The 57421-nt window shown below is 71.9% G+C and carries 52 protein-coding genes and 1 pseudogene (1 of these 53 running past the window's edge); 33 read left to right on the top strand and 20 right to left on the bottom strand.

Annotated features, from left to right (window positions below):
• Positions 1-28 precede the first annotated feature (28 nt).
• The 7 genes from BLV76_RS12760 (at position 29) to BLV76_RS12730 (ending at position 8640) form a co-directional block, all read left to right on the top strand.
• Positions 29-1120 (top strand): heme/hemin ABC transporter substrate-binding protein, encoded by a 1092-nt coding sequence (locus BLV76_RS12760; RefSeq protein ID WP_090969469.1) that lies wholly within the window; start codon positions 29-31, stop codon positions 1118-1120.
• On the top strand, positions 1117-2226 hold the full coding sequence (locus tag BLV76_RS12755) for a FecCD family ABC transporter permease (protein ID WP_090969468.1): 1110 nt from the start codon (positions 1117-1119) through the stop codon (positions 2224-2226). The genes BLV76_RS12760 and BLV76_RS12755 overlap by 4 nt, the downstream gene beginning before the upstream one ends.
• A complete protein-coding gene (locus BLV76_RS12750; RefSeq protein ID WP_090969467.1) occupies positions 2223-3041 on the top strand; it encodes a heme ABC transporter ATP-binding protein in 819 nt (272 codons plus the stop codon). Before BLV76_RS12755 ends, BLV76_RS12750 begins: the two co-directional genes overlap by 4 nt.
• The gene (locus BLV76_RS12745; RefSeq protein WP_090969466.1) at positions 3035-4216 is read left to right on the top strand and encodes a hypothetical protein; all 1182 of its coding nucleotides are present in this window, start codon (positions 3035-3037) and stop codon (positions 4214-4216) included. Before BLV76_RS12750 ends, BLV76_RS12745 begins: the two co-directional genes overlap by 7 nt.
• A complete protein-coding gene (locus tag BLV76_RS22175; RefSeq protein ID WP_139306567.1) occupies positions 4213-5580 on the top strand; it encodes an HtaA domain-containing protein in 1368 nt (455 codons plus the stop codon). Before BLV76_RS12745 ends, BLV76_RS22175 begins: the two co-directional genes overlap by 4 nt.
• Positions 5577-7862 carry an Ig-like domain-containing protein gene (locus BLV76_RS12735; protein WP_090969465.1) on the top strand — a complete coding sequence of 762 codons (2286 nt, stop codon included), beginning with the start codon at positions 5577-5579 and terminating at the stop codon, positions 7860-7862. Before BLV76_RS22175 ends, BLV76_RS12735 begins: the two co-directional genes overlap by 4 nt.
• Positions 7863-7950: 88 nt before the next feature.
• Positions 7951-8640: a biliverdin-producing heme oxygenase gene (locus tag BLV76_RS12730; protein WP_090969464.1), complete on the top strand. Its 690-nt coding sequence runs from the start codon at positions 7951-7953 to the stop codon at positions 8638-8640.
• A 24-nt stretch (positions 8641-8664) separates the two neighbouring features.
• On the opposite strand, the gene BLV76_RS12725 is transcribed toward BLV76_RS12730, so the two are convergent.
• The gene (locus BLV76_RS12725; RefSeq protein WP_217630330.1) at positions 8665-9309 is read right to left on the bottom strand and encodes an MOSC domain-containing protein; all 645 of its coding nucleotides are present in this window, start codon (positions 9307-9309) and stop codon (positions 8665-8667) included.
• 49 nt (positions 9310-9358) lie between these two features.
• Here BLV76_RS12725 and BLV76_RS23455 point away from each other — a divergent pair.
• Positions 9359-9868: pseudogene (locus BLV76_RS23455) on the top strand (AAA family ATPase); the annotation flags it as partial.
• 66 nt (positions 9869-9934) lie between these two features.
• Here BLV76_RS23455 and BLV76_RS12715 read toward each other — a convergent pair.
• Entirely contained in the window at positions 9935-10306 is a 372-nt protein-coding gene (locus BLV76_RS12715) for a VOC family protein (protein ID WP_090969463.1), read from the bottom strand.
• Positions 10307-10377: 71 nt separating this feature from the next.
• Here BLV76_RS12715 and BLV76_RS12710 point away from each other — a divergent pair, with 71 nt between their 5' ends.
• Genes BLV76_RS12710 through BLV76_RS12690 form a run of 5 tightly spaced genes read left to right on the top strand, consistent with a single transcriptional unit; the run spans position 10378 to position 15339 of the window.
• Positions 10378-12033, top strand: coding sequence for a phospho-sugar mutase (locus tag BLV76_RS12710; protein ID WP_090969462.1), 1656 nt, complete (start codon positions 10378-10380; stop codon positions 12031-12033).
• 1 nt (position 12034) lies between these two features.
• Entirely contained in the window at positions 12035-13192 is a 1158-nt protein-coding gene (locus BLV76_RS12705) for a right-handed parallel beta-helix repeat-containing protein (protein ID WP_090969461.1), read from the top strand.
• Between the two features lie 28 nt (positions 13193-13220).
• Entirely contained in the window at positions 13221-13529 is a 309-nt protein-coding gene (locus BLV76_RS12700; RefSeq protein ID WP_090969460.1) for a hypothetical protein, read from the top strand.
• Between the two features lie 57 nt (positions 13530-13586).
• Positions 13587-14378: a membrane protein insertase YidC gene (gene yidC, locus BLV76_RS12695; protein WP_090969459.1), complete on the top strand. Its 792-nt coding sequence runs from the start codon at positions 13587-13589 to the stop codon at positions 14376-14378.
• Between the two features lie 43 nt (positions 14379-14421).
• On the top strand, positions 14422-15339 hold the full coding sequence (locus BLV76_RS12690; RefSeq protein ID WP_090969458.1) for a DMT family transporter: 918 nt from the start codon (positions 14422-14424) through the stop codon (positions 15337-15339).
• A 1-nt stretch (position 15340) separates the two neighbouring features.
• On the opposite strand, the gene BLV76_RS12685 is transcribed toward BLV76_RS12690, so the two are convergent.
• Positions 15341-15958: a hypothetical protein gene (locus tag BLV76_RS12685; protein ID WP_090969457.1), complete on the bottom strand. Its 618-nt coding sequence runs from the start codon at positions 15956-15958 to the stop codon at positions 15341-15343.
• Positions 15959-16036: 78 nt separating this feature from the next.
• Between BLV76_RS12685 and deoC the strand changes: the two genes are divergently transcribed.
• Genes deoC through BLV76_RS12670 form a run of 3 tightly spaced genes read left to right on the top strand, consistent with a single transcriptional unit; the run spans position 16037 to position 19313 of the window.
• Entirely contained in the window at positions 16037-17008 is a 972-nt protein-coding gene (deoC, locus tag BLV76_RS12680) for a deoxyribose-phosphate aldolase (protein WP_090969456.1), read from the top strand.
• A gap of 5 nt (positions 17009-17013) precedes the next feature.
• The gene (locus BLV76_RS12675) at positions 17014-18453 is read left to right on the top strand and encodes an aldehyde dehydrogenase family protein (protein ID WP_090969455.1); all 1440 of its coding nucleotides are present in this window, start codon (positions 17014-17016) and stop codon (positions 18451-18453) included.
• Positions 18453-19313 carry an aldehyde dehydrogenase family protein gene (locus tag BLV76_RS12670; protein WP_090969454.1) on the top strand — a complete coding sequence of 287 codons (861 nt, stop codon included), beginning with the start codon at positions 18453-18455 and terminating at the stop codon, positions 19311-19313. Before BLV76_RS12675 ends, BLV76_RS12670 begins: the two co-directional genes overlap by 1 nt.
• Before the next feature lie 183 nt (positions 19314-19496).
• On the opposite strand, the gene BLV76_RS12665 is transcribed toward BLV76_RS12670, so the two are convergent.
• Positions 19497-21170 (bottom strand): substrate-binding domain-containing protein, encoded by a 1674-nt coding sequence (locus BLV76_RS12665; protein ID WP_175539665.1) that lies wholly within the window; start codon positions 21168-21170, stop codon positions 19497-19499.
• Between the two features lie 97 nt (positions 21171-21267).
• Between BLV76_RS12665 and BLV76_RS12660 the strand changes: the two genes are divergently transcribed.
• Positions 21268-21858, top strand: coding sequence for an ATP-binding protein (locus BLV76_RS12660; RefSeq protein WP_090972663.1), 591 nt, complete (start codon positions 21268-21270; stop codon positions 21856-21858).
• Positions 21859-21875: 17 nt separating this feature from the next.
• On the opposite strand, the gene BLV76_RS12655 is transcribed toward BLV76_RS12660, so the two are convergent.
• Entirely contained in the window at positions 21876-22955 is a 1080-nt protein-coding gene (locus tag BLV76_RS12655; protein ID WP_217630329.1) for an adenosine deaminase, read from the bottom strand.
• A 36-nt stretch (positions 22956-22991) separates the two neighbouring features.
• Here BLV76_RS12655 and BLV76_RS12650 point away from each other — a divergent pair, with 36 nt between their 5' ends.
• Positions 22992-23444: a MaoC family dehydratase gene (locus BLV76_RS12650; RefSeq protein ID WP_090969451.1), complete on the top strand. Its 453-nt coding sequence runs from the start codon at positions 22992-22994 to the stop codon at positions 23442-23444.
• Between the two features lie 2 nt (positions 23445-23446).
• Here BLV76_RS12650 and BLV76_RS12645 read toward each other — a convergent pair whose 3' ends face one another.
• From BLV76_RS12645 to BLV76_RS12630, 4 genes are all read right to left on the bottom strand, one after another.
• Positions 23447-25033: a VWA domain-containing protein gene (locus BLV76_RS12645; RefSeq protein ID WP_090969450.1), complete on the bottom strand. Its 1587-nt coding sequence runs from the start codon at positions 25031-25033 to the stop codon at positions 23447-23449.
• A 69-nt stretch (positions 25034-25102) separates the two neighbouring features.
• Entirely contained in the window at positions 25103-26173 is a 1071-nt protein-coding gene (locus BLV76_RS12640) for an NAD(P)-dependent alcohol dehydrogenase (protein ID WP_090969449.1), read from the bottom strand.
• 79 nt (positions 26174-26252) lie between these two features.
• The gene (locus BLV76_RS12635) at positions 26253-27536 is read right to left on the bottom strand and encodes a thymidine phosphorylase (RefSeq protein ID WP_090969448.1); all 1284 of its coding nucleotides are present in this window, start codon (positions 27534-27536) and stop codon (positions 26253-26255) included.
• Complete coding sequence (locus tag BLV76_RS12630) at positions 27536-27964, bottom strand: cytidine deaminase (protein WP_090969447.1); 429 nt, start codon at positions 27962-27964, stop codon at positions 27536-27538. Before BLV76_RS12630 ends, BLV76_RS12635 begins: the two co-directional genes overlap by 1 nt.
• Before the next feature lie 184 nt (positions 27965-28148).
• Here BLV76_RS12630 and BLV76_RS12625 point away from each other — a divergent pair, with 184 nt between their 5' ends.
• The 6 genes from BLV76_RS12625 to BLV76_RS12600 all read left to right on the top strand — a co-directional run bounded on the left by BLV76_RS12625 (position 28149) and on the right by BLV76_RS12600 (position 35064).
• On the top strand, positions 28149-29273 hold the full coding sequence (locus tag BLV76_RS12625) for a BMP family lipoprotein (protein WP_245734657.1): 1125 nt from the start codon (positions 28149-28151) through the stop codon (positions 29271-29273).
• 147 nt (positions 29274-29420) lie between these two features.
• Positions 29421-30944: an ABC transporter ATP-binding protein gene (locus BLV76_RS12620; protein WP_090969445.1), complete on the top strand. Its 1524-nt coding sequence runs from the start codon at positions 29421-29423 to the stop codon at positions 30942-30944.
• Positions 30941-32248 (top strand): ABC transporter permease, encoded by a 1308-nt coding sequence (locus tag BLV76_RS12615; RefSeq protein WP_245734656.1) that lies wholly within the window; start codon positions 30941-30943, stop codon positions 32246-32248. The genes BLV76_RS12620 and BLV76_RS12615 overlap by 4 nt, the downstream gene beginning before the upstream one ends.
• Positions 32245-33549 (top strand): ABC transporter permease, encoded by a 1305-nt coding sequence (locus BLV76_RS12610; protein WP_245734655.1) that lies wholly within the window; start codon positions 32245-32247, stop codon positions 33547-33549. Before BLV76_RS12615 ends, BLV76_RS12610 begins: the two co-directional genes overlap by 4 nt.
• Positions 33550-33589: 40 nt before the next feature.
• A complete protein-coding gene (locus BLV76_RS23100) occupies positions 33590-34510 on the top strand; it encodes a DUF480 domain-containing protein (RefSeq protein WP_245734654.1) in 921 nt (306 codons plus the stop codon).
• A gap of 62 nt (positions 34511-34572) precedes the next feature.
• Positions 34573-35064, top strand: a complete 492-nt coding sequence (locus BLV76_RS12600) for a nucleoside deaminase (protein ID WP_090969444.1) — start codon at positions 34573-34575, stop codon at positions 35062-35064.
• On the opposite strand, the gene BLV76_RS12595 is transcribed toward BLV76_RS12600, so the two are convergent.
• Positions 35061-36038, bottom strand: a complete 978-nt coding sequence (locus BLV76_RS12595) for a helix-turn-helix transcriptional regulator (protein WP_090969443.1) — start codon at positions 36036-36038, stop codon at positions 35061-35063. The genes BLV76_RS12600 and BLV76_RS12595 overlap by 4 nt on opposite strands.
• Before the next feature lie 98 nt (positions 36039-36136).
• Here BLV76_RS12595 and BLV76_RS12590 point away from each other — a divergent pair, with 98 nt between their 5' ends.
• The gene (locus BLV76_RS12590; RefSeq protein ID WP_090969442.1) at positions 36137-36553 is read left to right on the top strand and encodes a DUF1761 domain-containing protein; all 417 of its coding nucleotides are present in this window, start codon (positions 36137-36139) and stop codon (positions 36551-36553) included.
• An 18-nt stretch (positions 36554-36571) separates the two neighbouring features.
• On the opposite strand, the gene BLV76_RS12585 is transcribed toward BLV76_RS12590, so the two are convergent.
• The 4 genes from BLV76_RS12585 to BLV76_RS12570 are packed head-to-tail and all read right to left on the bottom strand — an operon-like array spanning position 36572 to position 42767.
• Positions 36572-37762, bottom strand: coding sequence for an amidohydrolase (locus BLV76_RS12585; RefSeq protein ID WP_090969441.1), 1191 nt, complete (start codon positions 37760-37762; stop codon positions 36572-36574).
• 12 nt (positions 37763-37774) lie between these two features.
• Positions 37775-38785: a methylmalonyl Co-A mutase-associated GTPase MeaB gene (gene meaB / locus BLV76_RS12580; RefSeq protein ID WP_090969440.1), complete on the bottom strand. Its 1011-nt coding sequence runs from the start codon at positions 38783-38785 to the stop codon at positions 37775-37777.
• Complete coding sequence (gene scpA, locus BLV76_RS12575) at positions 38785-40956, bottom strand: methylmalonyl-CoA mutase (protein WP_090969439.1); 2172 nt, start codon at positions 40954-40956, stop codon at positions 38785-38787. The genes meaB and scpA overlap by 1 nt, the downstream gene beginning before the upstream one ends.
• Complete coding sequence (locus tag BLV76_RS12570; RefSeq protein ID WP_090969438.1) at positions 40953-42767, bottom strand: methylmalonyl-CoA mutase family protein; 1815 nt, start codon at positions 42765-42767, stop codon at positions 40953-40955. The genes scpA and BLV76_RS12570 overlap by 4 nt, the downstream gene beginning before the upstream one ends.
• 105 nt (positions 42768-42872) lie before the next feature.
• On the opposite strand from BLV76_RS12570, the gene BLV76_RS22845 reads away from it, so the two are divergent.
• From BLV76_RS22845 to BLV76_RS12550, 4 genes are all read left to right on the top strand, one after another.
• A complete protein-coding gene (locus tag BLV76_RS22845) occupies positions 42873-43706 on the top strand; it encodes a DUF4328 domain-containing protein (RefSeq protein ID WP_217630481.1) in 834 nt (277 codons plus the stop codon).
• Between the two features lie 69 nt (positions 43707-43775).
• Positions 43776-45356 (top strand): BCCT family transporter, encoded by a 1581-nt coding sequence (locus BLV76_RS12560; RefSeq protein ID WP_175539662.1) that lies wholly within the window; start codon positions 43776-43778, stop codon positions 45354-45356.
• Complete coding sequence (locus tag BLV76_RS22570) at positions 45353-46282, top strand: ABC transporter substrate-binding protein (protein ID WP_175539661.1); 930 nt, start codon at positions 45353-45355, stop codon at positions 46280-46282. Before BLV76_RS12560 ends, BLV76_RS22570 begins: the two co-directional genes overlap by 4 nt.
• Positions 46283-46329: 47 nt before the next feature.
• A complete protein-coding gene (locus BLV76_RS12550) occupies positions 46330-46827 on the top strand; it encodes an Hsp20/alpha crystallin family protein (RefSeq protein WP_090969435.1) in 498 nt (165 codons plus the stop codon).
• 5 nt (positions 46828-46832) lie between these two features.
• On the opposite strand, the gene BLV76_RS12545 is transcribed toward BLV76_RS12550, so the two are convergent.
• From BLV76_RS12545 to BLV76_RS12535, 3 genes are read right to left on the bottom strand one after another with little or no spacing between them, the layout of a single operon-like run.
• Complete coding sequence (locus tag BLV76_RS12545; protein ID WP_175539660.1) at positions 46833-47609, bottom strand: succinate dehydrogenase/fumarate reductase iron-sulfur subunit; 777 nt, start codon at positions 47607-47609, stop codon at positions 46833-46835.
• A complete protein-coding gene (locus BLV76_RS12540) occupies positions 47609-49474 on the bottom strand; it encodes a fumarate reductase/succinate dehydrogenase flavoprotein subunit (protein ID WP_175539659.1) in 1866 nt (621 codons plus the stop codon). The genes BLV76_RS12545 and BLV76_RS12540 overlap by 1 nt, the downstream gene beginning before the upstream one ends.
• Positions 49474-50295: a hypothetical protein gene (locus BLV76_RS12535; protein WP_090969433.1), complete on the bottom strand. Its 822-nt coding sequence runs from the start codon at positions 50293-50295 to the stop codon at positions 49474-49476. The genes BLV76_RS12540 and BLV76_RS12535 overlap by 1 nt, the downstream gene beginning before the upstream one ends.
• 132 nt (positions 50296-50427) lie before the next feature.
• Here BLV76_RS12535 and BLV76_RS12530 point away from each other — a divergent pair, with 132 nt between their 5' ends.
• The 3 genes from BLV76_RS12530 to BLV76_RS12520 are packed head-to-tail and all read left to right on the top strand — an operon-like array spanning position 50428 to position 53955.
• Entirely contained in the window at positions 50428-51141 is a 714-nt protein-coding gene (locus BLV76_RS12530; protein ID WP_245734653.1) for a succinate dehydrogenase cytochrome b subunit, read from the top strand.
• 31 nt (positions 51142-51172) lie between these two features.
• Complete coding sequence (locus BLV76_RS12525) at positions 51173-53209, top strand: fumarate reductase/succinate dehydrogenase flavoprotein subunit (protein WP_090972651.1); 2037 nt, start codon at positions 51173-51175, stop codon at positions 53207-53209.
• 2 nt (positions 53210-53211) lie between these two features.
• Positions 53212-53955 carry a succinate dehydrogenase/fumarate reductase iron-sulfur subunit gene (locus tag BLV76_RS12520; RefSeq protein ID WP_090969432.1) on the top strand — a complete coding sequence of 248 codons (744 nt, stop codon included), beginning with the start codon at positions 53212-53214 and terminating at the stop codon, positions 53953-53955.
• 297 nt (positions 53956-54252) lie between these two features.
• Here BLV76_RS12520 and BLV76_RS12515 read toward each other — a convergent pair whose 3' ends face one another.
• The 3 genes from BLV76_RS12515 to BLV76_RS12505 all read right to left on the bottom strand — a co-directional run bounded on the left by BLV76_RS12515 (position 54253) and on the right by BLV76_RS12505 (position 57196).
• Complete coding sequence (locus BLV76_RS12515) at positions 54253-55194, bottom strand: hypothetical protein (protein WP_139306565.1); 942 nt, start codon at positions 55192-55194, stop codon at positions 54253-54255.
• Positions 55195-55625: 431 nt separating this feature from the next.
• A complete protein-coding gene (locus BLV76_RS12510; RefSeq protein WP_090969430.1) occupies positions 55626-56687 on the bottom strand; it encodes a YihY/virulence factor BrkB family protein in 1062 nt (353 codons plus the stop codon).
• Positions 56687-57196 carry a 2'-5' RNA ligase family protein gene (locus tag BLV76_RS12505; protein WP_090969429.1) on the bottom strand — a complete coding sequence of 170 codons (510 nt, stop codon included), beginning with the start codon at positions 57194-57196 and terminating at the stop codon, positions 56687-56689. The genes BLV76_RS12510 and BLV76_RS12505 overlap by 1 nt, the downstream gene beginning before the upstream one ends.
• 59 nt (positions 57197-57255) lie before the next feature.
• Between BLV76_RS12505 and trpS the strand changes: the two genes are divergently transcribed.
• On the top strand, positions 57256-57421 hold the 5' portion of the coding sequence (gene trpS, locus BLV76_RS12500; RefSeq protein ID WP_245734652.1) for a tryptophan--tRNA ligase. The gene runs 884 nt beyond the window's last position; 166 of the gene's 1050 nt are visible here — the first part of the coding sequence; the start codon lies at positions 57256-57258; the stop codon falls past the right edge of the window.

The raw sequence follows: 57421 nt of genomic DNA, 5'->3' as shown, positions 1-57421 counted from the left end.
ACTTAGGTAAGCCTCACCAAAGGTCGTCATGTCGTCCCTCCCGTCCCTCGCCGCTGCCGCCGCAGCGGTCCTCCTGCTCGGCGCCTGCTCCCCTGTCGCGACGCAGTCGTCGTCCGCGAGCACCGGCACCGTCGACGTACCCCGCGTCTCCGACGTCACTCCGATCGCCGATCCCCGCTCGTGGGAGGGCGTCGTCGACATCGCGCTGCCCGCGACCGGGATCGACCCGGTCGCCACGGACCCGCAGCCCGACCTGCCGGTCACCGTCACCGACGCGCAGGGCACCGAGGTCACCGTCGAGGACACCTCGCGGATCCTCGCGCTCGACATCTACGGCACGCTCTCGCAGACCGTCTACGAGCTCGGGCTCGGCGACAGCGTGGTCGGCCGCGACATCTCCTCGCAGTTCCCCGAGATCGCCGACAGGCCGCTCGTCACCAGCAACGGCCACGAGCTCAACGCCGAGTCGATCCTCGCGCTCGACCCCACCGTCGTGCTGACCGACACCTCGCTCGGCCCGTGGGACGTGATCCTCCAGGTCCGCGACGCCGGCATCCCGGTGGTCGTCACCGACCCCCACCGCGGCCTGGACAACCTCGCCTCGCTCACCGGCCAGGTCGCCGACGCGCTCGGCGTCCCGCGCGAGGGCGAGGAGCTCGGCCAGCGCATCGTCGACGAGGCCGACGCGATGCAGGCCGACATCGCCGAGCTCGCGCCGGAGGACGTCAACGACCGGCTGCGTGCGGTCTTCCTCTACGTCCGCGGCAGCTCGGGCGTCTACTACATGTTCGGCCAGGACTCCGGCGCCGACTCCCTCATCGAGGCCGTCGGCGGCTACGACGTGAGCTCCGAGATCGGCTGGAAGGGCATGCGCCCACTCACGGACGAGGGCCTGGTCTCCGCCCAGCCCGACGTGGTGCTGATGATGAGCAAGGGCCTCGAGTCCGTCGGCGGCGTCGACGGCCTGCTGGAGCGGTTCCCGGCGCTCGCCCAGACGCCGGCCGGCGAGCACGAGCGCATCGTCGCGATGAACGACGACCAGGTCCTCAGCTACGGCCCGCGCACCGCCGACGTGCTCAACGCCCTCGCGATCGCGCTCTACGCGCCGGGGGACCTGTGACGGCGACCGCCGCGCGCCCGGCGGCCGGGGCGACCCGCGAAGCGGTGGGCGTACGACGACCCGTCCGGGGTCGCACGCTCGGCGTCACCGGCTTCTTCGTCCTGCTCGGGCTGGGCCTCGTCCTCGCGATCCTCGTCTCGGCCGGGTCGGGCCAGCTCCCGATCCCGGCCGACGAGGTGGCCGGCTCCGTGCTCCACCGGATCGGCATCGACTGGCTGCCGGTGCCCACGCACCCGCGCGGCGACGACACCCTCTGGACCGTCCGCTTCCCGCGCGTCGCGATGGCCGCCCTCGTCGGCGCCGCGCTCGCGGTGGCCGGCGCCCTCATGCAGGGCGTCTTCGGCAACCCGCTCGCCGAGCCGAGCATCGTCGGCGTCTCCTCCGGGGCGGCCGTCGCCGCCGCGACCGTGATCGTCTTCGGACTCACCTTCGCCGGCGACTGGACCGTCGCGGTCGCCGCCTTCGCCGGCGGGCTCGCCACGACGCTGCTGGTCTACTTCCTCGCCCGCTCCGGCGGGCGCACCGAGGTCGTCACCCTCGTCCTGACCGGCATCGCGGTCAACGCCGTCGCCGGTGCGCTCCTGGCGCTGCTGATGTTCCTCGGCGACACCCAGGCCCGCGAGCAGATCGTCTTCTGGCAGCTCGGCAGCCTCAACGGCAGCCGCTGGCCCTACGTCGCGGTCGTCGCGCCCTTCGCCGTCGTCGGGATCGTCCTCGCGCTCGCCAGCGCGCGGAGCCTCGACCTGCTGGCCCTCGGCGAGCGCCCCGCCCGCCACCTCGGCGTGCACGTCGAGAAGCTCCGCATCGGCCTCATCGTGGTCGTCGCGCTGCTCACCGCCGCCGCGGTGTCGTTCTGCGGGATCGTCGCCTTCGTCGGCCTCGTCGTGCCGCACCTCGTGCGGATGGTCACCGGTCCGGGCCACCGGCTGGTGATCCCCGCCTGCCTGCTCGCGGGGAGCCTGGTCATCGTCGTGGCCGACCTCTGCGCACGCACGCTCGTGGCCTACGCCGACCTGCCGCTCGGCATGCTCACCTCGCTCGTCGGCGGCCCGTTCTTCTTCTGGCTCCTCTGGCGCACCCGCCGCACCGCCGGGGGTTGGTCATGACCGCCGTCGTCGAGGTGCGCGGCGTCACCGTCTCCTTCGGGAGCCGGCGGGTGCTCGACGGCGTCGACCTGGACCTGTGTGCCGGTGAGGTGCTGGCGCTGGTCGGGCCCAACGGCACCGGCAAGTCCACCCTGCTCGCCGTCGTCGCGGGTGACCTCGAGCCCGAGGCCGGCAGCGTGACGATCCACGGCACGCCGGTCGGCGACTGGCGGCTGCAGGCGCTGGCCCGCGAGCGCGCCGTGCTGACCCAGGAGCAGCGGATCTCCTTCCCGTTCCCGGTGCGCGACGTCGTCGAGATGGGCCGCGCCCCGTGGCGGGGACGTCCCGAGGAGGACCTGGACGACCTCGAGGTCGCCGCCGCGATGCAGACCACCGAGGTCGAGCACCTCGCACGTCGCTCGTTCGGCTCGCTATCGGGCGGCGAGAAGGGCAGGGCGTCGTTCGCCCGGGTGCTCGCCCAGCAGACCGGGATCCTGATGCTCGACGAGCCCACCGCCGCGCTCGACATCGGCCACCAGGAGACGCTGCTCGCGACCGCCGCCGAGCGCGCCCGCGCCGGTGCCGCCGTGCTCGTCGTGCTGCACGACCTCACCCTCTCCGCCGCGCACGCCGACCGGATGGTGCTGCTCGAGGACGGCCGCGTCGCCGCCAGCGGCACGCCCCACGACGTCCTCGACGCCGCGCTCCTCAGCCGCGTCTACCGCCACCCCGTCGAGGTCGTCGCGCACCCGCGCACCGGCGACCCGATCGTCCTCGCGGACCGCTCGCGCGCGTCCCTCCCCACCGACATGCTCCAGCAGGAGGACCCGTGCTGACCCGCATCCTCGTCCAGCACCGCACCGCCGCTCTCGCGAGCGCCGCCCTCGCCCTCACCTCCACCCTCGTGGCGGCCGCGCCCGCCCAGGCCGCGCCCCGCATCGGCGTGACCAACGACCGGGGCACGTCGGTGGCCGACGACGGGCAGGCGACGACGTTCACCCTCCGCGGGTCGGGCTTCCAGTCGATCAGGGGCGGCTTCGGCGGCGTCTACGTCGCCTTCGGCTGGGTCCGCGACCCCTCCGGCGGCGGCTGGCGCCCGTCCGAGGGCGGGATCACCGGCCGCGACTACCGCTACGTCCCCGACTCGGAGTCGGGGTCCAACGCCGGCTACCTGCGCTTCGTGTCCTTCCCCGGCAGCTCCACCGAGGCCGAGGCCCAGGCCGTGATGTCGGCCGACGGCTCCTTCACCGTCGACCTCACCGTCCCCGGCCCCACCTTCGGCGCGGTCGACCGCGACGGCAACGCGGTCGCCGTCGACTGCCGGAAGGTCACCTGCGGCGTGCTCACCTTCGGCGCCCACGGCGTGAAGAACGCGCGCAACGAGACCTTCACTCCCGTCCGCTTCGGTGAGGTGTACGCCGACGAGGCCGCCACCCCCGCCGAGGAGGAGCACGGCCAGGAGACGGGCTCCACCGACGGGGGCGGCCAGACGACCGACGGGACGACGGCAGCGCCCTCCGGCGGCTCGACGACCGCCCCGACCGCACCCACGCGCCGCGGCAGGCCGAAGGTCACCGCCGAGCGCGAGACCGCCGTGGCCGGGCAGGCGCTGGCCTTCACCGGCAGCGGCTTCGCACCCGGCGAGCAGGTGCTCGCCCTCCTCGACGACGGCGTCGTGGCGCTCGGCCCCCTGGTCGCCGGTACGTCGGGCGAGGTCGCCGGCGTGATGGCGCTGCCCGCCGACCTCTCCGTCGGCACCCACCAGCTCCGCCTCGTCGGTGCGGCGTCCGGCGCGCGCCCGAGCGAGCGGTTCCCGGTCCGCGCGGGCACCGTGGTGGCTGTCGAGCCCGAGCCGACCATCGCGCCCGACGAGCCCGACGTGGCGGCGCTCGCCTTCGTCGGCGCCTCGGGGCTGGCGCTGCTCGCCTCGCTCGTGCTGCTCGTGGTCCGGCTGCGGCGGCGTGGTCGTCGTACCCCGGTCGCGGCCACGACGACCGGGGCGACCGCGTGAGCACCCGGATCCGCGCGGCTGTCGGTGCCCTGACCGCCACCCTGGTCACCACGGCGGCGCTGCTGCTCGCCGCCGTGGCCCCGAGCGCGTTGCTGGCCGAGCCGGCCCGGGCGCAGTCCGAGGCGTTCTCCGTCACCACCGCGCAGCTGCGGTGGGGCCTCAACAACGAGTCCAACAACCGCGCCTTCGCGCCGGGCACCCACAACTTCTTCTCCGCCGGCATCGTGCCCGACCCCGGCAGGGGCGGCACCACGCTCCCGCAGGCGAGCTGGAGGGCCGAGGACGGCAACGTGCGCATCGAGAAGCAGGAGCCCGACGGCACCTACGCGACGGCGACCTGGGCCGGGCTCGGCACGACGCCGGCCGGCACGGCGATCGCGAGCCCGACGAGCGGCCAGTTCAGCAACCACCAGGTCGTCGTCAGCAACGGCACCGGCACCGTCGACCCGACCACCGGCACCGCGACGATCGCGTGGCAGGGCTCGTTCACGGTCCTCTACTACTCCGGCATGTCCTACTTCACCGTCACCGACCCGGTGCTGACCGTGACCGCGGACAAGGCCCAGCTCAGCGCGACCGCCGGCGGCTTCGCGTCCTCGATGGAGGACCAGTCGCAGTGGAACCCGCTGCCGCCGACGCCCGTCGTCCTGGCCGACCTGCCACGCACCGAGGTCGACCTGGCCGCGGCCGACGGCTTCGCCAGCACCCCGGCCTACCTCGGCGTCGGCTGGACCCCGCCGTCCGACCAGGCCGCGCAGGTCGGCGGGCAGTGGAAGGGCGCCTTCCCGGCCAGCTTCCTCGGCTTCCTGTCGAGCGCCGGCTCCGCCGGCTACTGGTACTCCACCGGCGGAGCCACCGACGCCTGGAAGCCCGCGCTGCCGCTGACCGTGAGCTGGGCCGGCGCGACGATCGCGACGCCCACCGCCACGGCCACCGCGACGCCGACGAGGACTCCGACGGCCACGCCCACCGGGACCCCGACGAGGACGCCGACCCCGACCACGTCGCCGACCGGCACACCGTCGGCCGGCGCCACGCCGACCTCGACCCCGACCGCCCGGACCACGCAGTCCACGGGCTCGACCGGGTCGTCGTACGACGTCGGGGCGGGCGGCTCGCCCGGAGGCGGCGGCTCCACCGGCACCCGGGCGCCGGGCCAGCCGATGCCGATGGCCGTCCAGCCCGTGCTCGTCCCGGCCGGGGCCGCGGCCGACCCCCCGTCCCCCACGACGGCCGCACCCGCGGCCGGCGACCCCGAGTCCCACGTCCTGTGGCTGCTCGGTTGCGTGCTGCTGCTCGGAGCACTCGCGACAACCTTGGTCAGCACCTCCCTGACCAGCACTCCCCTGGAAGGAAAGAAATGACGCACGCGCACAGCGGTCTCCGCCGCTCCGTGAGCAGCCTCGCCACGCTGGCCCTCGCGGCCGGGGCGACGGCGGTCCTCGCGACCCCGGCCCCCGCGCAGGCAGCGACGACGAGCATCACCAGCGCCGAGCTGCGCTGGGAGCTCAACTCCGAGAGCACCGGCGGCGCCTTCGCCCCCGGCACCTGGAACCTGTTCTCGGCCGGCAGGCTCGACGACCCGGGCGCCGGCGGCCAGACGCTGAGGGCCGCCGACCAGGGCGCGACCTGGGCCAACGGCGCCACCGCCGGCTGGTCCAGCAGCGACGGCAACGTCACCATCGAGGACAAGCTCGCCAGCGGCGGCTACGCCCCGACCACGTGGGCGGGCACCCGCACCAGCTCGACCGGCGCGACCACCAACACCGGCGCCACCCTGTCCGAGAACGTCGTCTCGATCGCCAACGGCACCGGGACGGTCGACCCGGTCACCGACACCGGCACGATCAGCTGGGACGGCGACTTCACGGTCGTCTACTACTCCGGCATGTCGTTCTTCTACGTCTCCGACCCGGAGCTGAGCGTCACCAACGGCACCGGGAAGCTGACCGCGACGCTCAGCGGCTACGGCTCGGACATGGACGACCCGACGGCGTGGAGCGCGCTCCCCGCCACCGAGGTCACCCTCGCCGACCTCACCGGCGTGGACCTGACCACGAGCGGGTTCACCGTCACCCCGCGCTACCTCGGCGTCACGGTCACGCCGCCTGCCGGCAGCTCGCCGCAGAGCACCGCCACCCCGGCGACCGCCGGCTCGTTCCCGCAGTCGTTCGTCGACTTCCAGGGCCTCGTCGGCACCGCGTCGTACTGGTACTCCAGCGGCGGCAGCGTCGACGCCCGCAAGCTGACCACCCCGCTCAACGTCACCTGGGCGCCGCGCGTCACCGTGTCGCGCACGACGCTCCTCGCCGACGGCAGCCACCAGGTCACCGTCGAGGGCACGGGCTTCGACCCGTCCCTGGCGACCGGCACCCGGCCGCCGCTGGCCGGCCAGCAGGCGGGCGCGTACGTCGTCTTCGGCAAGTTCGCGCAGGGCTGGCGGCCCTCCGCCGGCGCTGCGGCCGCCACCCGGGTCAACACCAGCCAGAAGTGGGCCGTCCCGGCCGCGTCCATGTCGGCCATCGGTGGTGAGGCCGGCGGCGCCGTCGAGCTGCGCCCCGACGGGTCGTTCACCGCGACGGTGACCGTCGACAAGACCGCCATCGACGCCGCCGTCGCCGCCAGGCCGAACCCTGCGGACCTCGTCAACTACGGCATCTACACCTACCCGGGCTCCGGTGCCACGCAGGCGCTCTACGAGACCTACACGCCGATCACCTTCATCGGCTCGGCCGCGACGCTCGCCGTCACGGCCGCCGACGTGGACTACGGCGACGACCAGGTCGTCTCCGTGGCCGTCACCGGCACCGGCACCGTGGGTGGCACCGTCACCCTGCATGACGGCTCGACCGTGCTGGGCCGCTCGGCCGTCGACGCCGGCAAGGCGACGTTCCGCCTGCGCAAGCCCACCGCGGGCACCCGCACGCTGACCGCGTCGTACTCCGGCGACGCCTCCCACGCGGGAGTTGCGCAGACCGCGACCGCCACGGTGGCGAAGGCCTTGCCGACCCTCACGGTCGAGGCGCAGGACGTCACCGCCGGCCAGCCCGTCGAGGTCACTGTCCAGCTCCCCGCCGCCGCCACCGGCCCGGTGACGCTGACCGAGGGGGCGACCGCGCTGGGCGAGGCCGACCTCGTCGACGGGACGGCCACCTTCACCGTCGCCCACCTCGCGACCGGCGCCCACACGCTCGTCGCGACGTACGCCGGTGACACCAACCACGAGGCCGCTGCGGCCTCCAAGGTCGTCACCGTGGCCGCCGCGCCCGTCCAGCCGACCCCCACCCCGACCCCGACTGCCACCCCGACACCGACCACGCCCGCCCCGGAGTCCGGCACCGCCGACGAGCCGGTGAAGGGCCGGGCGAAGGTCACGTGGGGCACCAGGCCCACGGCCGGCAGGAAGGGCACTGCGGTCGTGAAGGTCAGCGGCCTCGCCACCGGCAAGATCACGGCGGTGCTCCGCACGGTGTCGAAGACGGGCACGAGCAGCAAGGTCACGACGATCACGGCCCGCATCAAGGGCGGCGTCGCGAAGGTCAGGCTCCCCAGGCTCGGCAAGGGGAAGTACGCCCTCGTCGTGAAGGTCCCCGGCAACGACGACGTCGCCAAGGCCAGGGTCACCCGCACCTTCCGCGTGGCGTGACATCGGGTGGCGCCCGGCCGGCAGCGACGCCGGTCGGGCGCCACCTCCCCCAGCAACCCACCGAACAGCCGAGAGAAGAGAGCACGACATGTCCCCCCTCCTCGATCCCGCCGTCGTGGCCGAGCCGGCCACGGCACCCCTCTCGCGCGCCATGCGCGAGGGCTCGCAGGCCGCGCACACCGAGGCCGAGAACTCCTCGTTCATGGCCGAGCTCACCGCGGCGCGGGTCAACGCGCTCGGGGTGCGTGACTACCTCCTGCGCTACCGCGAGGTCTACCGCACGATGGAGATGCTCGGCACCGAGCTCGGCGCGGAGCCCGCCGTCGCCGCCGTCGTCGACCCGGCCCTCGACCGCCTCCCGGCGATCGAGGAGGACCTCGCCTACTGGGCCGAGGCCTCCGGCGTGCCGGCCCCCGACGTCTTCCACAGCCCCGCCACGGACGCGTACGTCGCGCAGCTGCTCGAGGCCCGCACGTGGGCGCCGCTGTTCGTGGCGCACCACTACACGCGCTACCTCGGCGACCTGTCCGGCGGCCAGGTGATCGGCCGGGTGCTCGACCGCGAGCTCGGGCTCGCGGGCCGGGGCACGGCGTTCTACGCCTTCCCCGGGATCCCGAAGCCGAAGCCCTACAAGGACGGCTACCGTGCCCGTCTCGACGCGCTCGAGCTCACTCCCGGGCAGCAGGCGCGCGTGGTCGAGGAGGTCAGCACGGCCTTCGAGCTCAACCAGGCGGTCTTCACCGAGCTGGGGCGGGACCTGGCCGGCTACCTCCGCTGACCGGCTGTTCCTCGACGCCCGGTGTCATCGCCGCCCGGCGAGCCACTCGTGCTCGACCTCGGGCAGCACCCGGGCGTCGAGGATCGCCTCGGCCAGGTCGCGGTCGCCCATCACGGCCCGGAAGTACATCGGGACGGTGAGGCCGTGGCCGGGCCGGTGGACCACCTCGATCGGGTCGTCGCGCTCGATCCAGCCGGCCTCGCGCACCGCCAGGTAGGCACCGGTCAGGCCGTGCTCGGTGAAGCGCCGCACCCACCGCGGCTCGGCCATGTGCTTGGCGAAGGTCGCGCACGGGACCCGCGGCCCGCACACCTCGAGGAGCGTGAGGCCGACCCGCCACCGCTCCCCCAGCTCGGCGGCGTCGACGTCGAGGCCGAGGGTGGTGAGGTTCTCCCCGAAGACCCCGGCGGGCAGGTCGCGGCCGAGCTCGCGGCCCCACCAGTCCAGCTCCTCACGGGCGACGGCGTAGACCGCCTGCGTCTCGCCGCCGTGGTGCTTGCGGCTGCCGATCGCATCGCCGACCACGCCGCTGCCGAGCCCGCCGTGCTTCGGCCCGGGGTCGCGCACCTCGATCCGGTCGACCGGCTGCTTGTGGATCCCGCTGGGACGACGCATGCCCTCGACGGGCGCGAGCCGGCCGGCGTTGACGGACAGGACGGAGGCGCTCACCGGGCCACGCTAGCCGGGCCGACCGGCCAGCCGCTGCGAGGATGGCGACATGATGCGGAGCAGGCTGCACGTGCTGGGCGCGAGCGGGTCGGGGACCACCACGCTGGCCAGGGCGCTGGCGAACCACTGGTCCGTGCCGCACGCCGATGCCGACGACTACTTCTGGGTGCCGTCCGACCCGCCCTACGTCGAGAGGCGACCGGAGGCCGACCGGCTGCGACTGATGAGCGAGGTGTTCGCCCCGAGGGAGGCCTGGGTGCTGTCCGGGTCGATGGTGGGGTGGGGTGAGCAGGTCGTCGAGCTGTGCGACGCCATCGTCTTCGTGACCCTCGAGCCCGCGGAGAGGCTGCGGCGACTGGAGGCACGGGAGGTGCACCGGAGGGGCGGTGCGGAGTTCGACGAGTCGGCGTGGGCGGCCTTCCTGGAGTGGGCCCGCGGATATGACGACCCGTCGTTCAGCGGACGCAGCCGCGCCGTCCACGAGGAGTGGCTGGGCGAACGCCGTCAGCCGGTGCTGCGGCTCGACAGCGGAGCCAGCCCGGAGGCGCTGGTGGACGAGGTGCTCCGGTGGATCCCGGCCGGTGAGCACGTGGCGGACCCCTTCTCGGGGGCCTGTCGGAGCCGCTCAGCTGTCGCCGGTGTGGCAGACGGCCTCGATGTTGTTGCCCTCGGTGTCGCGGACGAAGGCGCCGTAGTAGGCCGGGTGGTACTCCGGCCAGAGCCGCGGCTCGTGGAGCGACTCGGCCCCGGCGGCCAGCGCCTCGGCGTGCCAGGCCCGGACCGTGGCGGCGTCGGGCGCGGTGAACGCGACGTGGACCTCGCGGTTGTCGCCGACACCGTCGAAGGTGCCGATCCAGAAGTCGGGCGCGTCGGTGCCGTAGCCGATCGCGACGCCGACGTCCATGACGCGACGGTGGCCGAGGACCCCGAGGACCCGGTCGTAGAACGTGGCTGCCCGGCCGAGGTCGGTGCAGTTGATGCCCAGGTGATCGATCATCGACCGATGGTGGCAGCACCCACCGACACCGCCCACCGGGCACCGCGACCGGCGAGGGATAGCGTGCGTCCATGACCGACCAGACCGACCTGATCGAGACCGCCCGCGCGTGGGCGGCCGAGGACCCCGACGAGCAGACGCGGACCGAGCTCGAGGCGGTCGTCGCCGCCGCGGAGCGCGGCGAGGAGACCGATCTCGCCGACCGCTTCGCCGGGACGCTCGAGTTCGGCACGGCCGGCCTGCGCGGCGCCCTCGGCGCCGGTCCGAACCGGATGAACCGCGTCGTGGTCACCCGCGCGGCGGCCGGACTGGCGGCCTACCTCACGGACACCGGCCACGCGGGCGGATCCGTCGTGATCGGCTTCGACGCCCGCCACAACTCCGACGTCTTCGCGCGCGACACCGCCGAGATCATGACCGGCGCCGGCTTCAAGGCCCTCGTCATGCCGCGCACGCTGCCCACCCCCCTGCTGGCCTACGCGATCCGCGAGCTCGGCTGCGCGGCCGGCGTGATGGTCACCGCGAGCCACAACCCGCCGCAGGACAACGGCTACAAGGTCTACCTCGGCGACGGCAGCCAGATCGTGCCGCCCGCCGACATCGAGATCGCCGACCGGATCGCCGCCGTCGGCGCGCTCGCCGACCTGCCGCGCGGTGATGCCGGGGGCCTCGTCTCCGAGGAGATCGTCGACCGCTACCTCGACACCGTCGCCGAGCTCGCCGAGGACGGCCCGCGCGACCTCACGCTCGTCTACACACCGCTGCACGGCGTGGGCGGCACGACGGTCGCGCAGGTGCTGGAGACGGCCGGCTTCGAGGCGCCCCACGTCGTCGAGCAGCAGGAGGACCCCGACCCCGACTTCCCGACCGTCGCCTTCCCCAACCCCGAGGAGCCGGGCGCGATGGACCTCGCCATGGCCCTCGCAGCGGAGAGGAAGGCCGACCTGGTCGTGGCCAACGACCCCGACGCCGACCGCTGCGCGGTCGCGGTGCCCGACGCCCACGGCTGGCGGATGCTGCGCGGCGACGAGGTCGGCGCGCTGCTCGCCCACCACCTGATCCGCCGCGGCCGCACCGGCACCTACGCCAACTCGATCGTCTCCTCCAGCCTGCTCGGCAAGATGGCCGCGGCCGCCGGCCAGCCGCACGAGGAGACCCTCACCGGGTTCAAGTGGATCGGCCGCGTCGACGGCCTCGCCTTCGGCTACGAGGAGGCGCTCGGCTACTGCTGCGACCCCGAGCACGTGAAGGACAAGGACGGCGTCTCGGCGCTGCTGCTCGTCTGCGAGCTCGCCGCCTCTGCGAAGGCCGACGGGCGCACGCTCACCGACCTCCTCGACGACATCGCCCACGAGCACGGCCTCCACGCCACCGACCAGCTCTCGGTGCGCTTCGACGACCTCGCCGACATCCCGGCGACGATGGACCGGCTGCGCGCGGCTCCGCCGACCACACTGGGCGGGCTGGCGGTCGAGAGGGCCGAGGACCTCTCGGAGGGCTCCGACCTCCTGCCGCCCACCGACGGCCTGCGCTACTCCCTCGCCGAGGGTGCGCGCGTGATCGTCCGCCCGAGCGGCACCGAGCCGAAGGTGAAGTGCTACCTCGAGGTCGTCATCCCCGTCGAGCCCGGCACCGGCGGCAGCGGCGTCGACGCCGCCCGGATCTCCGCCGCCGGCCGGCTCGACGCGATCAAGGCCGACCTCCGGACCTCCGCCTTCGGCGCCTGACGTGCGCGCCGCGGTCCTCGCCCTCGCTGCCGGGCTGCTCGTCGCCGCACCCGCGAGTGCGTCGTACGACGACCCCTCCCGCGCGCAGGCACCGCGCACGTGGCACGTGGGTCCCGACCGCGATCTCACGACGCCCAGCGCGGCGGCGGCCGTGGCGGGCGACGGGGACACCGTCCTGATCGACCCGGGGACCTACGCCGGCGACGTCGCGACGTGGACCCAGGACGACCTGACCCTGCGCGGGGACGGCGGCCGGGTGCACCTGCGCGCCGACGGCAACGACGCGCAGGGCAAGGCGATCTGGGTCGTCGCCGGCGACCGCACCACCGTCGACCGGATCGAGTTCAGCGGCGCGACCGTGCCGGACCGGAACGGCGCCGGCATCCGCGCCGAGGGCACCGACCTCACCGTCACCCGCAGCTGGTTCCACCACAACGAGATGGGCATCCTCACCGGTGCCGACCCCGAGTCCGACCTCGTGATCAGCCGGTCGCGGTTCTTCCGCAACGGGTTCGGCGACGGCTACTCGCACAACCTCTACGTCGGCAACGTCCGCTCGCTGACCGTCACCGGCAGCTGGCTCTCGCGCGCCGACACCGGCCACGAGATCAAGTCGCGCGCGGCCCGCAACACCATCGTCGGCAACCGGATCAGCGACGGCGACGCGACCGCGAGCTATTCCATCGACCTGCCCAACGGCGGGCTGTCGCTCGTCGCCGGCAACGTGGTCGTGCAGGGCCCCCGCTCGGAGAACCCGGCCCTCGTCTCCTACGGCGCCGAGGGGCTCACCAACCCGAGCCGCACGCTCTGGGTCGTGCACAACACCTTCGTCAACCAGCGCTCGTCGGGCACGTTCGTGAACCTCGCCCCCGCCGCCCGCGCCCACCTGCGCAACAACCTGCTCGTCGGCCCCGGCGACCTCACGTCAGGCGCCACGCCCTCGGCCGTCGACGCCTGGGCCAACCGCCGCGTGGGCCTGTCCGGCTTCGCCGACCCGGGCCGCGAGGACTTCCGCCTGCTCGCCTCCTCGTCCGCCGTCGACCGCGGCGTGGCGGTGCCGAGGCGCTGGCGCCCGCGCTGGGAGTACGCCGCCCCGGCCGGCCAGGTGCGCCGGCCGGCCGTCGGGCGCCCCGACCTCGGCGCGTACGAGCTCCGGTGATCCACACGACCTGACTAGGCTGACGGGCATGGACCGCACCCTCGACGCCGTCGCACGCGGGCGCCTCGCGCTCGTCGTGGCGCTGGTGGGGGTCGCGTCGGTCCTGTCGGCAGCCGCGCTGGCACCGGCCATGACGACCCAGTCGCTGGTGCTGGTCGCCGCACTGTCCGCGGCCACCGCGCTCGCGGGCGTCCACTCCCTGCTGACCGTGCCCGACGCCGGGCACGGCTCGTTGCGTCCGCCGCGTCGCGCGGCCGTCGTACCCCTCGTGCTCGCCGGACGGACCACCGACGTGGTCCACCACCCGGCGCGCCCGCGTGCTCCCGGACGAGTCTGAACGTCGCCTCCGGCGACGGCCCACAGACCCCTCCCACCTCTCGCCCAGGAGACACCCATGTCCATGCTCGAACCGTTCTCGCACGCCCTCGCCGCAGTCCTCGCGGCCACCCATGACGGCCTCGCCGCCCTCGGCCTGCCGTCCGACTCCGCCCTCATCTGGCTGCTGTGCATCGGCGCCGTCGTGGTGCTCGTCCGCACCGCCCTGCTCCCCTTCACCGTCCACGGCGTCCGGCAGGCGCACGCCGCCTCGCGCGCCCGGCCGCACCTGAAGGAGATCGCCGATCGCTACCGCGGGAGGACCGACGCCGACAGCGTCCGGCAGATGATCGACGAGCGTCGCGCCGTGTCCGCCGAGCACGGCGTCAGCCGCCTCGGCTGCCTGCCCCTGCTGGTGCAGCTGCCCGTGTGGATCACGCTCTACCACCTGATCGCCGACGTCGCCCGCGGCTCGGCCGTCGGCGCGATGGGGCCGGCCCTGGTCGCCTCGCTCGGCGCGGCCTCGCTCCTCGGCGTCTCCCTCGCCGGCAGCGGCTACCTCGGTGGCGGTCCCGCCCACCTGACCGTCGTGCTCGGCCTCGCGCTGACCGCAGCCGCGCTGTCCTACGCGACGCAGAGGTTCTTCGTCGCGCCCAACACCGTCCTGGACGGGATGCCCGAGGCGATGGCGACCGCGCACCGGCTGATGCCCACGCTCTCCGCCGTCGGTCTCGTGGTCGCGGGCGGGGTCGTGCCGGTCGCGCTCCTGGGCTACTGGGTGCTCAGCTCGACGTGGACCCTGGCGCAGTCCGCGGTGGTGATGCGGTGGTTCCCCACCCCGGGCACGGAGGCCGCACGCCGCTTCGCGTGAGACGTGGTCCGGGCGGTCGTCCGCCCGGTGCCACACTCCTCCCGTGTCCCGTGCCGCGAGCGTCGCCTTCGTCGTGGTCGGGCTCATCTGGGGCACCAACTTCATCACCATGAAGTGGGCGCTGGAGTCGATCAGCGCGGGGCAGGTGACCCTGCTGCGGGTGCTGTTCGGCTTCCTCCCGGTGCTGGCGTACGGCCTCTTCCGCCGGGCGTTCGCGCGCTCGCACTGGCGGCACGCGCACCACTTCGTCGTGATGTCCGTGCTGGCCACGAGCCTCTACTACTTCCTGTTCGCGGCAGGCACCGAGCTGCTGCCGAGCGGCATCGCCGGTGCGCTGAGCGCGTCCATCCCGCTGTTCTCGTTCCTCGGGGCGGCCGTCCTGCTGCGCAGCGAGCGGATCACCCTGGTCCGCCTGGCCGGTGTCCTCACCGGGCTCGCCGGTGTCGTGCTGATCGCCCGGCCGTGGGCGGCCAGCGCCACGGTCGAGCCGAAGGGGGTGGCCTTCCTGCTGCTCGGCTCGGCGAGCGTGGGCCTCTCCTTCGTCTACGCGCGCCGCTTCATCAGCCCGCTGGAGATCCCGGCGGCCGCGCTGACGACCTACCAGATCGGGCTCGCGCTGGTGACGCTGCTGCTGGTCACCGACCTCGACGGGATCACCGCGATCACCCACGACACCCGCGCCACCCTCGGCATCGTGGTCGGCCTCGGCCTGCTCGGGACGGGCGTGGCGTTCGTCCTCTACTACTTCATCGTCGAGCGGCTCGGCGCCGTCACCGCGGCCAGCGCGACCTACATCCCGCCGGTCGTCGCCGTGCTGATCGGCTGGCTGCTCGTCGGGGAGGAGCTGCACGCCCTCGACGGGGTGGCGATGGTGCTGATCCTGGCCGGCGTGGTCGTCCTGAGGATCGGGTCGCCCAGGCTCGAGCCACCGACGACGCCGCCGCCCGCCGTCACGTCGTGACTCAGACGAAGAAGCTGACCAGCAGCACGAGCACCGCCGCGACGACGAGCGCGACGGGCAGCATCGCCGGCTCCCGGCGTACGGCGTCGGGCAGCGCCAGCTGCTCCTTCGAGCCGGCCCTGACGCCTGCGCGGGCGCGGGCCGCGTCGACGAGCTCGTGGACCCGGTTCTCCACGAAGTCGGCGTAGGGCATGTCGTCGACCACCCCGTCGTGCTCGTCGGCACGGCGGCGCGACAGCAGCGCCTTGCGCCACGTGCGCCCGACGACGGTGGAGACCAGGCGGCGGTCGCCGGCGCGCACGGCCAGCACCTGGCGCACGGCCATCTCCTCGACCGCGGCGAGGCGGACGTGGACGGTCTCGAGCATGTTCTGCATGACGAGGTGCTCGCGGGTCACCCACAGCGCCGGACGGAGCATCGCGGCCCAGGCCAGCACCCCCACGAGCAGCGCCCCGGCGGCGACCCAGGCCGGGAAGCCGTCGTCGAGGTAGGCCACCCCGGCGACCACGAGGACGCCGGCGACGACCACGGTCAGCCATCCCGTGAGGCGTCCGCTCGTGGCGTGGAAGCGCTGGACGACCTCGTCGCCGCCGTCCTGGCGCGGTGAAATGTCTGCCATGTCTTCCTCGTCGATGTGGGCAGGGTCTGTGCCCCTGTGGGTTGGCCGGGGCCTCGACGGCAACCCTATGCTGGAGGAGTGACTGCCAGCTCAACGGCGAGCTCCGCGTCCGCCCACGGTGTCTTCGACGACGTCGTGCGCTCGGACTCCTCGCTCCGCCGATTCCTCCACGGCCTCCCCGGGGTCGACCAGGTCGGGTGCGAGGCTCGCGCCGCCGGCCTCGGCACCCGGTCCATCAAGACCACGTCGAAGGCCTGGGCCATCGACCTGGCGATCCGGATGGTCGACCTGACCACGCTGGAGGGCCAGGACACGCACGGCAAGGTCCGCGCGCTCGCCTCGAAGGCGATGCGACCCGACCCCGCCGACCCGACCTGCCCGGCGACCGCCGCGGTGTGCGTCTACCCCGACATGGTCGCGACCGCGAAGCAGCAGCTCGGCGACAGCGGCGTCCACGTCGCAGCCGTCGCCACGGCGTTCCCCAGCGGCCGCGCGGCGATGGACATCAAGCTCGCCGACACCCACGACGCCGTCGAGGCCGGTGCCGACGAGATCGACATGGTGATAGACCGCGGCGCCTTCCTGTCCGGTCGCTACCTCGACGTCTACGAGGAGATCGCCCAGGTCAAGGAGGCGTGCGGCGACGCGCACCTCAAGGTCATCTTCGAAACCGGCGAGCTCCAGACCTACGACAACGTCCGGCGTGCGAGCTGGCTCGCGATGATGGCCGGCGGTCACTTCATCAAGACCTCCACCGGCAAGGTGCAGCCCGCGGCGACCCTCCCGGTCACGCTGATCATGCTCGAGGCCGTCCGCGACTTCCGCGAGCAGACCGGCCAGATGGTGGGCGTCAAGCCCGCCGGCGGCATCAAGACCACCAAGGACGCCATCAAGTACCTCGTGATGGTCAACGAGACCTGCGGCGAGGACTGGCTCGACCCCGACTGGTTCCGCTTCGGTGCGTCCACGCTGCTCAACGACCTGCTGATGCAGCGCACCAAGATGACGACCGGCCGCTACTCCGGTCCCGACTACTTCACGCTGGACTGAGGCCGATGACTTCTCCGTTCGAGTACGCCCCCGCACCCGAGTCGCGCGCCGTCGTCGACATCAAGCCGTCCTACGGCCTGTTCATCAACGGCGAGTTCGTCGACGGCAGCGGCACGTCCTTCAAGACCGTCAACCCGGCCACCGAGGAGGTGCTCGCCGAGGTCGCCGAGGCCAGCGACTCCGACGTCGACGAGGCCGTGAAGGCCGCGCGCCGGGCCTACACCCGCGTCTGGTCGCGGATGTCGGGCGCCGAGCGCGCCAAGTACCTCTACCGCATCGCGCGCATCATCCAGGAGCGCGGCCGCGAGCTCGCCGTGCTCGAGTCGATCGACAACGGCAAGCCGATCAAGGAGTCGCGCGACGTCGACGTCCCGATCGTCGCGGCGCACTTCTTCTACTACGCCGGCTGGGCCGACAAGCTGAAGTACGCCGGCTACGGCGACACGCCGCTGGGCGTCGCCGGCCAGGTCATCCCGTGGAACTTCCCGCTGCTGATGCTGGCGTGGAAGATCGCCCCCGCCCTCGCGTGCGGCAACACCGTCGTCCTCAAGCCGGCCGAGACCACCCCGCTCACGGCACTGCTCTTCGCGGAGATCTGCCAGCAGGCCGACCTCCCCCCGGGCGTCGTCAACATCGTCACGGGCGCCGGCGACACCGGCCGCGCGATCGTGTCCCACCCCGACGTCGACAAGGTCGCCTTCACCGGCTCGACCGAGGTCGGCAAGGCGATCGCCCGCGCGGTGGCCGGCACGGACAAGAAGGTCACCCTCGAGCTCGGCGGCAAGGCGGCCAACATCGTCTTCGACGACGCCCCGCTCGACCAGGCCGTCGAGGGCATCGTCAACGGCATCTTCTTCAACCAGGGCCACGTCTGCTGCGCGGGCTCGCGCCTTCTGGTGCAGGAGTCCGTCGCCGACGAGGTGATGAGCCGGCTCAAGCGCCGGATGGCCACGCTTCGGGTGGGCGACCCGCTCGACAAGAACACCGACGTCGGCGCGATCAACTCCGCCGAGCAGCTCGCCAAGATCCGCGAGCTCTCCGAGATCGGCGAGGCCGAGGGCGCCGAGCGCTGGTCGGCACCGTGCGAGCTGCCGTCCAACGGCTACTGGTTCGCCCCGACCGTCTTCACCGGCGTCTCGCAGGCCCACCGGATCGCCCGCGAGGAGATCTTCGGCCCGGTCCTGTCCGTGCTGACCTTCCGCACGCCGTCCGAGGCGGTCGAGAAGGCCAACAACACACCGTTCGGCCTGTCGGCCGGCGTGTGGACCGACAAGGGGTCGCGGATCCTCTCGATGGCCAACCGCCTGCGAGCCGGCGTCGTGTGGGCCAACACGTTCAACAAGTTCGACCCGACCTCGCCGTTCGGCGGCTACAAGGAGTCCGGCTACGGCCGCGAGGGCGGCCGCCACGGGCTCGAGGCCTACCTGAAGGGGGCTGACGACTGATGTCGCGCATCGATGTCCGCAAGACCTACAAGCTCTACATCGGCGGGCAGTTCCCCCGCTCGGAGTCGGGCCGCTCCTACGTCGTCAACGACGCCAGGGGCAAGCTCCTCGCCAACGCCTCGCTCGCCTCCCGCAAGGACGCCCGCGACGCCGTCGTGGCAGCGCGGGCAGCCTTCGGCGGCTGGTCCGGGAGGACGGCGTACAACCGCGCGCAGGTCGTCTACCGCATCGCCGAGGTGCTCGAGGGCCGCCGCGAGCAGTTCGAGGCCGAGATCCGGGCCTCGGAGGGCGTCACCGCGGCCCGGGCCCGCGCCGCCGTCGACGCCGCGATCGACCGCCTCGTCTGGTACGCCGGCTGGGCGGACAAGATCACCCAGGTCGTCGGCAACGCCAACCCGGTCGCCGGCCCCTACTTCAACCTGTCCACCCCGGAGCCCAGCGGCGTCATCGCCGTCGTGGCCCCGTCGGGCCCGCTCCTGGGCCTGGTCAGCGTGGTCGCGCCGCTCATCGTGACCGGCAACACCGTCGTCGTGATCGCCAGCGAGGAGCACCCGCTCCCGGCGATCACCCTCGGCGAGGTGATGGCCACCAGCGACCTGCCCGGTGGTGTCGTCAACGTGCTGACCGGGTCGCAGGCCGAGATCGCGCCCTGGCTGGCCTCCCACATGGACGTCAACGGCATCGACCTCACCGGCATCACCGACGAGGCCCTCGCGACCGAGCTCGAGGCGTCGGCCGCCGACAACCTCAAGCGCGTACGCCGTCCCGCGCCCGCCACCGACTGGCTCGCCGAGCCCGGCCTCGACCGGATGACGCGGTTCCTCGAGACCAAGACGGTCTGGCACCCGATCGGCGTCTGAGCTCGTACGCGCATACCCAGGCACGCCAGCACGCACGAAGGCCCCCGGAGGATCTCCGGGGGCCTTCGTGCGTCGCGACCTCGCGGGCGAGTCCCGAGCTTCACGGGGGTTGCACGCCTCTCGAAGTTCTGGTTCCCCCGCAGATGCGGGGGAACCAGAGGTGATCGCGTCGAGAGCCGTGGATCAGCGGTTGAGCAGGGCCTGGGCCAGCACGCCGAGGATCTGGTTGGGGTCGTCGACCAGGTAGTTCTGGCCACCCGTCGCAGCGGCGATCTCGTCGAGCTCGCCGGTGTCGGCGTCCTGCGAGATGCCGATGATGATCACCTTGACCGGCTTCGCGGGGTCGCGGAGCGACTTGAGCTGCTCGACCAGCGACGCGAGCGAGAGCGAGCTGGAGTCGTCGCTGGCGCCGTCGGTGAAGATCACCACGGAGTTGAACCACGCCGGGTCCCACTTCTCCTGGGCGTACTTGTAGGCCGCCAGCGTGGTGTCCATGACGCCGGTGCCGCCCTTGACCCGGCCGACGAGGGCGTCGGCCTCCTCGCGCACCACGTCGCCGTGGGTCTTGCCGTCGGCCGCGGGAGCGTCGAGGCGGTCGAGGGTGGCGTACTCCTCCCACGAGGCGCCGTCGGCGCCGCGGTTCTTGGAGAAGCCCCAGATGCCGATGCGGGCCTGGGCCGGGAACGCGTCGAGGGCGACCTGGGAGGCGTTGACCGCGAGCTGGATGCGCGAGGTGTCGCCGATGACGGTCTTCATCGAGCCGGACAGGTCGACGACGGCGAGGATGCTGGACGGGACCGCCAGCACGCGCCACTGGCGCAGCGTGTCGTCGGTGGTCTTCTGGTTGACGGTGCTGAGGATCCGCGCGTCGCCGAGCCCGATGTCGTTGGGCAGCGGAGCCCCGTCGGGGCCGCGCAGCTCCGCGGCGGCGATCGCGTCGATGCCGGCGCTGGAGGTGAACCAGCGGCCGATCGCGCGGGCGACGCGGGCGGAGAGGTCGCCGCCCTGGGCGAGGATGTCCTTGCTGCCGCGGTTCACGTCGATGAGCGGGTACTGCAGCATCGGTACGCCGGTCTGCGGGGCGACGATCGAGAGCTGGTCGTTGCCGCGGCGGGCGGCGAGGTAGGCCTGCTCCGTCAGGGGCACCAGCTGGGTGCTCGACGCGGTGATCGTGGAGAGGTCGGTCTCGCCGGAGGCACCCTGGACGGCACGCTCGCCGTAGGTCTGGGCGACCGGGACGACCTTCTCGTTGATCGACTCCGCGGTCTCGCCGGTCTTCTTCATCTCGGCGAAGGGTGCGAGCAGCGCGAGCGCGGAGGCGCCCTCGCCGTTCGGGTCGGCCATCGCGAGGTTGCCGCCGTCGAGGGCCGCGGCCCACGAGGCGGGCGCGCTGGCCGCCGGTCCGCCGATGAGCCCGACGGGGGTCTGGGCCAGGACCGGGGCGACCTCGGTGCCGGTCCAGCCGGCCTGGGTCAGCTGGCCCTTCCACGTCGGGCTGTCCGGGATCCAGATCTCGGGGAGCTTGGCGTTGGGGTCGGCCAGGAGCGCGACCACGTCCTTCACGGTGCCCGCGGTGACCTTGACGTCGATGCAGGGCTCGTCGGCGTTGACGTCCTTGACGGCGGCCTTGACCAGGTCCTCCATGACGGGGGCGGTCGTCAGCGTCACCTGCTCGGACACGCAGTCGGCCGCACCGGCCTCGGCGTCGTCGCCGCCAAGGGCGAACACGGCGAACGCCCCGCCGATCAGCACGAGCGCCAGTCCGATGAGCAGCGGGGCCCTGCCCGCGAGGCCGCCGCGCGTGGCGGGCCCGGGGTTGTCTACGCTTGCCGGCGCGGTCGAGTCGTCGAGACTCATCGGGTTCCTCCTGTTAAGGACGTCACACACGACGTCTGGGCGAGGGTAGTTCCGCGTGACCGCCAATGTGCGAGAACGAAGGATTTGAGGCGGAAGAGTGACCGGCGCGCAGGTGATCATCCTGTCCGGGCCCAGTGGTGCCGGAAAATCTCGCCTTGCCGAGCGTCTCGGCCTGCCGATCTTGCGTCTGGACGACTTCTACAAGGACGGCGACGACCCCACCCTCCCCCGCATCACGCATGGGGCGAACGCCGGGATCGTCGACTGGGACCACCCCGACTCCTGGCACCGCGACGACGCGATGGCGGCGCTCCGCGAGCTCTGCGCGACCGGCCACAGCGAGGTCCCGGTCTACGAGATCGCCCAGAACGGCCGCTGCGGCTCGCGCACCGTCGACCTGGCCGGCAGCCCGCGCTTCGTCGCCGAGGGGATCTTTGCCCCCGAGGTCGTCGCCGCGTGCCGCGAGGAGGGCCTGCTGGCGGCGGCGTACTGCATCACCCAGCACCCGCTCGTCACGTTCTGGCGGCGGCTCACCCGCGACCTGCGCGAGCACCGCAAGCCGCCGCTCGTGCTCCTGCGCCGCGGGGTGGCCCTGATGCGCGACCAGCAGCGGGTCGTGGCGACCGCGACCCGGCAGGGCTGCCGCCGGGCGACCGGTGACCAGGCCTACGCGGAGCTCACCACCTGATCCTCACCGCTGGCTGATCACCGCTGGCTGATCAGTGCCTCGTAGCCCGGCTTCACGACCTCGTCGATGATCGCGAGCCGCTCGTCGAAGGGCAGGAACGCCGACTTCATCGCGTTGATGGTGAACCAGCGCAGGTCCTCCAGCGAGTAGTCGAAGGCCTCGACGAGGCCGAACATCTCCCGGGTCATCGAGGTCCCGCTCATCAGCCGGTTGTCGGTGTTGACGGTGACCCGGAACCGCAGCTTCGTCAGCAGCCCGATCGGGTGCTCGGCGAAGGACTCCGCGGCACCGGTCTGGATGTTGGAGCTCGGGCACATCTCGAGCGGGATCCGCTGGTCGCGGACGTAGGCGGCCAGCCGGCCGAGCTCGACCGTGCCGTCGTCGTGGACGGTGATGTCGTCGATGATCCGCACGCCGTGGCCGAGCCGGTCGGCGCTGCACCACTGGATCGCCTCCCAGATCGACGGCAGCCCGAAGGCCTCCCCGGCGTGGATGGTGAAGTGGGCGTTCTCGCGCTGGAGGTACTCGAACGCGTCGAGGTGCCGGGTGGGCGGGAAGCCCGCCTCCGCGCCGGCGATGTCGAAGCCGGCCACGCCCCGGTCGCGCCAGGCGACGGCGAGCTCGGCGATCTCCATCGACCGGGCCTGGTGGCGCATCGCAGTCAGCAGCTGGCGTACGACGATCCTGCCGCCGCTCGCGGCCATCGCGGCGTCGAAGCCCTCCTGCACCGCGGCGACGACCTCGTCCAGGGTCATCCCGCCCTCGACGTGCTGCTCGGGGGCGTAGCGCACCTCGGCGTAGACGACGCCGTCGGCCGCGAGGTCCTCGACGCACTCGCGGGCGACGCGCGCGATGGCCGGGCCGTTCTGCATGACGGCGACGGTGTGGTCGAAGGTCTCGAGGTAGCGCACCAGCGAGCCGGAGTCGGCGGACTCGGTGAACCAGCGGCCGAGCGACTCGGCGTCGGACGCCGGGAGCTCGTGGCCGATCTCTGCGGCCAGCTCGACGATCGTCTGCGGCCGCAGGCCGCCGTCGAGGTGGTCGTGGAGGAGCACCTTGGGTGCGGCGTGGACCTGGTCGCGGGTGGGAGTGCTCACCGTCCCATCCAAGCAGCCTTGGCTATCTTCGTCCGCATGCGCACCTTCACCTCGCTCGAGGACGTCGCCGCGGCCGCCGGGACCGAGATCGGCACCAGCGACTGGCTCGAGGTCGACCAGGCCCGGATCGACGCGTTCGCCGACGCGACGCTCGACCACCAGTGGATCCACGTGGACGTCGAGGCGGCCGCCGCCGGCCCCTTCGGCACGACGATCGCGCACGGCTTCCTCACCCTGAGCCTGCTGCCGCGCTTCGCCTCACAGGTCTTCTCCCTCGAGACCCCGGGCGCCCGGCTCAACTACGGGCTCGAGAAGGTGCGCTTCCCCTCCCCCGTCCCGGTCGGCAGCCGGCTGCGCTCGCACGTGCGCTTCGGCGAGGTGCGCGACCTGCCGACCGGCAAGCAGCTGGTCGTCGAGCACACCGTCGAGATCGAGGGCCACGACAAGCCCGCCTGCGTCGCGGCCCACGTGGTGCTGCTGCTCGCCTGACCTCAGCGCGACAGCACCGCCTGGGCGAACACCCCGAGCACGTCCTCCGGCTGGGCCGCGAGGTAGGCCTCGCCGCCCGTGACGTGCGCGATCTGCTGCAGCGCGTCGAGGTCGGCGTCGCCGCTGATCGCGATGCCGACGACGCGCACCGGGCGGTCGGGGTCGCGCAGCTCGCGGAGCCGGTCGAGCAGCGCGGGCAGCTGGATCGAGCCGGGGTCCTCGTTGCGGCCGTCGGTCATCAGCACCACCGCGTTGCTGTACTCCGGCCGGTAGCTGCGCAGCGCCGAGCGGTACGCCGCCAGCGCAGTGTCGTACAACCCCGTCCCGCCGCCGGTGAGCGCGGGCAGCTGGGCGGCCCGCTCGCGCAGGGCGTAGCGCTGCGTGCGGCCGAACCGCAGGTCGTCGAGCCGGCGGAGCGGTTCGAGCCGGCGCCAGTCCTTGCCCGGGCCGCCCTTGTCGATCGAGAACACCCACAGCCCGACCCGGGCGTGGCCGGGGAGGAACGACAGGCCGATCCCGGCGGCGTCCGCGAGGAGCTCCATCCGCGAGCCCGAGCCGGCGGTCGCGTCCATCGACCCCGACGCGTCGACCACCGCGAGGATCGACGAGGGCACGGCGAGGGTGCGCCAGGACCGGACGGCCTGCGCGATGGCGGGAGCGGGCGGCGTGCGGAGGCCGGCGTCGCCGACACCCGATCCCAGGCCCTCGTCGGCGAGCGCGGCTCGCCCCTCGGGGCCGGTGAGGTGGTCGACCAGGGCCTGCGCCACGGCCTGCGAGCCGGGAGCCGCATCCACGCTGAGCACGAGGGGGAAGTCCAGCACCGGCGAGCCCACGGCCGGCGTGAGGTCGCGCAGGTCGGTGCGGGCAGGAGCGTCGGCCAGCTCGTGCTCGGTGGTGACGACCAGTCGCGGCGAGGCCTTCGAGAACATCGACGGCGCGACCGTCGCGTCCGCGCCGTCGGCTCGGCGGGCACCGGCCCCCTGGGCGAAGGGCACCAGGAGCTCGCGGGCGCGCGCCGGCGTGCGACCGAGCGAGGGCGCCTCGGCCAGCGGAGCCACCAGCGCCAGCGCCCCGACGGCCGACGACTCCGGGTCGGGCGACGTCACCAGGCCGGAGGCCTCGGCGTCACCCCACGACCGGAACCGGCGTGCCGAGGCGCCACCGACGAGGACGACGGGCGTGCTCGCCAGGCTCGGAGCGACCACACGCACGCGCGCCGCGGCGCCGACGTACGCCTTCTTCGTGAGGAAGCCCGCCTCCGGGATCCAGAGGTCGGGGAGCCGGCCACCCAGTGCGACGCCCTCGGCGACCTCCATCCCGCCGCGGGACGTCGGCGTCACGCGGGTGCACGGCGGCGTGACGGAGTCGAGGGCGTCGACGACGGCGCTGTAGAGCTCGGGCGCGATGGTGACGTCGAGCGACCGGTAGCTGCCGCACGCCTCGGAGCCGGCCGACGCGCTGCTCCCGCCGCCGAGCACGACCCACGCCGTGCCTCCGCCGGCGACGAGGCCGGCCACGAGCAGCAGCACGACCAGCACAGGCGTCGGGAGCGACGACGCGCTCCGGGCAGGCTCGTCCTGGACGTCCATGGCTCCCCCAAGCTCCTAGACAGTTCCTTGACGAACCGACGCTACGAGCGTGACGAGCGTCGCCGGGGGCTACTGGCCGGTCATCGCCAGAGTTGGTGAGAGGTCGCCCAGGTCGAGGCTGAACCGGTAGCGCACGTCGCCGCGGGCCAGCCGCGCGAGCGCGGTGCCCACCTCGGCCGAGGGCAGCACCTCCACGTCGGCGACGAGCCCGTGCTCGCCGCAGAAGTCGAGCATCTCCTGCGTGGAGGTCCGACCGGCGCTGCCGGAGACGGCGATCCGGCGGCGGGCCCGGACCAGGTCCATGCCCTGGAACCTCGACTCCCCGAGGTCGCCGACCACCACGAGCGTCCCGTCGAGGGCGAGGGTGCGGAGGTAGGGGCCGAGGTCGTGGGTCGTCGGGGCGCAGTCGACGACGAGGTCGAGACCGAGCCCGATCGCCTCCATCGCGGCCGCGTCGGTCGACACGACGACGTGGTGCGCGCCCAGTGCGCGGGCGTCGTCGACCTTGTCGGCCGTGCGGGTGAAGACCGTGACCTCGGCGCCGAGGGCGACGGCGAACTTCACGGCCAGGTGGCCGAGCCCGCCCAGCCCGACCACGCCGACCCGCACGCCCGGCCCGGCGCCCCACACGCGCAGCGGCTCCCACACGGTGACACCGGCGCACATCAGGGGCGCCACGGCTGCCGGGTCGAGGCCGGCGGGACGGTGGTAGGCGAAGTCCTCGCGCACGACGTACGACGACGACCACCCGCCCAGCGTCGGCGTCCCGTCGACGCGGTCGGTGCCGCCGTAGGTGAGGGTCGGGAACTCCTCGCACATGTTCTCCTGGCCGGCGACGCACATGCCGCAGGTGCCGCAGGAGTCGACGATGTTGCCGACCGCCACCGGGTCGCCGACGGCGAAGCGGGTGACGTCGGGGCCGACCGCGACGACCTCGCCGACGAACTCGTGTCCGGGCACGAGCGGCACCCCACCGCGACCGCTCGCCGGCCCGCCGAGGGCGTGCAGGTCCGTGTGGCAGACGCCGCAGTGGCTGATCCGGACCTCGACGTCGTCGGGGCGGAGGTCACGCCGGGCCAGCTCGAACCGCTCGACCTCCCCGGGGGTGGTGGTGCCGCGGTAGCCGATGGCGCGGGACATGGGGGCTCCTTCGCTCGAGAAAACAAACCAACTGGTTTGTTCCAGCGTAGCGACAGCCGCAAGGCGGGCCCGGCCAGCGTCAGCCGATCCGGTCGAGCACGATCTCCCCGCGCGTGAACCCGGCGCCGTCGCCGATGTCGTACCCGCCCTCGAGCGAGGCCAGCGCGCGGTCGAAGCGCTCCGGCTCGTCGGTGAGCAGCGTGAGGAGCGGCTGGCCCTCGGTGACCTCGTCGCCGGGGCGCGCGTGCCACACGACGCCGGCGCCGGCCTGCACCGGGTCCTCCTTGCGGGCACGGCCCGCCCCGAGGCGCCACGCGGCCATGCCGACCGCCATCGCGTCGAGCCGGGTGAGCGTGCCACTGGCGGACGCGGCGACGACGTGCGACTCCTTCGCCTGCGGGAGCGCGGCGTCGGGGTCACCGCCCTGGGCGCGGATCATCGCCTTCCAGGCGTCCATGGCGGAGCCGTCGGCGAGCTTGTCAGCCGGGTCGACGTCGTCGCGCCCGGCGCCCGCGAGCATCTCGCGGGCCAGCGCGAGGGTCAGCTCGACCACGTCGGCAGGCCCGCCGCCGGCGAGCACGTCGACCGACTCCTGGACCTCGACGGCGTTGCCGGCGGTGAGGCCGAGCGGGGTCGCCATGTCGGTGAGCAGCGCGACCGTGTGGACGCCGGCGTCGGTGCCGAGCGCGACCATCGTCTCGGCGAGCTCGCGGGCGGTCGTGAGGTCCTTCATGAAGGCACCGCTGCCGACCTTGACGTCGAGGACCAGGGCGCCGGTGCCCTCGGCGATCTTCTTGCTCATGATCGAGCTCGCGATCAGCGGGATCGCCTCGACGGTGCCGGTCACGTCGCGCAGCGCGTAGAGCTTCTTGTCGGCCGGGGCGAGGCCGTCGCCGGCCGCGCAGATCACGGCACCGACGTCCTCGAGGATGGCGAACATCTCCTCGTTGCTGAGCGCCGCGCGCCAGCCGGGGATCGACTCGAGCTTGTCGAGGGTGCCGCCGGTGTGGCCGAGGCCGCGGCCGGAGAGCTGGGGCACCGCGACCCCGCACGCCGCGACGAGCGGCGCCAGCGGGAGGGTGATCTTGTCGCCGACACCGCCGGTCGAGTGCTTGTCCGCGGTCGGGCGCGAGAGCGTGGAGAAGTCCATCCGCTCCCCCGAGGCGATCATCGCGGCGGTCCAGCGAGCGATCTCGCTGCGGTTCATCCCGTTGAGCAGGATCGCCATCGCCAGCGCCGACATCTGCTCGTCGGCGACCTCGCCGCGCGTGTAGGCGTCGATCACCCAGTCGATCTGGCTGTCGCTGAGCTCGTGCTTGTCGCGCTTGGCGAGGATCACCTCGACGGCGTCGTGAGCGGGCACTACTGGTTCCCTCCAGCGTCGGTGGTGGACCCGGTGATGTGGGTCAGGTCGTCGGGACCGAAGGCGTCGGGCAGCACCTCGGACATCGGCTTGACGCCCGAGACGGTCCAGACCAGCAGGTCGCGACCGCCGTGCTCGAAGAGGAGCTGGCGGCACCGGCCGCACGGCATGATCACCTCTTCGGCGCCGTTGACGCACACGAAGTGGGTCAGCCGGCCTCCGCCGCTGGCGTGCAGCTGGGAGACCAGGCCGCACTCGGCGCAGAGCACGACGCCGTACGCCGCGTTCTCGACGTTGCAGCCCACGACCAGGCGGCCGTCGTCGGCCAGCGCGGCGGCGCCGACCGGGTAGTGCGAGTAGGGGGCGTAGGCCCGCCCCATCACCTCGACCGCGGCGCGTTTCAGCTCGTCCCAGTCCGTCTGTTCCACGCGGCAACTATGGACCATCTCGTGTTCGGCAGGTCACCGGCATGTTTCGCCGAAAGATCTCCTGCACGTTTTAGGTCTCAAACGCATTTCGGAACCCGTGATGCGCGTGACGGGGAGCGTGGGGGCAGGCATCATGACGCCGAACGCTGACCCCACCCCGGGGTGCACGAACTTGGAGGCATTTGTGTTGAAGACGAGGAAGGTCGTCTCGAGCGGCCTCGTGGCCCTGCTTGCGGCCGCGACCCTGGCTGCGTGTGGAGACGCTCCCGAGGAAGACACCACCACCGGCGGCAGCGGCTCCGAGAGCAGCTCCGCCCCCGCCAGCGACGTCGTGCCCTGCATCGTCTCCGACGCGGGTGGGTTCGACGACAAGTCGTTCAACCAGCTCAGCTTCGAGGGCGCCCAGCAGGCCGCCGACGAGCTCGGCGTCGACCTGATCCCGGTCGAGTCCAACAGCGAGAACGACTACGCCCCCAACCTCGAGAGCCTCGTCGGCCAGGGCTGCACCGTCATCGTGACGGTCGGCTTCGCCCTCGCTGCGGCGACCAAGGAGTCGGCTGCGGCCAACCCCGACATCGAGTACGTCCTCATCGACGACTCCGCCGACGGCGGCGACGACGGTGCGACCTTCGACGGCAAGGCCGACGAGCCCAACATCAAGCCGCTGCTCTACAACACGGCCCAGGCCGCGTTCCTCGCCGGCTACGCCGCCGCCGACTACAGCAAGTCCGGCGTCGTGGGCACCTACGGCGGCATGCCGTTCCCGACCGTCACCATCTTCATGGACGGCTTCAAGCAGGGTGCGGAGTACTACGCCGAGGAGAAGGGCAAGGACATCAAGGTCGTCGGCTGGGACGGCAAGGACGGCTCCTTCACCGGTGGCTTCGAGGCCAACGAGGCCGCGACCAACGCCGCCAAGCAGCTCATCGACCAGGACGCTGACGTGATCCTGCCCGTCGGTGGCCCGATCTACCAGGGCGCCGTCACGGCCATCGAGGACTCCGGCAAGGACGTCGTCATGCTCGGCGCCGACGCCGACGTGTTCGAGACCGACCCGACCACGCAGGACGTCATCTTCACCTCGGTCCTGAAGAACATGAAGATCTCGACCTACGAGGCGATCATGTCCGCGGGCGACGACTCGTTCAGCTTCGACCCCTACATCGGCACCCTCGAGAACGACGGCGTGGGCATCGCGCCGTTCCACAACTTCGAGGACAAGGTCAACCCCGACCTGCAGGGTGAGCTCGACACGATCAAGGACGGCATCATCGACGGCTCGATCAAGGTGAACTCCTACCTGGGCTGATCACAGCACCACCCCGCACCACCCAGCTCACTGGGGAGGGAGGCCGACGGACCCGTCGGCCTCCCTCTTCTTTGCCAGACCGACGGCCCGGTCTTTGGCACACCTGTGCCTCAGCCCGCACGTCGACGACCCCTAGGATGCGATGCCATGAGACTCGTCCTGCGAGGCATCACCAAGCGCTTCGGAAGCGTGGTGGCCAACGACTCGATCTCCCTCACCGTGGAGCCGGGAGAGATCCACTGCCTGCTCGGCGAGAACGGTGCCGGCAAGTCGACCCTGATGAACGTGCTCTACGGCCTCTACAAGGCCGACGAGGGCGAGATCGAGCTCGACGGGGTCGTCCAGCACTTCGCCGGCCCGGGCGACGCGATGGCAGCCGGCATCGGCATGGTCCACCAGCACTTCATGCTCATCCCCGTCTTCTCCGTCGCGGAGAACGTGATGCTCGGCAACGAGTCCACGGGATTCGCCGGCACGCTCGACGTCGAGGCCGCCCGCACCCGGGTCACCGAGATCTCCGACCGCTTCGGCTTCCACGTGTCGCCCGACGCGATCGTCGAGGACCTCCCCGTGGGCGTGCAGCAGCGGGTCGAGATCATCAAGGCCCTCTCGCGCGACGCCGAGCTCCTCGTCTTCGACGAGCCCACCGCGGTGCTCACGCCGCAGGAGACCGACGAGCTGATGGACATCATGCGCCAGCTCCGCGAGGCCGGGAAGGCCATCGTCTTCATCACCCACAAGCTGCGCGAGGTCCGCGAGGTCGCCGACCGGATCACCGTCGTCCGCCACGGCAAGGTCGTCGGCGAGGCCGACCCCAAGGCCAGCAACGCCGAGCTCGCCTCGATGATGGTCGGCCGCCCGGTCGAGCTCGTCGTCCACAAGGACGCGCCGTCCATCGGCGCCGACGCGTTCGTCGTCAAGGACCTCCGCGTGGTCGACCCGGCCGGCGTCACGCAGGTGGACGACCTCAGCTTCACGATCCGCGCGGGCGAGGTCCTGGCCGTGGCCGGCGTGCAGGGCAACGGGCAGACCGAGCTCACCGAGGCCATCCTCGGCCTCCAGGACGACGTCACCGGCTCGATCACCCTCGACGGCGTCGAGCTGGTCGGGCGCTCGACGCGCAAGATCCTCGACGCGGGCGTCGGGTTCATCCCCGAGGACCGCCAGGTCGACGGCCTGGTCCCGAACTTCACGATCGCCGAGAACCTGATGCTCAACCGCAGCTTCAGGTCGCCGTTCGTGAAGAACGGCGCGCTGCGCATCGGCGCCCTGCGCGCCTTCGCCGACCAGAAGCTCAAGGAGTACGACGTCCGCGCCCGCGACATCGACTCCCTGGCCGGCAACCTCTCGGGCGGCAACCAGCAGAAGGTCGTCGTGGCCCGCGAGCTCTCGCGCGACCTGCGCCTGCTCGTGGCGGCCCAGCCCACCCGCGGCGTCGACGTCGGCTCGATCGAGTTCATCCACAAGCAGGTCGTCGCGACCCGCGACAGCGGCATCCCCGTGCTCGTGGTCTCCACCGAGCTCGACGAGGTCGTGGCCCTCGCCGACCGGATCATGGTGCTCTACCGCGGCCGCATCGTCGGGATCGTGCCGGCCGACACCCCCCGCGAGGTCCTCGGCCTGATGATGACCGGCGAACGCCCTGACGACCTGAAGGACGTGGTCGCGTGAGCGACAAGCCCCAGCCCGACGACAAGCCCGGCGACAAGCCCGGCGACAAGCCCGGCGACAAGCCCGCCGTCGAGCCGCCCGCCGAGCCCGAGCTCCTCGAGAGCGAGGTCGTCGTGGAGGACACCTCCGGCGAGGGCACCGACCGTTCCCGGTCGCTGCTGCGCGAGATCGTCTCGGGCAACGCCCTCGCGGGTGTGCTCGCGGTCTTCCTGGCCGTCCTCGTCGGCTCGATCATGATCGCGGCGACCGACGAGACCGTGCGCGAGACCGCCGGCTACGTCACGGCCCGGCCGTCCGACTTCCTCAACGCCGTGTGGGACGCCATCTCCGGCGCCTACAGCGCGATGTTCCGTGGCGCGGTCTTCAACAACCTCGTCGACGGGCCCGCCAAGCAGTGGCGCCCGCTGACGGAGACGCTGAAGTACGCCGGCCCGCTGATCCTCGGCGGTCTCGGCGTGGGCATCGCCTTCCGCGCCTCGCTGTTCAACATCGGTGGTCGCGGCCAGATGATCATCGGCGGCGGCGCGGCGGCCTGGGTGGGCTTCCGCTTCGACGGCCTCCCGATGATCGTGCACCTGCCCCTCGCGGTGATCGTCGGCATGGTCTTCGGTGCCCTGTGGGGCGGCCTGGCCGGCCTGCTGAAGGCACGCACCGGGGCCCACGAGGTGATCGTGACGATCATGCTCAACTACGTCGGCTACTACCTCGTCTTCTGGGCGCTGACCAAGGACTGGCTGCTCGCCACTCCCGGCTCGGTCAACCCGAAGTCGCCGCCGATGAGGGACTCCGCGATCCTGCCGAAGGTGCTGGGCGACCAGTTCAACCTGCACCTCGGCTTCGTGCTGGCCCTGGTCGCCGTGGCCGTGGTGTGGTGGATCCTCACCCGCTCCACGCTCGGCTACCGCATCCGTGCCGTCGGCGAGAACCCGCACGCCGCCCGCGCGTCCGGCATCAACGTCGGCTGGACCTACACCGTCGTGATGATGATCGCCGGCGCCCTGCTCGGTCTCGGAGGCGTCAACCAGGTCCTCGGCACCGTGACCAGCGGCGTCTCGACCGACATCGACGCCGGCATCGGCTTCGACGCCATCACCGTCGCGCTGCTGGGCCGGTCCCGGCCGCTCGGCATCCTGGCGGCCGGCATCCTGTTCGGCGCCTTCAAGGCCGGCGGCTTCACCATGCAGGCCTCGGAGAACATCTCCGTCGACCTGGTGCTGGTGGTCCAGTCGCTGATCGTCCTCTTCCTCGCCGCACCGCCTCTGGTGCGAGCGATCTTCCGGCTCCCCGCCCAGGAGGCCAAGTGAGCACCGTGACCGACCAGCCCACCCCCGACAGCGGCGGGCTCGCCCCGGACACCGTCGTCACCCCGACCAAGAACGCGGGTGCGCGCAAGCTGCCGATCATCCTCGGCGTCCTGGCACTCGGCCTGGCGGTCGTGCTCCTCCGTGCCGGCCACTCCGGCGACACCACGTTCCGCCTCGCGACCGACACCGACTTCGTCAGCCTGCCCGACATCGTCGTACCGTCCGGGCCGACCGCGTGGATCATGGTCGTCGTGTGCCTGGCGCTGACCGCCGAGGCCGTACGCCGGATGCTGGGCCACCTGCGCCAGCCGATGTGGATCCCGGTCGGCTTCGCGGTCGCGTGGATGGTCGGCTTCCTGAGCTGGGCGGCGGCCGACGGCCGCATCCTGATCGTCAGCCTCCTCGGTGGTGCGATCGCCCTGGCGATCCCCCTGGTCTTCGGAGCCCTCGGCGGCGTCCTCGGCGAGCGGGCCGGCGTGGTCAACATCGCGATCGACGGGCAGCTGCTCCTCGGCGCCTTCGCTGCAGCGATCACCGCCTCGCTCACCGGCTCGCCGTGGGCGGGCCTGGTGGCGGCTGCCGTGGCCGGTGCGCTGGTCGCGCTCGTCCTCGGCCTCTTCGCGATCACCTACTTCGTCGACCAGGTGATCGTCGGCGTGGTGCTCAACGTGCTGGTGGTCGGCCTGACGAACTTCATGTTCCGCCAGGTGCTCACGCCCAACGCCGACTCGCTCAACTCCCCCGACCGGTTCCCGCGCGTGCCGATCCCGGTGCTCGGCGACATCCCGCTGGTCGGCCCGATCTTCTTCCGCCAGACGGCCCTGGTCTACGTGCTCTACATCATCGTCGCGCTGGTCGCCTGGGCCCTCTACCGCACGCGGTGGGGCCTGCGGGTCCGCGCGGTCGGTGAGCACCCGAAGGCGGCCGACACGGTCGGCATCAAGGTCAACCGCACCCGCTACCGCACGATCCTGCTCGCGGGAGCGATAGCCGGCCTGGGTGGCGCGTACTTCAGCCTGGTGTCGGTGGCCGGCTTCAACCGCGAGATGACCGGCGGTGCCGGCTACATCGCGCTGGCTGCGGTCATCTTCGGCAAGTGGGACCCGATCCGCGCCACGCTCGCCGCGCTGCTCTTCGGCTTCGCGTCCAACCTGCAGGGCGTGCTCTCGGTCCTCGGCTCACCGGTGCCGAGCCAGTTCATGCTGATGCTGCCCTACGTCATCACGATCTTCGCGGTGGCCGGGCTGGTCGGGCGTTCCCGGCCCCCCGCCGCGGACGGCGTACCCTACAAACAGCAGTAGTCGCTCCGCGATCCTGCTGGGGCAGACCTAAGGTCGTCACGTGAGTGAGCTTCCCGTCCTCGATGCGACGGACCAACGCATCCTCGGCAGCCTGCTGGAGAAGCAGACGACCGTGCCCGCCACCTATCCCCTCTCCGCCAACGCGCTGGTGTCGGCGTGCAACCAGTCCAGCAGCCGCGACCCCGTCACGCACCTCGACCAGCAGGTCGTCGAGCGGACCGCGAAGTCCCTCAAGGATCGCGGGCTGCTGAGGATCGTGTGGTCCGACACCGGACGCCGGACGCTGAAGTACCACCAGATCCTCGACGAGCGCCTCGCGCTCGAGCCCGACGAGCGGGCGCTCCTCACGGTGCTGCTGCTCCGCGGCGCGCAGGCGCCGGGCGAGCTGCGCACCCGCACCCAACGCCTGCACGACTTCGCCGACCGAGGCCAGGTCGAGGAGTGCCTGCAGCGGATGGCGAGCCGCCCGCACCCGCTGGTGCGCGAGCTCGAGCGACGGCCGGGCCAGCAGGATCCGCGCTGGGTCCACCTCCTGGGCGGTGAGCCGGAGCAGGGCCCGGGAGAGCCCGGAGCGGCTGGGAGCGCTGAGCCGCACCGCGTCCGCGTCCGCGTCACCCAGGTCATCGCCGACCTCCACGTGCCCGACCTCCCTGCCTCCAGGAGCTTCTACAGCGACTACCTGGGGCTGACCGAGCAGGAGTTCAGCCTGGGCTGGGTGGCGCGCCACACCTCGCCGACGTCCCGGGCGACGCTCCAGGTGATGACCAGCGACGCCACCGCACCCGTGGACCCCGTCGTCTCGGTCATGGTCGACGACGTCGAGGCGGCCTACCGCCAGGCACAGGAGCGTGGGTACGAGATCGTGCACCCCCTCACCACCGAGGCGTGGGGCGTGACTCGCTTCTTCGTCCGCGCCCCCGACGGCAACGTGCTCAACGTCGTCCAGCAGCACACCGGCTGAGGGAGCCCCGGCACCGTCTCCACCCGTGGTGCGGACCCACCAACGCGCCTAGGGTCGTGTCCATGACCGACCTCACCGACGTGACCCCCGACGACCTGGTCCACCTGCTGCGCTGCGTCGAGCTCGCCCGCGAGGCGCTGGAGGCGGGAGACGAGCCGTTCGGCTCGGTGCTGGTCGGGCCCGACGGCGACGTCCTGCACGAGGACCGCAACCGCACCTCGGGCGGTGACCAGACCCTCCACCCCGAGCTCGAGCTCGCGCGGTGGGCGGCGGCCAACGTGGCACCGGGCCTGCGCCCGGGGTGCACCGTCTACACCTCGGGCGAGCACTGCCCGATGTGCTCGGCCGGCCACGCGTGGGTCGGGCTCGGCCGCATCGTCTTCGCCGCGTCCACCGAGCAGCTCACGTCGTGGCGCCAGCTCTGGGGCATGCCGGATGGTCCGGTCGCTCCCCTGCCCATCAACGTCGTCGCCCCGGAGCTGCCCGTCGCCGGCCCGGCCATCGAGCTCGCCGACGAGCTCCGCGAGCTGCACCTGCGAGCCTCGACCCGCTAGGCGCCGGCGACGGCTCCGCACCTCGCTGCCAGCACGCCGAAGGCCTCCCGCAGCTCCGGCGGGTCCACCACCTCGAGAGAGGCGTCGTACCTCAGGAGGCTGGCCGCGAGTGCCGGCCACGACCACGCGCCCTGGGTCACGCGGGTCCGGCCGTCGCCGGCGTCCTCGGCGACGCCCGAGGTGTACGGCGTCACGTCCCGCAGCGGCAGGTCGAGCAGGACCGTGCCGGTGCAGGGCCAGTCCGTGGTCGGGGTGGGACCGTCCTGGCCGCGGAACCGGCCGATGAGGAACGTCTCGACGTCCCCGCCCGGCAGCTCGCGAGGCGTGAAGCGCGGCCCCGTGGGCGTGCGCGGCGTGATCCGGTCCGCGCGGAACGTGCGCCAGTCGGCGCGGTCGAGGTCCCACGCGACGAGGTACCACCGGTCGCGCCAGGTCACGAGGTGGTGGGGCTCGACGCGCCTGGACGGCCTGTCCTCCTCCCCTTCCCCGTAGTCCATCCGCAGCTCCACCCGGCCGTGGACGGCCGCACCGAGCGCGTGCAGCACCTCGGGGGCGACGTCCGCGCTGCGGCCGGGCGGCAGCACGACCGTGACGGGCAGCGTCTCGAGACGGTGTCGCAGCCGGGACGGCATCACCTGGCGCAAGGTGGTCAGCGCGCGGAGGGCGGCCTCCCGCATCCCGTCGCCGACGCCGGCGCCACTGACCGCGGTCACCTCCAGCGAGAGGGCGAGCGCCAGCGCCTGGTCGTCGTCGAAGAGCAGCGGCGGCAGGTCGGAGCCGGCGTCGAGGCGGTAGCCGCCGTCGGGTCCCTTGAACGTCGCGATCCGGTAGCCGAGCTCGCGCAGCCGGTCGACGTCGCGCCGCACGGTCCGCGGGCTCACGTCGAGCCGCTCGGCCAGCACCGCGCCCGGCCAGTCGCGGCGCGCCTGCAGCAGCGAGAGCAGGGTGAGCAACCGGGAGGACGTGGTCGGCATTTCCCGAGGATGCCACAGGTAGAGGACCGGAACTGACCTCTACTGACGAGAGCCTTCCTCGACGGCCACCGGGGCCGTCCAGGAAACAGGAGTCCTCCGTGTTCAACGTCCTCACCGACATCAACTGGATCGCCTTCGCGATCTCCGCCGTCGCCTCGATCGTGCTGGCCGGCGTGTGGTTCGCGGTCCTCATCGTCAAGCCGTACGCCGTCGCCCTCGGCCGCGTGGGCGCCCCCGCGCCCGAGTCCGACCTGGTCCGCAACGTCGGCCCGGTCGTCTGCACGCTCCTGGTCACCCTCACCACCGCGGTCCTCGTCGAGGCCCTCGACCTGACCTCGGTCGGCGACGCGATCGTCCTCGGCCTGGTCGTCGGCATCGGCTACCTCGGCGCGATGACCTACCAGATCGCCCTCAACCCGAACTTCCCCCGACCGCTCCTCTACGGCGCGATCAATGCTCCCTACTTCGTGCTCACCACGCTCGTCACCGCAGTCGTGATGACCGCGATGCGCTGACGCTCTCGCGTCAGCCGCTCAGGCGTCGAGCGCGGTGACCGCGGCCTCGGCGAGGACCCGCGCGGCGATGCCGGTGGCGGCCTCGTCGACGCGGAGGTTGCCCTGGTGGAGGTCGTAGGTCGGGCCGCCGGGGGTGCGGGTGCCGAGGCGGGCCATCGCGCCGGGGACCGAGTCGAGGTACCAGCCGAAGTCCTCGCCGCCCAGGCTCTGGAGCGTCGAGACCTGGCCGCGGGGACCGAGGACGCGGTCGAGGGCGACGCCGAGGAGGCCCGTCGAGACCGGGTGGTTGACCACCGGCGGGACGCCCCGCTGGTAGTTGACCTCGGCGTTGACGCTGTAGGGCGCGACGATCGTGGCGATCAGCTGACGGATCAGGTGCTCGGCGTCGGCCCAGGCGACGGCGTCGAGCATCCGCACGGTGCCGGCGACCACGCCACTGTGCGGGATCACGTTGTGGGCCGAGCCGGCGCGGACCATGCCCCACACGACCGAGACCCCGGCACGCGGGTCGAGGCGGCGGCTCAGGATCGCGGGAAGCTCGGTGATCACCTTGCCGAGGGCGAAGGTGAGGTCCTCGGTCAGGTGCGGGCGCGAGGTGTGGCCGCCCTTGCCCGACAGCTTGATCGTCAGCGCGTCGGCCGCGCCGGTGAGCGGGCCCTCGCGCAGGCCGATGCGGCCGACGTCGAGGCTCGGGTCGCAGTGGAGGCCGAAGACGTGCGTGACGTCCTCGAGGGCCCCGGTCGAGATGAGGTGCAGCGCCCCGCCGGGCATCACCTCCTCGGCCGGCTGGAACATCAGCCGCACCCGCCCGGGCAGCAGCCCGCGCGCGGAGACCTCGGCGAGCGCGAGCCCGGCCCCGACCAGGCCGGCGGTGTGCACGTCGTGGCCGCAGGCGTGCGCCACTCCCGGGACCGTGCTCTTCCAGGGGTCGGAGGTCAGGTCGTCGACGGGGAGCGCGTCGAGGTCGGCACGCAGCGCGACCAGCGGGCCGTCGGTGCCGATCTCCGCCAGCACTCCCCCGCCCTCGGGGCGGGTGATCGTCCACCCGGTGCCCTCGAGCGCGGACTCGACCGCGTCGGAGGTGCGGGACTCGGTCCAGCTGAGCTCCGGGTGGGCGTGCAGGTCGCGACGGAGGGCGACGAGGTCGTCGGCGAACTTGTCGACGACCTCGGCGATGACGGCGGTGGCGGGAAGATCGGCTGGTGGCATGACCGACCCAGTCTAGGTGTCCCGGCCGTCGTAGGCGGCGAGGATCCGATCCGCGGCCAGGGGCGCCGGGAGCTCACCCGACAGCACGGCGCGGCGTACGTCGTCGCGCACCGCCGCGACGCCGGCCGACGACCGCAGCCGCTGGTCGAGCTCGTCACGCACCAGCGCCCAGGTGAAGTCCAGCTGCTGACCCGCCCGCTTGTGCGCCAGGCCGTCGCTGCCGAGGTGCTCGCGGTGGGCCCCCACACGCTCCCAGACGTCGTCGACGCCGACGCCGGTGAGGCCGGAGCAGGTCACCACCGGTGGGGCCCACTCGGCGTGGCCCCGGACCAGCCGCAGCGCCCCGGCGAGCTCGCGGGCGGCCACCCGGGCCTCGGACTCGTGCTCTCCGCCGTTGGCGGAGTCGGCCTTGTTGACCGCCACCACGTCGGCGATCTCGAGGATGCCCTTCTTGATGCCCTGGAGCTGGTCGCCGGTGCGGGCGATGGTGAGGAAGAGGAACGTGTCGACCATCCCGGCCACCGTGACCTCCGACTGCCCGACGCCGACCGTCTCGACCAGCACGACGTCGTACCCGGCCGCCTCGAGCACCAGCATCGCCTGCACCGTCGCGCGCGCGACGCCGCCGAGGGTGCCGGCCGACGGGGAGGGCCGGATGAAGGCGTTCGCGTCGACCGACAGCGTCGCCATCCTCGTCTTGTCGCCGAGGACGGAGCCGCCGGTGCGCACCGACGACGGGTCCACGGCGAGCACGCCGACCCGGTGGCCCCCCGCGGTCAGGCGGGTGCCGAGCGACTCGATGAAGGTGGACTTGCCGACCCCGGGCACGCCGGAGATGCCGACGCGCGTCGCCGCAGGACGATCGACCGTGGCCAGCGACGTCAGCAGCTCACGCGCCGCCACGCGGTGCTCGGCGCGCGAGGACTCCACGAGCGTGATGGCGCGCGAGACGTCGGCGCGCCGGCCGGAGCGGACGCCCTCGACCAGCGCCGCGACGTCGACCTCTCGGGAGGGCCGAGCCATCAGCTGCGCAGCCGCGCCAGCAGGTCGAGCGCGGACTCCGCGATCACGGTGCCCGGCAGGAAGACCGCCGCGGCGCCCATCTCCTTCAGCGTCGGCACGTCGTCGGGCGGGATCACGCCACCGATGACGACCATGATGTCCGGGCGCCCCTGGTCGGCCAGCGCCTGCTTGAGCGCGGGCAGCAGCGTGAGGTGGCCGGCCGCCAGCGAGGAGACCCCGACGATGTGCACGTCGGCGTCGATCGCCTGCTGGGCGACCTCCTCGGGCGTGGAGAACAGCGGGCCCACGTCGACGTCGAAGCCGAGGTCGGCGAAGGCGGTGACGACGACCTTCTGGCCACGGTCGTGGCCGTCCTGGCCCATCTTGGCGACGAGGATGCGCGGGCGGCGTCCCTCCTCGGCCTCGAACTCCTCGGTCGCGGCGAGCACGGCGGCGACGGCGGAGCCCTCGGCACCGTCCCCACCGGACTTGGCTGCCTCGTCGCGGTACACGCCGCTGATCGTACGGATCACCGCCTGGTGGCGGCCGTAGACCTTCTCCAGCGCGTCGGAGATCTCCCCGACCGTGGCCTTCGCGCGCGCCGCGTCGACGGCGAGCGCGAGGAGGTTGCCCTCGAGCGAGCCGCCGCCGACCGGACCGCGGTCGGCGCTGGTGGTCAGCGCCTCCAGCGCCCGGCGTACGGCGTCGTCGTCGCGCTCGGCGCGCAGCCGCTCGAGCTTGGCCACCTGCTGGGCGTAGACGTCGTCGTTGTCGACCTTCAGCACGTCGAGCCTGTCCTCGGCGGCGAGGCGGAACGTGTTGACGCCGATGACCTTCTGGGCGCCGGAGTCGATGCGCGCCTGGGTGCGGGCGGCGGCCTCCTCGATGCGCATCTTCGGGATGCCCTGCTCGATCGCGGCGGCCATGCCACCGGCCCGCTCGGCCTCCTGGATGTGCGCCCACGCGCGCTCGGCGAGGTCGTGGGTGAGCTTCTCGACGTAGTAGGAGCCGGCCCACGGGTCGATGACCTGCGTCGTGCCGGACTCCTGCTGGAGCAGCAGCTGGGTGTTGCGGGCGATGCGCGCGGAGAAGTCGGTGGGCAGGGCGATCGCCTCGTCGAGGGCGTTGGTGTGCAGCGACTGCGTGTGGCCCTGCGTGGAGGCCATCGCCTCGATGCAGGTGCGGCCGACGTTGTTGAAGACGTCCTGCGCGGTGAGCGACCAGCCCGAGGTCTGGCTGTGCGTGCGCAGCGAGCGCGACTTCGGGTTCTGCGGGTCGAAGTCGTCGACCAGCCGCGCCCACAGCGCCCGGGCCGCGCGCATCTTGGCGACCTCCATGAAGAAGTTCATCCCGATGGCCCAGAAGAACGACAGGCGCGGTGCGAACTGGTCGATCGTCATGCCGGTCTCGAGGCCCGCGCGGATGTACTCCACGCCGTCGGCCAGCGTGTAGGCCAGCTCGAGGTCGGCCGTCGCCCCGGCCTCCTGGATGTGGTAGCCGGAGATCGAGATGGAGTTGAAGCGCGGCATCTTCTGCGAGGTGAAGGCAAAGATGTCGCTGATGATCCGCATGCTCGGCGACGGCGGGTAGATGTAGGTGTTGCGGACCATGAACTCCTTGAGGATGTCGTTCTGGATGGTCCCCGCGAGCTGCTCCGGCTTCACCCCCTGCTCCTCGGCCGCCGCGATGTAGAGCGCGAGCACCGGCAGCACCGCGCCGTTCATCGTCATCGACACCGACATCTCGTCGAGCGGGATGCCGTCGAAGAGGGTGCGGGTGTCGTAGATCGAGTCGATCGCCACGCCGGCCATGCCGACGTCGCCGCGCACGCGCGGGTGGTCGGAGTCGTAGCCCCGGTGGGTCGCGAGGTCGAAGGCGACCGAGAGGCCCTTCTGCCCGGCGGCGAGGTTGCGGCGGTAGAACGCGTTGGACGCCTCGGCGGTGGAGAAGCCGGCGTACTGCCGGACCGTCCACGGCTGGGTGGTGTACATCGTCGGGTAGGGCCCGCGCAGGAACGGCGCGATGCCCGGCCAGGTGTCGAGCCCGTCGAGGCCCGCGAGGTGCTCGGGGCCGTAGACCGGGAGGATGTCGATCCCCTCGGGACTGCTCCACGGCTCGCCTGGCACCGCGGCGGCCTCGGCACGCGCGCCCGCGGCCAGCGGGACCTCGGCGAAGTTCTTCGGGATGCTCACGTCGAGAGCTCCTCTCGGATCCGGCCGAGGAAGCCGAGCGCATCGACCCCCATGGCGCACGAGTCGTCCACGTCGCTGACGGTCCGCTCCCCCGGCTTGCCCGCCAGGACGACGTACGACGCCCCTGCCGCCCGCAGCGCGGCGACCAGGTCGGCGCCCCACTCGGCGTAGGCCGCGTCGGTGCCGGCGAGGCAGACGACGGCCTGTCCGGCGTAGGCCGCCGTGACGTCGTCGACCGAACCGGTGGGACCGGCGGCCTCGACGGCGACGCCGCCGGCCGCGAACAGGTTGGTGGCGAAGGTGGCACGCGCGGTGTGCGCGGCGACCGTGCCCATCGTCGCGAGGAAGACCGGCTGCGAGGCGGGCTCGGCGCGCATGTCCTCGTAGGCCTGGCCGTAGTGCACGCCGGCGCGACCCCACGGGGCGCGCTCGGGCAGGGCCTCGCCGAGGTTCGGGTACTCCGAGATGCCGGTCAGCGGGCGGGAGCGGTCGGCGATCCCGGCGTCGCGGGCGGCGCGGACCTCGGCGACCCGTGCCTCGACGCCGGCGCTCGACTGCTCGCCGAAGCCCCCGTCGGACTCGATCCGCCCGAGCTCGGCCCAGCCGGCGATCGCGAGGTCGTCGGTGAGCTTCTCCACGGCGTAGGAGCCGCCGGCGGGGTCGGTGACCGCGGCGACGTGCGACTCCTCGATGAGGAGGGAGGAGGTGTTGCGCGCGATCCGGCGGCCGAAGGCGTCGGGCTCGCCGAGCCGCTCGTCGAAGGGGACGACGGTGACCGCGTCGGCACCGCCCACACCTGCCGCGAAGGCGGCGACCGTCGAGCGCAGCATGTTGACCCAGGGGTCGTAGGTGCTCATCATCGCGCGGCTCGTGACGACGTGCTGGCGCTGCGGCACGTCGGAGCCGCCGCTCGCCCCGAGCACCCGCGACCACAGCCGGCGCGCGGCGCGCAGCTTGGCGATCGTCGGGAACTGCTCGTCGGTGGCGGCGTAGCGGAACTCCACCAGCCCGGCCGCCTCGTCGACGGAGAGGCCGGCGTCGGTGAGCACGCGGAGGTAGTGGACGCCGACCGCCATGGTCCAGCCGAGCTCCTGGGCGTCGCTGGCCCCGCGGTCGTGCAGGGCCGTGCCGTCGACGACGGCACCGAGCACGCCGAGGGCCTGCGCGCGACGTACGGTCGCGACGAACGCAGCCTCCACCGTCGTGCCGTCGTCGTCCACGCGCTCGCCGAAGGCCAGAGCGGTCGCCGGGTCGGCGGACAGGTTGCTGAGCGGGTGCGGGTCGTCCGGGGTGTCCTCGAGCAGGCGGGCCAGGGCCTCGGAGGCCTCGGCGCCCGGTCGGTCGAGCGTGACCGGCGCGAGGTCGAGGAGCACGCCGCGCAGCGCGACGGCGAGGTCGGTGCCGTGGTCGAGGTCGAGGTGGAGCGAGGTCGCGCCGTTGTCGAGGTCGACGAGGGCCGCCTCGTTGACCGCGGCCGCGTCGCCGCCGACGAGCGAGGAGCGGACGTCCCACCCACCCGCGCGGGACGGACGGCCCGAGGTGGCGAGGCCGTCGAGGTCGGCGGGCTGCCCGATGGGCGCCACGTCGATGCCGTCGAGCGTCGTGCGGGTCAGTGCTGCCCAGACGTCGGAGTCCGGGGCGTCCTCACCGAGCCGGCGCGCCTTGCGCAGCACGGCGGCGGTCGCCGCCTCCCACGCCCTCACGTCGTAGGTGTCGCCGTCGCCCACCAGCCGGAGCGAGCCCTCCTCGGGCAGCAGCTCCTCGGGCTCGGCCAGTCCACCGTCGACAGGGCCGGCATCAGGGTCGGTCATGCCCGCACAATAGGACGGTCGTCACGTGGGCGACACCCTGTCGACTGTGGGATGGATCACCGCGTTCGGGCATCCCGAACACCCGTGAGCACTACGCTCCCGGCCATGTCGACTCAGGGAGCGGGTTGGTACGCCGATCCGCAGGACGGCCGTTGGCTGCGCTGGTGGGACGGATCGAGCTGGACCGAGCACCTCCACCCGCTCCCGCCGGCCACCGCGGCGCAGCACCCCGACCTGCCGCGTCGCTGGGGGCTGCTGTCGGTCCTCACCCAGCTCGCCCTCGCCGTCATGGTGCTCCTGTGCGCCTACGGCCTCTGGGTCGATCGGCAGGTGCTGGCCTTCGACGAGGAGCTGCGGCTTCGTCCGGACACCCTGACCGTGGCCGACGGCGAGCGCATCGACGCGCTGCTCACGTCGACCTTCGTCGTCAGCGCATGGATGCTGGTGACCGGCGTCCTCGTCATCAGCTGGCTCTACACCGCCCATCGCAGCAACCGCATGGACCGCTCGGTCGTGCGGCACGCCTCCGGCTGGGCGGTGGGCGGCTGGTTCGTGCCGGTGCTGAACTTCTGGCGGCCGTTCCAGATGGTCACCGACGTCCGCCGGGGCGCCACCGGCGACCCCCGCCCGGGCATCCCGTTCAGCCAGGGATGGTGGTGGGGCCTCTTCGCGGGGCAGTACGTCCTGAGCTGGGCCGGGCAGACGAGGGCCAGCCTCCGGGCCGGCCTGCGCGCGGACACCTCCACCGAGGCGCCGCCGCTCCTCGGCTTCTCCCAGGTCGCGGTCGACGTCGCGCAGTGGCACCAGTGGCAGTCGGTGGTCACGATCGCGGCCGGCTTGCTCGCCGTCGTCGTCGTGCGCAACGTCACCCGGCTCGTCATGACCGGTCAAACCGGACAATCCCAGTCCACGAACACGACAACGTCATTGACAGGCTGACCCCGGCCCCGACAGGGTTGCTCGAATCCTCCGGGTGAGCCCTCGCCCGTGTCCTGGGCAGGAGATCTCGTGAAGCGCATCCTGAAGGACGTCGACCCCATCGTGTTCTGGGGCTCGGCCTTGCTGATCGGCGTCTTCGTCGCCTGGGGCCTCTTCGCCCCGACCAGCCTCGGCAGCGTCATGACGAGCGCGCTCGGCTGGGTGATCGGCAACTTCGGCTGGGTGTTCGTGCTGATCGCCTTCGCCGTCCTCGTGCTCTGCATCTTCCTCGCGCTCCACCCGTGGGGCCGGCTGCGGCTCGGACCCGACGACTCGCGCCCGGAGTTCGGCACGTTCTCGTGGATCTCGATGATGTTCGCCGCCGGTCTCGGCGCCGGCCTCCTCTTCTACGGCATCACCGAGCCCGTCTCGCACTGGACGTCGCCGCCCCACGGCCTGGCCGACCCCGAGTCGGAGGCCGCGGCGCTGGTGGCCCTGCGCTACACCTACTTCCACTGGGGCTTCAACGGCTGGGCGATGTACGCCGTCATGGGCGGCGCGATGGCCTACTTCAGCTTCCGCAAGGGGCTGCCGATCCTGGTGAGCTCGACCTTCACCCCGGTCCTCGGTCCCGACGCCAACAACCGGCCCATCGGCCGCCTGATCGACGCCCTGGCGATCGTCGCCACGCTCTTCGGCACCGCCACTGCCCTGGGGCTCAACGGGCTCCAGCTCAACAGCGGGCTCAACTACCTGCTGGACGTGCCGAAGTCCAACGCCGTCGCGGTCGCGATCATCGTGGTGGTGACGCTGCTCTTCGTCATCTCCGCCACGTCGGGTGTCGAGAAGGGCATCAACTTCCTGGCCAACCTCGGCTCGTTCGCCACGATCGGCCTCTTCCTCTTCTTCCTGGTCGTCGGCGGCTCGACGGTGCTGGTGATCTCGCAGGGCATCGAGTCGATCGGCAACTACGTCATCCAGGTGCTGCCGATGTCGCTCCAGACCGGCGTCGGCGACGAGCAGTGGATGGCCGGCTGGACGCTCTTCTACTGGGCCTGGTGGGTCTCGTGGGCGCCCTTCGTCGGCATGTTCGTCGCCCGCATCTCGCGCGGTCGCACGATCCGCGAGTTCATCATCGGCGTGGTCGCCGCGCCCACCGGCTTCGGCTTCCTCTGGTTCGCCATCGTCGGCGGCACGGGCATCGAGCTCCAGCGCAGCGGCAAGGCCGACATCGTCGGCTCGCTGGCCACGCCCGAGCTCTCGCTCTTCACCGCACTCGACGTGCTCCCGATCCCCGCCATCAGCGCCGGCCTCTGCATCGTGCTGATCGCACTGTTCTTCATCAGCGGAGCCGACGCCGCGTCGGTCGTGATGGCCACCATGGCCTCGCGCGGATCGATCACGCCGTCGAAGTTCGTCACGATCGTGCTCGGCCTGCTGATGGGCGGCATCGCCTGCGCGATGCTGCTGGTCGGCGGCCTCACCGCCCTCCAACAGGCAGCGGTCCTCGGGTCGGTGCCGTTCACCTTCGTCCTCGTCGGCGTGGCCTGGTGCTGGGTCAAGGCGCTGCGGGAGGAGACCCGCGCGGCACCCGACGACGGCGGGCCGGAGGACGGCGTACGCCACCAGGGGAAGGCGCAGGAGAAGACGCGCGCGGGAGGCGCCTCGTGAGGGCCCGGGCCCTCGTCGCGGTCGTCGCCCTCGGCGCCGCGCTGCTCACGGCGTGCGGGGAGAACTCCGAGCGCGACGCCTCGCAGCAGCCGCAGGGTGCGCGGCTGCGGGTCACCATCGGCACCCAGGAGTTCCCCGAGGCCCTCGTGCTCGGCGAGCTCTGGCGCCAGGCGCTCGCGGTCAACGGCTACACCGTGAACCTCCGCAAGGCGGTCGGCCCCGCCGAGGACCTCGACCAGGCGCTGCGCGACGGCGAGGTCGACGGCTACGTCGCCTACACCGGCACCGTCTTGTCGATCGTCGCCGGCGAGGAGGTCTCCGGGCTCGACCCCGAGCAGACCTACGACGCGGTGCGCGACTACTACGAGGGCCAGGACATGGTCGTCAGCGAGCAGACGCCCTTCGAGAACAAGGACGCCATCGCGGTCGCCGACGCGTTCGCCGAGGAGAACCGCCTCACCTCGATCGCCGACCTCGCGGACCTCGACTCCTTCGTCCTCGGTGCCCGTCCCGAGTTCGAGGACCTCCAGCTCGGCCTGGCCGGTCTCCAGGAGGTCTACGGCCTCGACAACGCCCAGTTCGTGCCGGCCCAGCTCGGCGACCAGTACGCCATGCTCGACGACGGCGACGCCGACGCGGTCGACGCCTTCACCACCGATCCGCAGCTCAGCGGTGGCCGCTACACCCTGCTCGACGACCCCGAGCTGCTCTTCGGCTCGCAGAACGTCGTGATGGTCGTCGACCAGGGCAAGCTCGACTCGATCGACTCCGAGGCGTTCATGAACGTCATCGACACCGTGAACTCCGAGCTCAGCGAGGACGCGATGGTGGAGATGAACGCCGAGGTCACCGACGGCCGGAGCGAGGTCGACGTGGCCCGCTCGTTCCTTCGGCGGGTCGGCCTGATGACCCCGCTGCGCAGCTGACGCCCCACCAGCAGACCCCGCCAGTCGTCCGAGAGCAGGAGAGACCGATGCCCGACCGCCGCAACCCGTTCGAGGGCGTGACCGACTTCGTCAGCGAGCTGTCCCGCCTGCGCACGCTCGGCGTGCACGGCTCGCTGGAGACCGCCGAGGCCGCCGAGCGCACCCACGCCTCGGCCTGGGTGCCGAGCACCGACATCCTCGCCCGCGGTGACGACCTGCTCATCCGCATCGAGCTGGCCGGCGTCGACCCCGAGGACGTCGACCTCAGGTTCAGCCACGGCGTGCTCACCGTGTCGGGTGCGCGCCACGCCGAGGACGACGGCGAGGACGGCGCGACGTTCCTCGTCCGCGAGCGCTACTACGGCGAGTTCCGCCGCGCGATCACGCTCCCGGAGAACACCACGTCGGACGACATCGAGGCCGCCTTCGAGGACGGCCTGGTCACCGTCACCGTGACCGGGGCGGCCGCCGAGAGCGAGAGCAGCCGCATCGAGGTCGCCCACCGGGGCCGCAAGACCCGCGCGCGCCGGAAGCCGACCAGCTAGGGCACTCAGACCTCGGTGCGGCCGTCGTTGTCCTTGTTGCGGAGGCCGATCTTGTTGCCGAGCCACACCAGCGGGTCGTACTTCCGGTCCACCACGCGCTCCTTCATCGGGATGATCGCGTTGTCGGTGATGTGGATCCCCTCGGGGCACACCTCCGTGCAGCACTTGGTGATGTTGCACATCCCCAGGCCCGCTGCCCCCTGGGCGAGCTGGCGGCGGTCGTGGGTGTCGAGCGGGTGCATGTCGAGCTCGGCGTAGCGGATGAAGAAGCGCGGGCCGGCGAAGTGCTGCTTGTTGTCCTCGTGGTCGCGCACCACGTGGCACACGTCCTGGCAGAGGAAGCACTCGATGCACTTGCGGAACTCCTGGCCGCGCTCGACGTCGACCTGCATCATCCGGCGCTTGCCGTCGGCGTCACGCGGCCCCAGCTCGGCGTAGGGCAGCTCCTTGGCCTTCTCGTAGTTGAAGGACACGTCGGTGACGAGGTCGCGGATCACCGGGAAGGTGCGCATCGGGGTGACCGTGATGGTCTCGGCCTGGTCGAAGTCGGAGAGCCGCGTCATGCACATCAGCCGCGGCCGGCCGTTGATCTCCGCGCTGCACGAGCCGCACTTGCCGGCCTTGCAGTTCCAGCGGATCGCGAGGTCGCCGGTCTGCGTGGCCTGGAGCCGGTGCAGCGCGTCGAGCACCACCTCGCCGTCGGACACCTCGACGGTGTAGTCCGTCAGCTCGCCGCCGTCGGTGTCCCCGCGCCAGACGCGCAGCTTGAGGTCGTAGGCCATCAGGACTCCTTCTTGGGCTCGTCGAAGTACTTCTTGAGCTCGTCGGGCATCTCGGGCAGGGGTTTCTCGGCGAGCACGACGCCGGTGCCGGCCTCGTCGAGGCTGACCACGAGGTTCTTGTGGCCCCAGACCTCGTGGTCGGTCGCCGGGAAGTCGTCGCGGGTGTGGCCGCCGCGCGACTCCTCGCGGGCCAGCGCCGCCTTCGCAATCGACTCCGAGACGACCAGCATGTTGCGCAGGTCGATCGCGAGGTGCCAGCCGGGGTTGTACTGCCGGTGCCCCTCGACGGTCATCGCCTTCGCCCGCTCCTTGAGGGCCTCGATCTCGGTGAGCGACTGCTCGAGCTCGCTGGCCGTCCGGATGATGCCGACGAGGTCGTTCATCGACTGCTGGAGGTCGGCCTGGATCGAGTACGGGTTCTCCCCACCCTCGATCTCGAAGGGTGCGACCGCGCTCGTCGAGGCGGCCTTCACGTCGGCGTCGGCGACCGTCGGGCGGGTGCCGCCCAGCCCGGTGGCGTACGACGTCGCGGCCTCGCCGGCCAGCTTGCCGAAGACCAGCAGGTCACCGAGCGAGTTGCCGCCGAGCCGGTTCGAGCCGTGCATCCCGCCGGAGCACTCGCCGACGGCGTAGAGCCCGGCCACGGCGCTCTCCTGGGTGTCGGGGTCGACCTCGACGCCGCCCATGACGTAGTGGCAGGTCGGGCCGATCTCCATCGGCTCGGCGGTGATGTCGACGTCGGCGAGCTCCTTGAACTGGTGGTACATCGACGGGAGCCGCTTGCGGATGAACTCCGGGCTGCGCCGCGAGGCGATGTCGAGGTAGATGCCGCCGTGCGGGGTGCCCCGGCCGGCCTTGATCTCGGAGTTGATCGCGCGGGCGACCTCGTCGCGCGGCAGCAGCTCCGGCGGGCGCCGGTTGTTCTTCTTGTCGTCGTACCAGGCGTCCGCCTCCTCGACCGTGTCCGCGGTCTCGGCCCGGAAGAACTCGGGGATGTAGTCGAACATGAAGCGCGTGCCCTCGGAGTTCTTCAGGACGCCGCCGTCGCCACGCACCGACTCGGTGACGAGGAGCCCCTTCACCGACGGCGGCCAGACCATCCCGGTCGGGTGGAACTGCACGAACTCCATGTTGATCAGGCTGGCGCCGGCGCGCAGGGCGAGCGCGTGGCCGTCGCCGGTGTACTCCCACGAGTTCGAGGTGACCTTGAACGACTTGCCGATGCCGCCGGTCGCGAGGATCACCGCCGGCGCCTCGAAGAGCACGAAGCGGCCGGTCTCGCGCCAGTAGCCGAAGGCTCCGGAGATCGCGCCGTCGTGCTTGAAGAGGTCGGTGATCGTCAGCTCCATGAAGACGTCGATGCCGAGCTGCACGGTGCGCTGCTGGAGCGTGCGGATCATCTCGAGGCCGGTGCGGTCGCCGACGTGCGCGAGCCGGGCGTACTTGTGGCCGCCGAAGTCGCGCTGGGAGATCAGCCCGTCGTCGGTGCGGTCGAAGAGGGCGCCCCAGTCCTCGAGCTCCATCACCCGCTCGGGCGCCTGCTGCGCGTGCAGCTGCGCCATCCGCCAGTGGTTGAGCATCTTCCCGCCGCGCATCGTGTCGCGGAAGTGGACCTCCCAGTTGTCCTCGGGCCACCGGTTGCCCATCGCCGCCGCGATGCCGCCCTCGGCCATGACCGTGTGCGCCTTGCCGAGCAGCGACTTGCAGACCACCGCGACCCGGGCGCCCGCGTCGTGCGCGGCGATGGCCGCGCGCAGGCCCGCTCCCCCGGCGCCGATCACCACGACGTCGTACGCGTGCCGCTCCATGCCGGCCTGCGCGTCGGGCGACATCTGGTTGCCGGTCATCGGATGCCGGTCGCTCATCAGAAGAACCTCACGTCCTGGATCGTGCCGGTGGCGAGCAGGAAGACGTAGAGGTCGACGAGGGCGACCGAGAACAGGGAGTACCAGGCCCACCTCCCGTGGCTCTCGTTGAGCCGCGAGACCCACGTCCACAGCCTGTAGCGCACCGGGTGCTTGCTGAAGTGGCGCAGCCGCCCGCCGACGATGTGGCGGCACGAGTGGCACGAGAGCGTGTAGAGCCAGATGAGGACGACGTTGGCAATCATCAGCAGCGTGCCCAGGCCCATGTGGACGCCGCTGGTCTCGCCGTCGCCGACGGCGTACTGCCCCGGCATCGGGCGGAACGCGAGGAGCACGTCGTAGGTGAGCACCAGGCCGACGACCACGGCGGCGTACCAGAACCAGCGGTGCACGTTCTGCAGGACCAGCGGGAAGCGGGTCTCGCCGGAGTACGCCTGGTGGGGCTCGGCGACGCCGCACGCGGGAGGGCTCAGCCAGAAGGCCCGGTAGTAGGACTTGCGGTAGTAGTAGCAGGTCATCCGGAAGCCCAGTGGGAAGACCAGGATGATCAGCGCCGCCGACAGCGGCCACCACCCGAAGGGCTGGCCGAAGTCCGACGCACCCTCGACGCAGTCGCCGAGGCAGGGCGAGTAGAACGGCGAGAGGTAGGGCGAGGCGTAGTAGTCGCGACCCATGAAGGCGCGCACCGTCGCGTAGACCACGAACGACGAGAAGACGACGAAGGTCGTGAGCGGTTGCAGCCACCACCGGTCCTGGCGCAACGTCCGCGCGTCGATGTGCGCGCGGGTCGGACTGGTCACGCCGTGGTCGGTCGAAGCCATGCTTCCTCCGTGGGCCGGTCTGGGTTCCGGTCGACGCCTCGACTATGACGCGCATCACACGGGAGTGGAAGGGGGATACGTCACACCGCCTCGGCGAGTCGCGCGACGAGGTGTCGCGATACCGTGCCCTTTGTGGCAACCCAAACCAATCCCCCGACCCTGGTGAAGGGCGCGAGGGCCTCGCGCACCACCATCGCCCTGAAGATGGCCATGGCCGTCAGCGGGTTCATCTTCCTCGGCTTCGTGCTCGCGCACATGTACGGCAACCTCAAGGCGTTCGGCGGCCACGACGCCTTCAACGAGTACGCCGAGCACCTCCGCGAGATCGGTGAGCCGATGCTCCCGCACTCGGGCCTGCTGTGGATCCTGCGCGTCGGGCTGATCCTCTCGCTGGTCGTGCACGTCTACGCCGCCGTCGCGCTGTGGCGGCGGGCCGCCCACGCACGCACGACGAAGTACGTGATGAAGAAGGAGACCGGCGCGACCCGCGCCAGCCTGCTGATGCGCTGGGGCGGGTTGACGATCTTCCTCTTCCTCGTCTGGCACCTGCTCAACTTCACGATCGGCAAGGTCAACGTGCAGGGCGGGGCGACCAACGACCCCTACAACCTGCTGGTCGACACCTTCGACGTGTGGTGGCTGACGCTCATCTACATCGTTGCCATGCTCGCGCTCGGCGCCCACCTGCACCACGGCATCTGGAGCGCCGCCCAGACGCTGGGCTGGACGGGCACCGCGGCCAAGCGCCAGCGCGCCAAGGTCTTCGGCTTCGTCGTCGCGCTGATCGTCTCGGTCGGCTTCTCCCTCGTCCCGCTCGGTGTCCTCGCCGGCATCATCACCAAGTAAGGGGTCACCTCTCGTGAGCCACGACATGGACATGCCCGACACCGTCACCGCGACGGACGCCTCCCCCAGCGGGATGCTCGACGGTGACTACGACGACGCGGCGGGCTACTACACGCCCGGCACCCCGCTCGTCGACACCAAGTCGCCCGCCGGCCCGGTCGCCGACCGCTGGCAGACCCGCAAGTTCGAGGCGCGGCTGGTCAACCCGGCCAACCGCCGCAAGCTCGACATCATCATCGTCGGCACCGGCCTGGCCGGCGCCTCCGCGGCCGCCACCCTCGGCGAGGCCGGCTACAACGTGAAGTCCTTCTGCTACCAGGACTCCCCGCGCCGCGCCCACTCGATCGCGGCCCAGGGCGGCATCAACGCGGCGAAGAACTACAAGGAGGACGGTGACTCGGTCCACCGCCTCTTCTACGACACGGTCAAGGGCGGCGACTACCGCTCGCGCGAGTCCAACGTCTACCGCCTGGCCGAGGTCAGCACGAACATCATCGACCAGTGCGTCGCCCAGGGCGTCCCGTTCGCCCGTGAGTACGGCGGCCTGCTCGACAACCGCTCGTTCGGTGGCGTGCAGGTCTCGCGCACCTTCTACGCGCGCGGCCAGACGGGCCAGCAGCTGCTGATCGGCGCGTACCAGGCCCTCGAGCGCCAGGTCGCCGCGGGCACGGTGTCGATGTACGCCCGCCACGAGATGCTCGAGCTCATCACGATCGAGGGCAAGGCGCGCGGCATCATCGCCCGCGACATGGTCACCGGTGAGATCCAGACCCACCTCGCCGACGTCGTCGTGCTCGCCTCCGGCGGCTACGGCAACGTGTTCTACCTCTCGACCAACGCGATGGGCTGCAACGTCACCGCCGCGTGGCGCGCGCACCGCAAGGGCGCCTACATGGCCAACCCCTGCTTCACGCAGATCCACCCCACGTGCATCCCGGTCTCCGGCGAGCACCAGTCGAAGCTGACCCTGATGTCGGAGTCGCTGCGCAACGACGGCCGGATCTGGGTCCCGAAGAACCAGGCCGACTGCGAGAAGGACCCCCGCGACATCCCGGAGGAGGACCGCGACTACTTCCTGGAGCGGATCTACCCCTCCTTCGGCAACCTGGTCCCGCGCGACATCGCCTCGCGTGCGGCGAAGTACATGTGCGACGAGGGCCGCGGTGTCGGGCCCAAGGTCGACGGCGTACGTCGCGGGGTCTACCTCGACTTCGCCGCCGCCATCGAGCGCCTCGGCCGCGACGGTGTGGAGGAGAAGTACGACAACCTCCTCGACATGTACGAGCGCATCACGGGCGAGAACCCCTACGAGGTGCCGATGCGCATCTACCCCGCCGTCCACTACGTCATGGGCGGCCTGTGGGTCGACTACGACCTCCAGTCGACGATCCCGGGCCTGTTCGTGACCGGTGAGGCCAACTTCTCCGACCACGGCGCCAACCGCCTCGGCGCCTCGGCGCTGATGCAGGGCCTGGCCGACGGCTACTTCGTCCTCCCCCACACCATCCGCGACTACCTCGCGGACGGCCCGTTCGAGCCCATCGCCGACGACCACCCGGCCGTCGTCGAGGCGCGCGAGTCGGTCAAGGGCCGCATCGACCACTTCCTGTCCGTCAACGGCACCCGCAGCGTCGACTCGTACCACCGCGAGCTCGGCAACATCATGTGGGAGTACTGCGGCATGGAGCGGACCGAGGACGGCCTGAAGAAGGCGATCGACCTGATCCGCACCCTGAAGGACGACTTCTACCGCAACGTGAAGGTGCTCGGCAGCGCCGAGACGCTCAACCAGTCGCTCGAGAAGGCCGGCCGCGTGGCCGACTTCTTCGAGCTCGGCGAGCTCATGTGCATCGACGCGCTCAACCGGCGCGAGTCGTGCGGCGGCCACTTCCGTGGCGAGTCGCAGACCGAGGACGGCGAGGCGCTGCGCCACGACGACGAGTTCGCGTACGTCGCGGCGTGGGAGTGGGCCGGCGACGACGAGTCCAACCAGATGAACGCGCCCGTCCTGCACAAGGAAGAGCTGGAGTACACGGCCATCGAGATGAAGCAGCGGAGCTACAAGTGAGCATGAACCTGACCCTCAAGATCTGGCGCCAGCCGGACGCCGCCTCCGCCGGGGCGATGCACACCTACCAGCTCGCCGACGTGTCCCCCGACATGTCCTTCCTGGAGATGCTCGACGTGCTCAACGAGCAGCTCAACGAGAAGGGCGAGGAGCCGATCGCGTTCGACTCCGACTGTCGCGAGGGCATCTGCGGCATGTGCGGCCTGATGATCAACGGCGAGGCGCACGGGCCGGAGGTCACCACGACCTGCCAGCTCCACATGCGCTCGTTCAGCGACGGCGAGACCATCACGATCGAGCCCTGGCGCTCCGACGCCTTTCCGGTCATCAAGGACCTCGTGGTCGACCGCAGCGCCTTCGACCGCATCATCCAGCAGGGCGGCTTCATCTCCGTCAACACCGGCTCGGCGCCCGAGGCCCACTCGGTCCCCGTCCCGCGTGACGACGCGATGCGCGCCTTCAACGTCGCCACCTGCATCGGCTGCGGCGCCTGCGTGGCAGCCTGCCCCAACGGCTCGGCCTCGCTCTTCATGGGTGCCAAGATCACCCACCTCGGCGAGCTCCCCCAGGGCCAGCCCGAGCGCGACAGCCGCGTGGTCAACATGGTCGCCCAGCACGACCACGAGGGCTTCGGTGGCTGCACCAACATCGGCGAGTGCGCCGCCGCCTGCCCCAAGGAGATCCCGCTCGACGTGATCTCCCAGCTCAACAAGGACCTCCGCACCGCCATCCGCCACGGGCACTGAGGTCCGCGCCAGCCTGACGAGGGCCCGGGGACTCCCCGGGCCCTCGCGGCATTTCAGCCTCGGCCTGTCTCGCGCGGGGGCGGTGAGTGAGCCACATTCGGAGCCCGCAAAATGTGGGCCACGCACCGCTCACGGGCGCGTCAGCACTGAACGCGCCCGTGGGCGGTGAGTGAGCCACATTCCGTGCCCGCAAAATGTGGGCCACGCACCGCTCATCGCGTGTCCGCACTGAACGCGCCCGTGGGCGGTGAGTGAGCCACATTCGAAGGGCCGCGAACGTGGCTCACGCACCGCTCGTCAGGCCGCGCGAGCCTCTCGCGCCAGATCCTCGAGCCGCCTGAACAGCAACAGCCACGCGCCGTCGAAGTCGGGCTCCGGCCCGTCGTACCCCTGCCTGCGCAGGGCACCGTGGATCCGCCGGACGACGGCCTTCGGTGAGCGCATCAGTTCCCTGGTCACCTGCTCGTACGCCTTGTCGTCGCGGCGGTAGGCGGCAAACCGGTCGATGTCGGCGAGGTACTGACCGCGGTCGTCAGCGTGCTGCCCGCCTTCGTACTCGACCACGAGGTCGTGGTCCTCGAAGTGCAGGTCGGGAGTGAGCTCGGTGCCGTCGCGCAGCGCGATCTTCTCGTTCACCTCAGGGATCACCAGGCCCGAGAAGACGACGTACGCCAGCAGCTCTGCCTCGGGGATCGAGCGCGGCCGGTCGTCGAGGAAGGGCAGGACGTACGACGTCTCAGGCACCCCGCGGCGCCACCTCTCCTCCGTGAGGATCTGGTCGAGGAGCACTCCGTCGAGGTGCTCCTGGTGCAGGAGGAAGCAGCCGACCCTGATCGCGTCGACGAGCCGGACGTCCGCGCAGTAGGCGACGAAGGCCGCTTCGACCGAGGCTCCGACATCATCGGACGGCGGCATCTTCACCGTGCGGTGGAGGAAGACGCCGTCGAGGACCAGATGGAGATCGCCCTCGACGACGAAGTGCAGCGGGAACGGCGAGCCGACGTCGATCCCCAGCTGGCGCAGCCGGGTCGCCCCCGTCGTACGCGCGGAGGCCGGGAGGGCGAGCCGCGCTGCCTCGACGTGGTCGTCCCACGTCATCTCGTGGTCGCGGTGGACGTAGACCGCCTCGTGGAGACGCCTGAACTGCACGCCCTCGAACACGCGTGCGGTGACTCCGGCCGCCAGCGCGGACTGGCGGCTGAACGGGCCGTGCCTGAAGGCTTCGGGAACAGAACGCATGCCCGTATCGCGCCACGACCTGGGTGCGTGCCGCGCTCACTGGGCGCCGTACCTGTGGAGGAGACGGGCGGCAGCCTGCCTGTGGACACTTGCTGGCTCGCTCTGTGGGCGGTGAGTGACCCACATGTCGGCCATCGAGATCGTGGCTCACTCACCGCCCACCAGCGCGTCGAGGGAGGACACGCGAGGCAGGGGTGCATGAGCCACATTCCAACCATCTGGAATGTGGCTCACTCACCGCCCACCAGCGCGTCGAGGGAGGACACGCGAGGCAGGGGTGCATGAGCCACATTCCGACCATCTGGAATGTGGCTCACTCACCGCCCACCAGCGCGTCGAGGGAGGACACGCGAGGCAGGGGTGCATGAGCCACATTCAGACCATCTGGAATGTGGCTCACTCACCGCCCACCAAACGCGAGCGGAGGAGGCTCAGCGTCGGCGGCGGAGGAGGGCGACGAGCCCGAGCATCGAGGCGGCGCCGGCGGCGAAGGCGGCCTTGGGCGAGGCAGGAGAGGCCGACGGTGAGAGGGCGGTGGAGGGTACGACGGCCGCTGCCGCCGCGAGGTCGATCTGGGGGCCCTCGACCGCCTGGTCGACGACCCGGCGGGCCTCGACGACGGCGCGGGCCTCGGGCGAGGTGTAGGCGAAGGCCGCGGAGTAGACCACGACGCGGGAGAAGTAGTTGATCCAGACCAGCAGGATCAGGGCGATGCCGAAGGCCTGGAACGCCTCGGAGTTCGACGTCGAGCGCAGGAGGAAGGTCGAGGCCTGCTTGAGCAGCTCGAAGACGACCGCCCCGAGCAGCGCCCCCGACCACAGCGAGCGGGACGGGATATCCGGGGCGACCAAGAGCCGGAAGAACGCGAAGAACAGCAGGGTGTTGGCCGCCAGGCCGAGCGCGATGGCGAGGACGGTGAGGAAGACGCCCGCGACCGGCCCGAGCCGCAGGGCGTCGAGGATCGGCGACAGGAGCGCGGTCGCCACGCCGGAGACCGCGACGCTGAGGACGAGCACCGACCCCAGGGTCAGCAGCGCGAGGATGTCGCGCAGCTTGCCCATCACGAAGTTGGGCTGCTCGCGCTCCGGCTCCTCGAAGGCCGACGTCAGCGCCTGCCGCATCCCCGACAGCCAGCCGAGGCCGGAGTAGAGCGTCAGCAGGATGCCGACGCTGAAGATGCCCGGCGCGGCGGACTGGAGGGAGTCCAGGCTGACGCCGTTGTCGCCACCGATGATCCCCGGCAGCACGGAGTTCGCCGCGTCGAGCAGCGTGTCCTGGGCGTCGGCGTAGACCTTGGTGATCTGGCCGAAGACGGCGAACGCCAGCGCCAGGATCGGGAAGAAGGAGAGGAACGCGAAGTAGGTCACCGCGGCGGCGAGGGCGTTGCCGTTGACGCTGCCGTAGTGCTCGACCATCCGCACGAGGTGGTCGACGAACGGCCGGCGCTCGCGCACGTCCGCGACACGGGCCTTGATCCCGTCGATGAAGGCCATCAGCCGAGGGCGTACTCGTCGGTGGGCTGCCAGCCGGCGTCGGCGTCGTGGACGTAGAGCTTGAACGCGTCGACGGCGAAGCGGCACTCGAAGTCCGCCAGCTCGTCGAAGGCGCGGTCGAGGGTGGAGTCGTCGAGGTGGTGCGCCACCGTCACGTGCGGGTGGTAGGGGAAGTCGAGGTCGACCGCGAGCGGCCCCTGTCGTACGGCGTCCGCGAGCAGCTCGCACGCGGAGATGCCCTCGGCCAGGGTGACGAAGACGACCGGCGAGATCGGCCGGAAGGTGCCGGTGCCGCGCAGGTGGATGTCGAACGGCTCGACGCTCGACGCCGCGTCGGCGAGGTGGGTCGTCACCGCCTCCAGCGAGGAGTCGGGGACCTCGGCCGGCGGGATGAGCGTGATGTGCGTCGGGATCTGCGTCGCGGTGGTGTCACCGACGGACGTCCGGTAGTCCTGCAGCTCGCTCGCCCAGGGCTCGGGGATCGCGATCGCTACTCCGATGGTGGGCACACCTCGACCCTACAGAACCCGATCGCTGCACCTGACCACCCCGTGAAAGGATCGTCGCCGTGAGTGACACCTTCCGCGCCGCCCAGGCCCGCAGCGACGCCATCGAGGAACAGATGGCGAAGGACCCGGCCTCGCTGCGCATGCTGACCGGGGACCGTCCCACGGGTGCGTTGCACATCGGCCACTACTTCGGCTCGATCCGCAACCGCATCCGCCTGCAGGACA

It is taken from the genome of Nocardioides exalbidus (assembly GCF_900105585.1).
GTDB lineage: Bacteria > Actinomycetota > Actinomycetes > Propionibacteriales > Nocardioidaceae > Nocardioides > Nocardioides exalbidus.
This window is presented reverse-complemented; position numbering and strand designations above follow the sequence as displayed.

Bases quoted from the DNA above. Each gene is read 5' to 3' on its own strand.
- BLV76_RS12760 (WP_090969469.1), top strand. From the start codon at position 29: ATGTCGTCCCTCCCGTCCCTCGCCGCTGCCGCCGCAGCGGTCCTCCTG.
- BLV76_RS12520 (WP_090969432.1), top strand. From the start codon at position 53,212: ATGAACCTGACCCTCAAGATCTGGCGCCAGCCGGACGCCGCCTCCGCC.
- BLV76_RS12640 (WP_090969449.1), bottom strand. From the start codon at position 26,173: ATGTCCCGCGCCATCGGCTACCGCGGCACCACCACCCCCGGGGAGGTC.
- BLV76_RS12665 (WP_175539665.1), bottom strand. From the start codon at position 21,170: ATGAGTCTCGACGACTCGACCGCGCCGGCAAGCGTAGACAACCCCGGG.
- BLV76_RS22845 (WP_217630481.1), top strand. From the start codon at position 42,873: ATGTCGACTCAGGGAGCGGGTTGGTACGCCGATCCGCAGGACGGCCGT.
- BLV76_RS12750 (WP_090969467.1), top strand. From the start codon at position 2,223: ATGACCGCCGTCGTCGAGGTGCGCGGCGTCACCGTCTCCTTCGGGAGC.
- BLV76_RS12700 (WP_090969460.1), top strand. From the start codon at position 13,221: ATGGACCGCACCCTCGACGCCGTCGCACGCGGGCGCCTCGCGCTCGTC.
- BLV76_RS12730 (WP_090969464.1), top strand. From the start codon at position 7,951: ATGTCCCCCCTCCTCGATCCCGCCGTCGTGGCCGAGCCGGCCACGGCA.
- BLV76_RS12650 (WP_090969451.1), top strand. From the start codon at position 22,992: ATGCGCACCTTCACCTCGCTCGAGGACGTCGCCGCGGCCGCCGGGACC.
- BLV76_RS12620 (WP_090969445.1), top strand. From the start codon at position 29,421: ATGAGACTCGTCCTGCGAGGCATCACCAAGCGCTTCGGAAGCGTGGTG.
- BLV76_RS12510 (WP_090969430.1), bottom strand. From the start codon at position 56,687: ATGGCCTTCATCGACGGGATCAAGGCCCGTGTCGCGGACGTGCGCGAG.
- BLV76_RS12550 (WP_090969435.1), top strand. From the start codon at position 46,330: ATGCCCGACCGCCGCAACCCGTTCGAGGGCGTGACCGACTTCGTCAGC.
- yidC (WP_090969459.1), top strand. From the start codon at position 13,587: ATGTCCATGCTCGAACCGTTCTCGCACGCCCTCGCCGCAGTCCTCGCG.
- BLV76_RS12595 (WP_090969443.1), bottom strand. From the start codon at position 36,038: ATGCCGACCACGTCCTCCCGGTTGCTCACCCTGCTCTCGCTGCTGCAG.
- BLV76_RS12535 (WP_090969433.1), bottom strand. From the start codon at position 50,295: ATGGCTTCGACCGACCACGGCGTGACCAGTCCGACCCGCGCGCACATC.
- BLV76_RS12545 (WP_175539660.1), bottom strand. From the start codon at position 47,609: ATGGCCTACGACCTCAAGCTGCGCGTCTGGCGCGGGGACACCGACGGC.
- BLV76_RS12585 (WP_090969441.1), bottom strand. From the start codon at position 37,762: ATGCCACCAGCCGATCTTCCCGCCACCGCCGTCATCGCCGAGGTCGTC.
- BLV76_RS12710 (WP_090969462.1), top strand. From the start codon at position 10,378: ATGACCGACCAGACCGACCTGATCGAGACCGCCCGCGCGTGGGCGGCC.
- BLV76_RS12540 (WP_175539659.1), bottom strand. From the start codon at position 49,474: ATGAGCGACCGGCATCCGATGACCGGCAACCAGATGTCGCCCGACGCG.
- BLV76_RS12525 (WP_090972651.1), top strand. From the start codon at position 51,173: ATGCCCGACACCGTCACCGCGACGGACGCCTCCCCCAGCGGGATGCTC.
- BLV76_RS12570 (WP_090969438.1), bottom strand. From the start codon at position 42,767: ATGACCGACCCTGATGCCGGCCCTGTCGACGGTGGACTGGCCGAGCCC.
- BLV76_RS12735 (WP_090969465.1), top strand. From the start codon at position 5,577: ATGACGCACGCGCACAGCGGTCTCCGCCGCTCCGTGAGCAGCCTCGCC.
- BLV76_RS12645 (WP_090969450.1), bottom strand. From the start codon at position 25,033: ATGGACGTCCAGGACGAGCCTGCCCGGAGCGCGTCGTCGCTCCCGACG.
- meaB (WP_090969440.1), bottom strand. From the start codon at position 38,785: ATGGCTCGGCCCTCCCGAGAGGTCGACGTCGCGGCGCTGGTCGAGGGC.
- BLV76_RS12685 (WP_090969457.1), bottom strand. From the start codon at position 15,958: ATGGCAGACATTTCACCGCGCCAGGACGGCGGCGACGAGGTCGTCCAG.
- BLV76_RS12670 (WP_090969454.1), top strand. From the start codon at position 18,453: ATGTCGCGCATCGATGTCCGCAAGACCTACAAGCTCTACATCGGCGGG.
- BLV76_RS12675 (WP_090969455.1), top strand. From the start codon at position 17,014: ATGACTTCTCCGTTCGAGTACGCCCCCGCACCCGAGTCGCGCGCCGTC.
- BLV76_RS12715 (WP_090969463.1), bottom strand. From the start codon at position 10,306: ATGATCGATCACCTGGGCATCAACTGCACCGACCTCGGCCGGGCAGCC.
- BLV76_RS12515 (WP_139306565.1), bottom strand. From the start codon at position 55,194: ATGCGTTCTGTTCCCGAAGCCTTCAGGCACGGCCCGTTCAGCCGCCAG.
- BLV76_RS12600 (WP_090969444.1), top strand. From the start codon at position 34,573: ATGACCGACCTCACCGACGTGACCCCCGACGACCTGGTCCACCTGCTG.